62 protein-coding genes (1 of these 62 cut by a window edge) are annotated in these 54,466 nt (G+C 62.5%); 17 read left to right on the top strand and 45 right to left on the bottom strand.

Features of this window, described 5'->3' with window-relative positions; translation table 11 throughout:
- Positions 1-1,019 carry the 3' portion of a YcjF family protein gene (locus AC1DDS_RS19905; protein ID WP_477480439.1) on the top strand. It extends 76 nt beyond the left edge of the window, so only the last 1,019 of its 1,095 coding nucleotides appear in the window; its start codon lies off the left edge, out of view; its stop codon occupies positions 1,017-1,019.
- 138 nt (positions 1,020-1,157) lie between these two features.
- Complete coding sequence (locus AC1DDS_RS19900; RefSeq protein ID WP_310420754.1) at positions 1,158-1,706, top strand: hypothetical protein; 549 nt, start codon at positions 1,158-1,160, stop codon at positions 1,704-1,706.
- Here AC1DDS_RS19900 and folK read toward each other — a convergent pair.
- The 3 genes from folK to folP are packed head-to-tail and all read right to left on the bottom strand — an operon-like array spanning position 1,699 to position 3,475.
- The gene (folK, locus tag AC1DDS_RS19895) at positions 1,699-2,232 is read right to left on the bottom strand and encodes a 2-amino-4-hydroxy-6-hydroxymethyldihydropteridine diphosphokinase (RefSeq protein WP_477480438.1); all 534 of its coding nucleotides are present in this window, start codon (positions 2,230-2,232) and stop codon (positions 1,699-1,701) included. The genes AC1DDS_RS19900 and folK overlap by 8 nt on opposite strands.
- Positions 2,222-2,590 (bottom strand): dihydroneopterin aldolase, encoded by a 369-nt coding sequence (gene folB / locus AC1DDS_RS19890; RefSeq protein WP_310420758.1) that lies wholly within the window; start codon positions 2,588-2,590, stop codon positions 2,222-2,224. The genes folK and folB overlap by 11 nt, the downstream gene beginning before the upstream one ends.
- A 15-nt stretch (positions 2,591-2,605) precedes the next feature.
- A complete protein-coding gene (folP, locus tag AC1DDS_RS19885) occupies positions 2,606-3,475 on the bottom strand; it encodes a dihydropteroate synthase (RefSeq protein WP_477480437.1) in 870 nt (289 codons plus the stop codon).
- A 188-nt stretch (positions 3,476-3,663) separates the two neighbouring features.
- Between folP and AC1DDS_RS19880 the strand changes: the two genes are divergently transcribed.
- Positions 3,664-4,281 (top strand): DUF922 domain-containing Zn-dependent protease, encoded by a 618-nt coding sequence (locus AC1DDS_RS19880; RefSeq protein ID WP_477480436.1) that lies wholly within the window; start codon positions 3,664-3,666, stop codon positions 4,279-4,281.
- 342 nt (positions 4,282-4,623) lie between these two features.
- Here AC1DDS_RS19880 and AC1DDS_RS19875 read toward each other — a convergent pair whose 3' ends face one another.
- From AC1DDS_RS19875 to AC1DDS_RS19865, 3 genes are all read right to left on the bottom strand, one after another.
- On the bottom strand, positions 4,624-5,304 hold the full coding sequence (locus tag AC1DDS_RS19875; RefSeq protein ID WP_477480435.1) for an NAD(P)/FAD-dependent oxidoreductase: 681 nt from the start codon (positions 5,302-5,304) through the stop codon (positions 4,624-4,626).
- 35 nt (positions 5,305-5,339) lie between these two features.
- Positions 5,340-5,660: a 2Fe-2S iron-sulfur cluster-binding protein gene (locus AC1DDS_RS19870; RefSeq protein ID WP_310420764.1), complete on the bottom strand. Its 321-nt coding sequence runs from the start codon at positions 5,658-5,660 to the stop codon at positions 5,340-5,342.
- Between the two features lie 215 nt (positions 5,661-5,875).
- Complete coding sequence (locus AC1DDS_RS19865; protein ID WP_477480570.1) at positions 5,876-6,142, bottom strand: Hpt domain-containing protein; 267 nt, start codon at positions 6,140-6,142, stop codon at positions 5,876-5,878.
- A gap of 679 nt (positions 6,143-6,821) precedes the next feature.
- Here AC1DDS_RS19865 and AC1DDS_RS19860 point away from each other — a divergent pair.
- Positions 6,822-12,455: an apolipoprotein A-IV repeat region-like domain-containing protein gene (locus AC1DDS_RS19860; RefSeq protein ID WP_477480434.1), complete on the top strand. Its 5,634-nt coding sequence runs from the start codon at positions 6,822-6,824 to the stop codon at positions 12,453-12,455.
- 225 nt (positions 12,456-12,680) lie between these two features.
- On the opposite strand, the gene AC1DDS_RS19855 is transcribed toward AC1DDS_RS19860, so the two are convergent.
- The 5 genes from AC1DDS_RS19855 to AC1DDS_RS19835 form a co-directional block, all read right to left on the bottom strand.
- Positions 12,681-13,262 (bottom strand): dienelactone hydrolase family protein, encoded by a 582-nt coding sequence (locus tag AC1DDS_RS19855; protein WP_477480433.1) that lies wholly within the window; start codon positions 13,260-13,262, stop codon positions 12,681-12,683.
- Between the two features lie 243 nt (positions 13,263-13,505).
- A complete protein-coding gene (locus tag AC1DDS_RS19850) occupies positions 13,506-14,108 on the bottom strand; it encodes an ABC-type transport auxiliary lipoprotein family protein (RefSeq protein ID WP_477480569.1) in 603 nt (200 codons plus the stop codon).
- Between the two features lie 247 nt (positions 14,109-14,355).
- Positions 14,356-15,726 (bottom strand): MlaD family protein, encoded by a 1,371-nt coding sequence (locus AC1DDS_RS19845; RefSeq protein ID WP_477480432.1) that lies wholly within the window; start codon positions 15,724-15,726, stop codon positions 14,356-14,358.
- A gap of 238 nt (positions 15,727-15,964) precedes the next feature.
- Positions 15,965-16,750: an ABC transporter ATP-binding protein gene (locus AC1DDS_RS19840; protein WP_477480431.1), complete on the bottom strand. Its 786-nt coding sequence runs from the start codon at positions 16,748-16,750 to the stop codon at positions 15,965-15,967.
- Positions 16,751-16,764: 14 nt separating this feature from the next.
- The gene (locus AC1DDS_RS19835) at positions 16,765-17,913 is read right to left on the bottom strand and encodes an MlaE family lipid ABC transporter permease subunit (protein WP_477480430.1); all 1,149 of its coding nucleotides are present in this window, start codon (positions 17,911-17,913) and stop codon (positions 16,765-16,767) included.
- Between the two features lie 148 nt (positions 17,914-18,061).
- Here AC1DDS_RS19835 and dgcA point away from each other — a divergent pair, with 148 nt between their 5' ends.
- Positions 18,062-19,045: an N-acetyl-D-Glu racemase DgcA gene (dgcA, locus tag AC1DDS_RS19830; RefSeq protein WP_477480429.1), complete on the top strand. Its 984-nt coding sequence runs from the start codon at positions 18,062-18,064 to the stop codon at positions 19,043-19,045.
- On the opposite strand, the gene AC1DDS_RS19825 is transcribed toward dgcA, so the two are convergent.
- The 3 genes from AC1DDS_RS19825 to AC1DDS_RS19815 form a co-directional block, all read right to left on the bottom strand.
- Positions 18,997-20,217, bottom strand: a complete 1,221-nt coding sequence (locus AC1DDS_RS19825; protein WP_477480428.1) for an MFS transporter — start codon at positions 20,215-20,217, stop codon at positions 18,997-18,999. The genes dgcA and AC1DDS_RS19825 overlap by 49 nt on opposite strands.
- 154 nt (positions 20,218-20,371) lie before the next feature.
- On the bottom strand, positions 20,372-21,202 hold the full coding sequence (locus tag AC1DDS_RS19820; protein ID WP_477480427.1) for a UDP-2,3-diacylglucosamine diphosphatase: 831 nt from the start codon (positions 21,200-21,202) through the stop codon (positions 20,372-20,374).
- Positions 21,203-21,323: 121 nt separating this feature from the next.
- Entirely contained in the window at positions 21,324-21,617 is a 294-nt protein-coding gene (locus tag AC1DDS_RS19815) for an ester cyclase (protein ID WP_477480426.1), read from the bottom strand.
- Positions 21,618-21,966: 349 nt separating this feature from the next.
- Between AC1DDS_RS19815 and AC1DDS_RS19810 the strand changes: the two genes are divergently transcribed.
- From AC1DDS_RS19810 to AC1DDS_RS19795, 4 genes are all read left to right on the top strand, one after another.
- A complete protein-coding gene (locus AC1DDS_RS19810) occupies positions 21,967-24,279 on the top strand; it encodes an NADP-dependent malic enzyme (RefSeq protein WP_477480425.1) in 2,313 nt (770 codons plus the stop codon).
- Positions 24,280-24,457: 178 nt separating this feature from the next.
- Positions 24,458-25,108, top strand: coding sequence for a CBS domain-containing protein (locus tag AC1DDS_RS19805; protein ID WP_477480424.1), 651 nt, complete (start codon positions 24,458-24,460; stop codon positions 25,106-25,108).
- A 104-nt stretch (positions 25,109-25,212) separates the two neighbouring features.
- Positions 25,213-27,675: a phosphoketolase family protein gene (locus tag AC1DDS_RS19800; RefSeq protein ID WP_477480423.1), complete on the top strand. Its 2,463-nt coding sequence runs from the start codon at positions 25,213-25,215 to the stop codon at positions 27,673-27,675.
- An 89-nt stretch (positions 27,676-27,764) separates the two neighbouring features.
- Entirely contained in the window at positions 27,765-29,084 is a 1,320-nt protein-coding gene (locus AC1DDS_RS19795) for a glucoamylase family protein (RefSeq protein WP_477480422.1), read from the top strand.
- Position 29,085: 1 nt separating this feature from the next.
- Here AC1DDS_RS19795 and AC1DDS_RS19790 read toward each other — a convergent pair whose 3' ends face one another.
- Complete coding sequence (locus tag AC1DDS_RS19790) at positions 29,086-29,301, bottom strand: hypothetical protein (RefSeq protein WP_477480421.1); 216 nt, start codon at positions 29,299-29,301, stop codon at positions 29,086-29,088.
- A gap of 661 nt (positions 29,302-29,962) precedes the next feature.
- Between AC1DDS_RS19790 and AC1DDS_RS19785 the strand changes: the two genes are divergently transcribed.
- The 6 genes from AC1DDS_RS19785 to AC1DDS_RS19760 all read left to right on the top strand — a co-directional run bounded on the left by AC1DDS_RS19785 (position 29,963) and on the right by AC1DDS_RS19760 (position 34,058).
- Complete coding sequence (locus tag AC1DDS_RS19785) at positions 29,963-31,000, top strand: glycoside hydrolase family 25 protein (RefSeq protein ID WP_310420795.1); 1,038 nt, start codon at positions 29,963-29,965, stop codon at positions 30,998-31,000.
- A 404-nt stretch (positions 31,001-31,404) separates the two neighbouring features.
- Positions 31,405-31,914, top strand: coding sequence for a hypothetical protein (locus tag AC1DDS_RS19780; protein ID WP_477480420.1), 510 nt, complete (start codon positions 31,405-31,407; stop codon positions 31,912-31,914).
- A gap of 164 nt (positions 31,915-32,078) precedes the next feature.
- Positions 32,079-32,990, top strand: a complete 912-nt coding sequence (locus AC1DDS_RS19775; RefSeq protein WP_477480419.1) for a DnaJ C-terminal domain-containing protein — start codon at positions 32,079-32,081, stop codon at positions 32,988-32,990.
- 1 nt (position 32,991) lies between these two features.
- The gene (locus AC1DDS_RS19770) at positions 32,992-33,306 is read left to right on the top strand and encodes a chaperone modulator CbpM (RefSeq protein ID WP_477480418.1); all 315 of its coding nucleotides are present in this window, start codon (positions 32,992-32,994) and stop codon (positions 33,304-33,306) included.
- Positions 33,307-33,344: 38 nt separating this feature from the next.
- Positions 33,345-33,512 (top strand): hypothetical protein, encoded by a 168-nt coding sequence (locus tag AC1DDS_RS19765; RefSeq protein ID WP_477480417.1) that lies wholly within the window; start codon positions 33,345-33,347, stop codon positions 33,510-33,512.
- A 225-nt stretch (positions 33,513-33,737) separates the two neighbouring features.
- Positions 33,738-34,058 (top strand): DUF1883 domain-containing protein, encoded by a 321-nt coding sequence (locus AC1DDS_RS19760; protein ID WP_477480416.1) that lies wholly within the window; start codon positions 33,738-33,740, stop codon positions 34,056-34,058.
- Positions 34,059-34,076: 18 nt separating this feature from the next.
- Here the strand turns inward: AC1DDS_RS19760 and AC1DDS_RS19755 are convergent, their stop codons facing one another.
- Together AC1DDS_RS19755 and AC1DDS_RS19750 are read right to left on the bottom strand one after the other, a co-directional pair.
- Positions 34,077-35,384: a replication-associated recombination protein A gene (locus AC1DDS_RS19755; protein ID WP_477480415.1), complete on the bottom strand. Its 1,308-nt coding sequence runs from the start codon at positions 35,382-35,384 to the stop codon at positions 34,077-34,079.
- Entirely contained in the window at positions 35,381-36,772 is a 1,392-nt protein-coding gene (locus AC1DDS_RS19750; protein ID WP_477480414.1) for a DegQ family serine endoprotease, read from the bottom strand. The genes AC1DDS_RS19755 and AC1DDS_RS19750 overlap by 4 nt, the downstream gene beginning before the upstream one ends.
- Before the next feature lie 207 nt (positions 36,773-36,979).
- On the opposite strand from AC1DDS_RS19750, the gene msrP reads away from it, so the two are divergent.
- Both msrP and msrQ read left to right on the top strand, forming a co-directional pair.
- Positions 36,980-37,921 (top strand): protein-methionine-sulfoxide reductase catalytic subunit MsrP, encoded by a 942-nt coding sequence (gene msrP / locus AC1DDS_RS19745; protein WP_477480413.1) that lies wholly within the window; start codon positions 36,980-36,982, stop codon positions 37,919-37,921.
- A gap of 2 nt (positions 37,922-37,923) precedes the next feature.
- The gene (msrQ, locus tag AC1DDS_RS19740; protein WP_477480568.1) at positions 37,924-38,571 is read left to right on the top strand and encodes a protein-methionine-sulfoxide reductase heme-binding subunit MsrQ; all 648 of its coding nucleotides are present in this window, start codon (positions 37,924-37,926) and stop codon (positions 38,569-38,571) included.
- Between the two features lie 297 nt (positions 38,572-38,868).
- On the opposite strand, the gene rplQ is transcribed toward msrQ, so the two are convergent.
- The 28 genes from rplQ to AC1DDS_RS19600 form a co-directional block, all read right to left on the bottom strand.
- Complete coding sequence (gene rplQ, locus AC1DDS_RS19735) at positions 38,869-39,291, bottom strand: 50S ribosomal protein L17 (RefSeq protein ID WP_310420818.1); 423 nt, start codon at positions 39,289-39,291, stop codon at positions 38,869-38,871.
- 123 nt (positions 39,292-39,414) lie between these two features.
- Complete coding sequence (locus AC1DDS_RS19730; protein WP_310420821.1) at positions 39,415-40,425, bottom strand: DNA-directed RNA polymerase subunit alpha; 1,011 nt, start codon at positions 40,423-40,425, stop codon at positions 39,415-39,417.
- Positions 40,426-40,531: 106 nt separating this feature from the next.
- Complete coding sequence (rpsK, locus tag AC1DDS_RS19725; RefSeq protein WP_023513823.1) at positions 40,532-40,921, bottom strand: 30S ribosomal protein S11; 390 nt, start codon at positions 40,919-40,921, stop codon at positions 40,532-40,534.
- A 258-nt stretch (positions 40,922-41,179) separates the two neighbouring features.
- Positions 41,180-41,548, bottom strand: a complete 369-nt coding sequence (gene rpsM, locus AC1DDS_RS19720) for a 30S ribosomal protein S13 (protein WP_310420824.1) — start codon at positions 41,546-41,548, stop codon at positions 41,180-41,182.
- Positions 41,549-41,778: 230 nt separating this feature from the next.
- The gene (locus AC1DDS_RS19715) at positions 41,779-42,357 is read right to left on the bottom strand and encodes an adenylate kinase (RefSeq protein WP_477480412.1); all 579 of its coding nucleotides are present in this window, start codon (positions 42,355-42,357) and stop codon (positions 41,779-41,781) included.
- Positions 42,354-43,694 carry a preprotein translocase subunit SecY gene (gene secY / locus AC1DDS_RS19710; protein WP_310420830.1) on the bottom strand — a complete coding sequence of 447 codons (1,341 nt, stop codon included), beginning with the start codon at positions 43,692-43,694 and terminating at the stop codon, positions 42,354-42,356. The genes AC1DDS_RS19715 and secY overlap by 4 nt, the downstream gene beginning before the upstream one ends.
- Before the next feature lie 323 nt (positions 43,695-44,017).
- Positions 44,018-44,488 (bottom strand): 50S ribosomal protein L15, encoded by a 471-nt coding sequence (gene rplO, locus AC1DDS_RS19705; RefSeq protein WP_310420832.1) that lies wholly within the window; start codon positions 44,486-44,488, stop codon positions 44,018-44,020.
- Between the two features lie 13 nt (positions 44,489-44,501).
- Positions 44,502-44,705, bottom strand: a complete 204-nt coding sequence (rpmD, locus tag AC1DDS_RS19700; RefSeq protein ID WP_192244083.1) for a 50S ribosomal protein L30 — start codon at positions 44,703-44,705, stop codon at positions 44,502-44,504.
- 13 nt (positions 44,706-44,718) lie between these two features.
- Positions 44,719-45,285 (bottom strand): 30S ribosomal protein S5, encoded by a 567-nt coding sequence (gene rpsE, locus AC1DDS_RS19695; RefSeq protein ID WP_310420834.1) that lies wholly within the window; start codon positions 45,283-45,285, stop codon positions 44,719-44,721.
- A gap of 126 nt (positions 45,286-45,411) precedes the next feature.
- Positions 45,412-45,774: a 50S ribosomal protein L18 gene (gene rplR, locus AC1DDS_RS19690; protein ID WP_310420836.1), complete on the bottom strand. Its 363-nt coding sequence runs from the start codon at positions 45,772-45,774 to the stop codon at positions 45,412-45,414.
- Positions 45,775-45,786: 12 nt separating this feature from the next.
- Positions 45,787-46,320 carry a 50S ribosomal protein L6 gene (rplF, locus tag AC1DDS_RS19685; RefSeq protein ID WP_477480411.1) on the bottom strand — a complete coding sequence of 178 codons (534 nt, stop codon included), beginning with the start codon at positions 46,318-46,320 and terminating at the stop codon, positions 45,787-45,789.
- Positions 46,321-46,361: 41 nt separating this feature from the next.
- Positions 46,362-46,760, bottom strand: coding sequence for a 30S ribosomal protein S8 (gene rpsH, locus AC1DDS_RS19680; RefSeq protein WP_310420840.1), 399 nt, complete (start codon positions 46,758-46,760; stop codon positions 46,362-46,364).
- A gap of 12 nt (positions 46,761-46,772) precedes the next feature.
- A complete protein-coding gene (gene rpsN, locus AC1DDS_RS19675; RefSeq protein WP_374837941.1) occupies positions 46,773-47,078 on the bottom strand; it encodes a 30S ribosomal protein S14 in 306 nt (101 codons plus the stop codon).
- A gap of 33 nt (positions 47,079-47,111) precedes the next feature.
- The gene (gene rplE, locus AC1DDS_RS19670; protein WP_310420844.1) at positions 47,112-47,669 is read right to left on the bottom strand and encodes a 50S ribosomal protein L5; all 558 of its coding nucleotides are present in this window, start codon (positions 47,667-47,669) and stop codon (positions 47,112-47,114) included.
- On the bottom strand, positions 47,662-47,973 hold the full coding sequence (gene rplX / locus AC1DDS_RS19665) for a 50S ribosomal protein L24 (protein WP_310420845.1): 312 nt from the start codon (positions 47,971-47,973) through the stop codon (positions 47,662-47,664). Before rplX ends, rplE begins: the two co-directional genes overlap by 8 nt.
- A gap of 13 nt (positions 47,974-47,986) precedes the next feature.
- Positions 47,987-48,355 (bottom strand): 50S ribosomal protein L14, encoded by a 369-nt coding sequence (gene rplN, locus AC1DDS_RS19660; RefSeq protein ID WP_119258425.1) that lies wholly within the window; start codon positions 48,353-48,355, stop codon positions 47,987-47,989.
- Between the two features lie 245 nt (positions 48,356-48,600).
- Positions 48,601-48,837, bottom strand: a complete 237-nt coding sequence (gene rpsQ, locus AC1DDS_RS19655; RefSeq protein ID WP_310420848.1) for a 30S ribosomal protein S17 — start codon at positions 48,835-48,837, stop codon at positions 48,601-48,603.
- Positions 48,838-48,849: 12 nt separating this feature from the next.
- Positions 48,850-49,050, bottom strand: coding sequence for a 50S ribosomal protein L29 (gene rpmC / locus AC1DDS_RS19650; protein ID WP_097142075.1), 201 nt, complete (start codon positions 49,048-49,050; stop codon positions 48,850-48,852).
- 10 nt (positions 49,051-49,060) lie between these two features.
- A complete protein-coding gene (rplP, locus tag AC1DDS_RS19645; RefSeq protein ID WP_003573792.1) occupies positions 49,061-49,474 on the bottom strand; it encodes a 50S ribosomal protein L16 in 414 nt (137 codons plus the stop codon).
- A gap of 33 nt (positions 49,475-49,507) precedes the next feature.
- Positions 49,508-50,224 carry a 30S ribosomal protein S3 gene (rpsC, locus tag AC1DDS_RS19640; RefSeq protein ID WP_310420849.1) on the bottom strand — a complete coding sequence of 239 codons (717 nt, stop codon included), beginning with the start codon at positions 50,222-50,224 and terminating at the stop codon, positions 49,508-49,510.
- Positions 50,224-50,613 (bottom strand): 50S ribosomal protein L22, encoded by a 390-nt coding sequence (gene rplV / locus AC1DDS_RS19635; RefSeq protein WP_310420851.1) that lies wholly within the window; start codon positions 50,611-50,613, stop codon positions 50,224-50,226. Before rplV ends, rpsC begins: the two co-directional genes overlap by 1 nt.
- A gap of 2 nt (positions 50,614-50,615) precedes the next feature.
- Positions 50,616-50,894 carry a 30S ribosomal protein S19 gene (gene rpsS / locus AC1DDS_RS19630; RefSeq protein WP_075627127.1) on the bottom strand — a complete coding sequence of 93 codons (279 nt, stop codon included), beginning with the start codon at positions 50,892-50,894 and terminating at the stop codon, positions 50,616-50,618.
- A 16-nt stretch (positions 50,895-50,910) separates the two neighbouring features.
- On the bottom strand, positions 50,911-51,747 hold the full coding sequence (rplB, locus tag AC1DDS_RS19625; RefSeq protein WP_310420853.1) for a 50S ribosomal protein L2: 837 nt from the start codon (positions 51,745-51,747) through the stop codon (positions 50,911-50,913).
- A gap of 31 nt (positions 51,748-51,778) precedes the next feature.
- The gene (locus AC1DDS_RS19620; protein WP_310420855.1) at positions 51,779-52,072 is read right to left on the bottom strand and encodes a 50S ribosomal protein L23; all 294 of its coding nucleotides are present in this window, start codon (positions 52,070-52,072) and stop codon (positions 51,779-51,781) included.
- Entirely contained in the window at positions 52,069-52,689 is a 621-nt protein-coding gene (gene rplD / locus AC1DDS_RS19615) for a 50S ribosomal protein L4 (RefSeq protein WP_310420857.1), read from the bottom strand. Before rplD ends, AC1DDS_RS19620 begins: the two co-directional genes overlap by 4 nt.
- Before the next feature lie 12 nt (positions 52,690-52,701).
- Positions 52,702-53,385, bottom strand: coding sequence for a 50S ribosomal protein L3 (gene rplC / locus AC1DDS_RS19610; RefSeq protein WP_310420858.1), 684 nt, complete (start codon positions 53,383-53,385; stop codon positions 52,702-52,704).
- 167 nt (positions 53,386-53,552) lie between these two features.
- On the bottom strand, positions 53,553-53,861 hold the full coding sequence (gene rpsJ / locus AC1DDS_RS19605; protein WP_108001314.1) for a 30S ribosomal protein S10: 309 nt from the start codon (positions 53,859-53,861) through the stop codon (positions 53,553-53,555).
- Positions 53,862-54,184: 323 nt separating this feature from the next.
- Positions 54,185-54,466 (bottom strand): EF-Tu C-terminal domain-related protein (locus tag AC1DDS_RS19600; RefSeq protein WP_477480410.1); only part of this gene is annotated, 282 nt, incomplete at its 5' end.

Here is a 54,466-nt window from a genome sequence, read left to right as displayed (position 1 = left end):
AGGCCAGCCGTCCGGAGCCATCGGCACCGCGCCTTCCATCGCAGCATTCGGAAGGCGTGATCCTCACGCCGGATGCGGACGATCCTTTCGCCGAAACAACGCTCGATCTGGAGAAGCTTCCACCGCCCGAGGAAGCACTGCCCCGTCGTCGTCGCATCACGCTGGGCGGCGTTGCCGCGGCGGCTTTCGGCACCTTGCTGTCGCTGGCCGTCGGGCTTTGGATCGATCGCCTGATCCGCGACCTCTTCTCGCGCAGCGACTGGCTCGGCTACATCGCGATGGCAGCTGCCGGGCTTGGCGCGCTGGCGTTCCTGGCCATTGTCCTGCGGGAGCTTGCCGGCATGCGCCGGCTGGCCGCCGTACAGCATGTTAAAGAAGAGGTGATCGCAGCCACCGCGGCGCCAACCCCCGCCCCTGCGCGAAAGGCAATCCGCCGCCTGACGCATCTTCTTGCAAGCCGGCCGCAGACGGCGCGCGGCCGCAGCCGCCTTCAAGAGACGGAAGGCGATATCATCGACGGCCCGCATCTGCTCGACCTGGCCGAGCGCGAATTGCTGGCACCGCTCGACCGCGAAGCCCGTGTCCTTATCCTCGCCGCCGCCAAGCGCGTCTCCATCGTCACCGCCGTCTCGCCGCGGGCGCTCGTCGACCTCGGCTACGTGCTCTTCGAGAGCAGCCGCCTGATCCGCAGGATGGCCGAGCTTTACGGCGGCCGTCCCGGCAGCCTCGGCATGCTGCGCCTCATGCGCGACGTGATCGCCCATCTGGCCGTCACCGGCTCGATCGCGGTGGGCGACAGCCTGGTGCAGCAAGTCCTCGGCCACGGCCTGGCCTCCAGGCTCTCGGCGCGCCTTGGCGAGGGCGTCGTCAACGGCCTGATGACGGCGCGCATCGGAATTGCGGCGATGGACCTCTGCCGCCCGATGCCGTTCTCCGCACTGAAACGTCCGGGCATGGGCGACTTCATTGCCGATCTCGCGCCGGGCGCCCTCACCGGCCGCGGCAAGGATCAGGCGTAGCGCTGCTGTCACATCCCTGTGGACTTTGAATGTCCACAGCGTCAAAATAGTGCGCTGCACAGGCCATCGAAACGCTCCATTAACCATTTTCACGCAAGGCTGGCCCCAGCAAATCGACCAGCCCGTCAAGGATCGTTCATGTATTCGCGCACCTCTTTGATCGCCCGCGGCATCGCAGCGGCTCTCCTCGCTGTCTCTTCCGCCGCAAGCCCGGTCCAGGCTGCTTCGAGCGACAAGGCTTTCTTCGATCAGGTCACCGGCACGTGGCAGGGACCGGGCGAAATCGTCGCCGGCAAGTACAAGGGCACGAAGTTCACCTGCAACCTGAGCGGCGACAGCGCCACGATTGACGGGACCGGCATTCAGCTCGACGGCCATTGCCGCGTCGGCGTGTTCAAGCAGCCGATGTCTGCACTGATCACCCGCGCCGGCGGCACCTACAAGGGCAAGTTCCTCGACGGCGCAGCCGGCAAGGGTCTCGACATTCTCTCGGGCAACGTCTCGGGCGACAAGGTCGTCGTCGCCATCAACCGCCAGAAACTGAATGGCGCCCTGATCGCCCGCCTGCAGGACGACAACACGATGAACATCACGATCTCGGTGAAGGTCGAGGACAAGATGATCCCGGTCATCGGCATGTCGCTGAACCGCAGGGTCGACACGATGGCCGTCGGCTCGATCAAGTAGGATCGGCCGAAACCCGCCACCAATCGCGATCCTCGCCTGTTCGCTCGATGCCGGATACGTCCGCCGCGGCGAGCCAGTCGGCAACCGCCCTGCCCCTCACGACTTGGTCTGCGGCGATATCCGCCAGCGGCATCAGCACGAAGCCGCGCTCCGTCATGCGCGGATGCGGAATTTCCAGCCGCCCGCCGGACTGCGAAACGTCGTCATAGGTCAGGATGTCGATGTCGATCGTCCGCGGCCCCCAGCGCTCGACGCGCTCCCGCTTCATCTCCCGCTCCACCGTGAGGCAGACCTCCAGCAGCAATTCCGGCGACAAGGTCGTCTCAATCAGCGCGCAGGAATTGACGAACCAGGCCTGATCGGTCTTCCCCCACGGCGGCGTCCGGTAGAGCCTTGAGACCTGAGACACCCGGCAGTCCGCGCGCGCGTCGAGCGCGAGCAATGCCGTGCGCATCGCCGCGACTGGATCGCCGATGTTGCCACCCAGCCCCAGCGTTGCCCGATGGCCGAGCCATTCAGACGACATGATCCACCGTCACCTGCACATAATCGAGAATGCCGGCGATCGGCGCACTCGGCTTGCGGACCGAAATCCTGGCGCGGCTGATCTGCGGGAACCGGGCGCAAAGCGCTGTTGCGATCTCCTGCGCCAGCGCCTCGATCAGGAACCGACGGCGGCCGGTGACGATAGCCTCGATTTCCTTGAACGCGATGCCGTAGTCGACCGTCGAATCGATGAGATCGTCGGAAAGCGGCTTGGAGGGCGTCACTTCCAGTTCAGCGTCAACGAAGAAGCGCTGGCCGAGAAACTCCTCGGCGTCGTGCAAACCGTGTCGGGCAAAGAAGGCGCAATTCTTGAGGGTGATCGTGTATTTCGTGGTCATCTTGGAGTCTGTCTTTCAGTTGCCGGCGCGCGCGGCAAATTTGAACCGCGCTTCCAGCATAGCATCCGCCATTGCCAGCGCGTCCCTGTTGATTGCGACATCGTGCACCCGGAATACCGCCGCCCCGCCCTGACGCAGGAGCGCGGTGGTCGCCGCCGTTCCCGCATCGCGTTCGGCAGCCTCGCGACCGGTGGCTGCGCCGACGAAGCGCTTGCGGGAGGTGCCCGCCAAGATCGGTCGCTCGAACCGCAGCAACTCCTCGAAACGGGCCATCAGTTCGAGATTCTCGCCGGTATCCTTGGCAAATCCGAACCCCGGATCGAGCACGATCGCTTCGCTCGCGACGCCAGCCTCGGCAGCGATTTCCAGGGACCGCCCCAGGAAGGCGAACTGGTCCTCGATCACGTCCGGCAGCTTCTCGCGGTCGCGCCCCGTGTGCATGATGCACAGGCCTGCTCCGGTCTGCGCCGCCACCTGTGCGATGGCCGGCTCCCGCTGCAGTCCATGGACGTCGTTGACGATATGGGCTCCCGCCAGCACCGCCAGCCGCGCGGTCTCGGCCCGATAGGTGTCTATCGAAATTACCGCCCGGCCGTCACGCGCCAGCGCCTCGATCACGGGCAACACCCGATCCTGTTCTTCCGTTGCGGAGACCACGGCACCGCCGGGTCGGGTCGATTCACCGCCAATGTCGATGATTTGCGCGCCCTCTGACAGACAGAAACGCGCATGTTCGATCGCCTTCTCCGTCGTGTCATGCAACCCGCCATCGGAAAAAGAATCCGGCGTGACGTTGACGATTGCCATGATCACGCCTTGTGGTCCGAGTAGCAGACTGCGGCCATGGGCGAGTGACCAGCGGAACGGGGCGAAGGCAGAAAACATGGGAACATCCATTAGCGATGGGCGGGCAGCACGAAAAGCTGTTGCGCCTGCAGAGGCTATGCCCCAAGGTCGGGGCGAGTTCAACCGGCTTCACAGGATTGCAGTGATACCGAACCTTTCAAGTCATTGAACCGGAAGCCGACACACCTGCACCCTGCCCTTATCCGCACCGGACCTTGAGGAAATTCATGCCGGCAATCCCCAAGACGCTCCGACCGCTCGTCCTTCTCCTGTCGATGACGGCCATGGCAGCGCCCTCCCACGGCGAAACCGTCACGAACAAGACCTTCTCCTATTTCTCGGTCGGCGGACGTACCGCCTCCGAACTGGACGATGAGTTGAACAAGCGCGGCCCGCAGATGAAGAACACGGGGTCCCGCCACCCCGGCGCAACGAAGATCCGGTTTGGCGGCTCTGTTTCCTACGTTCGGCGCGGCAACAAATGCTATGTGGGCAACGCGAAAGTCACCGTCTCGACCAACATCATCCTGCCGCGCTGGAAATACCGCCGCAGCGCCTCGAAATCGCTTGGCCTGATCTGGGACACGCTCTCCGCCGACATCAAGCGGCACGAAGAACGCCACGCCGAGATTGCCAGGAATCACGCGCGCGAACTGGAGCGCGAGTTGAAGGCGCTGCGCCCCGACTACGATTGCGCAAAGCTGCAGGCGAAGGTCGATCGAACGACCGCAGCCGTCATCGAAGCACACGACAAGGACCAGGCCCGCTTCGATCGCGTCGAGTCCTACAATTTCAACGAACGGATGTTGCGTCTCCTCACATACCGGCTCGATCGCGCGAAATAGTTGCGCCGACAATCGTCACAACCAAGTATTTCCCTTACCTTACGACAGTAGAGCCCTTCACTCGAAAGTGATCAGTTCCCTGGGGCCAACAAATAACTGGCGAGTTCTAGCGATAGCGTCAGACCGGGAATCGCTCTATGTTCCGTTTAACAGTCGAACAGGACGTTCGACACTCGAATATCAAGGTTTGTGACAGGTTCTCCTGGCGCGTCTCTTTGTTTAGGCGGGTGTTACCTCCCTCTCCCGCCTACGATGCGCCCTCCTGGCCTCGCTCGTCCCCGGGACCGGCGAGGCACTTTTTTTGGCAGAACCGTAGCTCTTGGCACGCCGCCGTAACTGCCGTCATGATTGCCCGAGTTTTTCCCGAATGCGCCTCGAGGCGGTCGTGTACTCGACCGACGCCGCCTTGCCCCCTGCGATCCGACGTCGAATTCCCTGGGTGGCGAGGGCTGCCTCGTGGAAGGCGGAGAGAATGAGGCGCAGCTTTCCGGGATAGTCGCACGCATCACCGATCGCAAACAGCCCGGGCTCCGACGTCTCGAATGTTGCGGGATCGACGACAATGCCGCCGCGGCTGCGCTCAAGCGGCCAAGCCGCCGCCGGTCCCGGCTCGAGTTCCGCGTCGGCCACGCCTCCGACCGGCGGCGCGTTGAAGAGCCCGATTCCGCTCGCGATCACCACATGATCGGCCCGCACATGCGAACCATCGTCCAACTGCGCGAGCCATTTGCCACCCGGATCCCGGGCGAGGTCGACGGCGGTCCGACCATAGGTGAAACGGGGCTCGAAGGGGGCAGCCTGGCGCATCAGTCGCTCACAGAGCTCGCCGCCATCGATTTCGGGAAAGCCGGGAACATCATAGATCGGCTTGTCGGGGTACAATACGGCGCACTGTCCGCCCGGCTGACCGAGCCCATCGATCACGTGGCAGCGCAGACCGTACAAGCCCAACTGAAAGATCGCAAAGAGGGCGGCCGGCCCAGCCCCGACAATCAGAACATCGGCATTCCGGCTATCCGACATATCTCCACCCTACCCGGCCGCGTGCCAGGACAATGTCAGCCTTGCCGCTCCGGCACGTGCACGACGAGGCCGTCGAGGGCATCGGACATTTTGATCTGACAGCTCAGCCGGGACGTCGGACGGACTTCGTAGGCAAAGTCGAGCATGTCTTCTTCCATCGCCTCCGGGGCCCCGACCGCCGCAGTCCAGGCCTCGTCGACATAGACGTGACAGGTGGCGCAGGCGCAGGCGCCGCCGCATTCGGCCTCGATCCCCGGGATCGAGTTGCGCACGGCGTTCTCCATCACGGTCGAGCCATTGGCAACCTCCAACTCGTGGGACGTGCCATCGAATGAGACGATAGTAAGCTTGGTCATCACAAAATTCCGGATTGATTGTTCAGTCTGGCGTTGAATGCAGGCAGTAGCGCCTGCAACTCCCCGCTAGGGACGCCACGGGTTGCCGGTTACTTCCAACAATTCCAAACGCCAGTCAACATCGCCCGGCCGCATGCCCCCACTCCAGCTCTCGCAGCGGCATCCGTCGTTCCGGTTGCGTCAACCGTGCAACGAAGCAGCGACGTCGCGGTGGGTCAGGCGCAGAGCCTCCGAATGACGTCTTCCACCTCCGCCAGGGCAGCGCGAAACGCGGCCATATGCTCCTCGCTGGCCGGATTGTCTTCCAGCGCCTGCCCGGCCCCAGCAACCGCGAAGGCGCCGATGCTGCAAGCGGCCCCTTGCAGGCGATGGGCTATCGCTTTACGGCCGGCCTCGTCCGCCTCTCCAATTTCTTCGTCGCATCGGCGCGCCTGTCCCGAAAAGAGCAGCAGGACCTCTCGCTCAACCGCCTTGTCGCCCATCGTCTGCCGGCCGAGATGTTCCAGATCGAGCACCTGTCTCATCGGCAGCCCCAGGCGAGTTGACCAGCGTCGGACTGGGGATCGGGATGGACCATTTGCTGCCCTCTGGTTGCACCGTCTGTTCAGGCGTCTATCGTCATGGATCAAACTTGCGCCAGACCGCAAATGCGAGCGACAGCCCGCCGAGGAGACGACCGGTACGCGGGCCGCATGCCTGGGGACGTACTCTGAGGCCACGGCTAAGCAATCCGGGTTAAGGGAGGGCCCGATCGGCGCGCGGTTTCGCCAACTATGGTTAACGACGCCGAATATGTGCGAATACCCTGTCTTTCCGCTATGATAGGCCCAATTTTGCCGTTAACTTTCTGTTAGGAACGTTGTCGGCCGGCCTACCTGTCAATTGTGTGGAACACGCTAATGTGTCACTACGATACGATTAGGGTCGGGTTCAGCCGAAAAGGCGAGACAGTCCCGGTGGATAACCGGATTCGGAAGGTGTCTGCCTTGCGGATTTGGAACTATCCAGCATGTTTGGAGTAAGAAGTGGCGACCCGCCATCGCAGCATTGACGAAAAGTCCCTGCGTTGCGCCCGCCACGATCGGAAAGAAAGATACGGTCCTTGTGCAGGCGGCAAGAACCCGGGATCTTTTCCGTACAAGAGTAACGAGGCGTATTCGCATGGCGACGAAGAAAACCAACGAGTCGATTGACGACACCGCTTTCCAGGCCCTGGAAGAAGCGCTGAAGATCGATTTCGACGACCTCGCACCGGCGACTCCAGCAAACCCGGCGAAGGACGCCGCCCCTACGGCCGAGACCACCAGGACTGCACCACGCGCCGCCGCGCAGCCTGAGATGGCGGAAAAGTACGACCGAAAGAGTGCCGCGCCGGAACCGGCGCCGAAGAGCCCGGCCTTCACGCCGGCGAACGACGCCTCGCGCAAGACCCCGGCTGCGATCCTGCGCTCGATCGAGGTGCGTTCCGGGCGGTCCGCCATCCGCATGGCGACTGTCATCTCCGCGTTGTGGGTCGTCGGCTGCCTCGGCGTGGCCAACCTGCTTTATGCGCCGAAGATCTGGGAGATCCGCTCGGTCGCCGATCTCGTCGCGCTTCCGGGCGCCATTGGCATGTTCGTCGCGATCGTCATGCCGATCATGCTGTTCTTCGCTTTTGCGACGATGATCTCGCGCGCCCAGGAACTGCGCAACGCCGCCCGCTCGATGGCGGAGGTCGCCCTTCGCCTCTCGGAGCCGGAAACGGTTGCCGCCGAACGCATCATGTCCGTGGGACAGGCCGTGCGGCGCGAAGTGTCGGCAATGAACGAGGGTATTGAGCGCACGATTGCGCGCGCCACCGAGTTGGAGACGCTCGTCCACTCCGAGGTCAACGCGCTCGAACGCAGCTACGCCGACAATGAAATTCGCGTTCGCACGCTCGTGCAGGAACTCGGCGCCGAGCGTGAAGCGATCGTCAACCACTCCGAGCGGATCCGCACCACGATCTCCGGCGCCAACGAGCAACTGCGTCGCGACCTCGAAAGCGCGAGCGAGGACATCGCAGCACGGATGGCCACGTCCGGGGAAGCCTTTGCCTCGATGATCGATACGCGCTCTGCGATGCTCATGGAGAAGTCCGACAGCGCGACGCAGACGATCGGTTCGATGCTTGCCGCCCGTACGGATTCCCTGCTCTCGACGCTGAACTCTTCCGGTTTCGCGCTTGCCAACGAGTTCGACAGCCGGTTGGAGGGGCTTACCGCCGCGATGGAAAGGCAGGGCCAGGCGCTGCTCAAGCAATTTGAGACCCGCGCCTCCTCGCTCGACGCGAACACCGAGAAGCTGAATGCGGCGCTGAACGAGCGCGCGCGCCAGCTCAACGAAACCCTCATCGCCCGGACCCGTGAAATCAACGACAGCCTGACGATCGGCCAGCAGGCCGTCGTTAGCGGTCTCGACGACGTGATCCAGACGATGAATGCGACGCTCGACGAAAAGGGTGCGCAATTCCGGCAAAGCCTGAAGAACGCCGCCGACGACACGATCATGGATCTCGATCTGCGTTCCGGCTTCTTCGATGAAAAAATGCAGGCGACCATCGGGCATGTTGCCGGCGCCTTTGATCAGCGCTTGGCCGACTTTGCCGAGGCCTTCGACCAGCGTGCCGGCTCGCTCGACACGAAGCTGATGGAGAGCCTGGGCCGCCTGAACGAGACGATCAGCGGCGGCAGCGACGCGATCGAGGGTGTTCTCGGCAGCAGCATCGACCGCCTTGCCTCAACGCTGACCGACCAGTCGTTTGCGCTGGCCACAACGCTTGGAACCGGTCAGGAAGTCTTTGAAAGCGCCGTGACCGGCCACGCCGAATCTATTCGCGCCTCCGTGGACGGTGCGCACGGGAAGATGCGCGACGTGATGAAGGCTGCACAGGACCGGATGCAGACGACCCTCGGCGACGCACAGGAAAAGATGCAGTCCGCTCTCGACGAGCGTTCCGGGACCCTGCTTGGAAACCTTACCCAGGTTCAGGAGCGGCTGGAGCGTAGCGTTGGCACCCATGCCGAGCATCTCGTCGGCGCCATGACGGCCAGCGAGGAGCGCCTCACCAACGCGCTCGAGTCCCGCACCCTCGGCTTCGTCACCGTTCTCGACATGGCACAGACGCGCATGGACGAGACGCTCGCCGGCCGGGCCGACGAATTCACCTCGTCGATCGCGGCAAGCCACAACCGTATCGACAACGCACTGTCCGAACGGACTGCCTCGCTGTCCTCGATGCTGAACGAGACGAGCGGCGCGCTGGAAACATCGGTGGGTTCCGCTGCCAATCGGATCGAGACCGCGCTCTCGGGCGCGGCGGAGGAGATGGACGGCGTCCTGTCGAAGCGGACGGAGACGCTCACCACCGCTCTCGGCAACAACACCGATGCGATGAAGGCAGCGATCCATCAGGCTGCGAACCGCGTCGAGACCGTTCTCAGCGAGGGCACGGAACAGATCGGCGGCGTTCTCTCCGGCCAGGTGGCGGAATTCGCCGATGCCTTCTCCGGTCGTGCCGCCGAAATCGCTGGCACGCTGTCCGAACGGGCGACGGCGCTTGCAGGCTCCCTGGTCTCCACGCATGACCAGATCCGCTCGACGCTGGACGACCGCATCACCGCCATCAACGTTGCGATCAACGAGGGCCAGCAACAGCTGTCGGAGACCCTTTCCGACCAGGTGACAGCAATTGGAACCACCATTGCCACCAGCGCCGGCATGCTCGAAATGACCCTCGAGCAGCAGGAGGAAAGCCTGCGCCGTGCCATCGATGGCAGCGCGACGGCCCTCGACAAGCGGCTGCGCGACAGCGCCAGCGCAGTTGCCGACCGCCTCAGCAGCAATTCCGACGAGATCGCCCAGGTTGCCGAAGCCTTCAGCAACCGCATGGATGTTACCCTTAACAGCGTCGCCACCCGCCTGGACGGCACCGGAAGCCGGATCGAAGGCAACCTCGGCGCGCTTGAGAACCGCATCCAGCACGGTGTCGAACAACTCTCCGGCCTCGTCGACTCCGCCGGCAACCGCATTGTCGAGACGTTTTCTGACCGGCTTGGCGATCTGGAGCGGGCTGCTGCCGATGCCTCGGAAAGCGTCACTGCCGCGGTGACAAGCAGCATTGATCACCTTGAACGGGCGGCAAACGCCTCGTCGGACGCGATTGGCCTGGCCGTCAGCACCAGCGTCGGCACGCTCGAGGATGCGAGCGAGAGCGTCACCCGGCGCATCTCCGATACGCTGGCCGGCCGCGCATCCGAGATCGATCGCGTGACCGAGGAAGCGGCAAGCCGCATCGCCGGCACGATCGACGAGCGGACGGACCGGATCGGCGAACGCCTCGCCACGATGGACAAGGCGCTGACGATCGGGCTGGAAAACGTCAACCGGACGATCGACGGCAAGGCCGCAGGCCTGGCGCAGACCCTGCGTGAAGCCGTCACGCAGGCTGCCCAGGACATGGACGCCGAAGCCGTCCGCTCGGCGCAGTCGCTCGCCAAGACCGGCGAAGAATTCGCAAGCCTCAGCAGCACCCTTCGCGGCGCGGTATCGCGCGCCGCCCAGGACATGGGAGCCGAAGCGCAGCGCGCCACGGATGCGATCGCCAAGACCGGCGAAGCGTTTTCCGAGAACCTTGCCGCACGCAGCGAGGCGTTTACCCGCTCCGTCGAGGATACGACCGCCGCAGCCGCCAGCCGCTTCGCCGAGGTTGAGGGGCGCCTGGAGGGCCACAGCCAGTCGATCCGCACCGGTCTTTCCGACATCGACAACGCGCTGGAAGCACGTGGCTCCTCGATCCGTGCGACGCTCGACGAACGCACACGCGAACTGAACTCGATGCTCGCAGGCCGTTCGGCCGAACTGTCCCGCATCATCGACGAACAGGCCAAGCCGATCATCGAGCAGTATGCCGCGACCGGACGCGAGGCGGCCGAACAGATCACCGCGTCGGCCCAGATGAATGCCGATCGGATGCGCACCGAGAATGCGGCTCTGCTGGAGGCGATCTCCGCCCGCACCAACGATACGCTCGGCGCGATCACGGCCCGCACCCAGGAGGCGGCGCAGGCGCTCAATCAGGTCGAATCCAGCCTTCAGGGCAGCGTCCTCGGCCTGATCGATCGCCTCTCCGGCAGCAACAACGCCATCGCGGCACTCGTCAGCGAGGCGACGACGAACCTCGCCAAGGTGGACGAGCAGCTGACGGCGTCGAGCGAGCGCTTCTCCTCGTCCGCCGACGTGGTCTCGACAGCATCGCGCCTGCTCGAGGGCAAGATCGATCGGCTTTCGGACATTTCGAACGGCACGCTGTCACAGATCGGCGGTATCGTCGGCCGCTTCGAAGATCACTCGAAGCTGCTCTCCCAGGCCACCGATCTTCTGGGCGCCGCTCAGTCCAATCTGGTCAGCACGCTCGAGGAACGCCAGGACGCCCTGCGCGTGCTTGCCGTCGGCCTGGTCCAGCGTTCGGAAGATATCGAAAACACGATGCGCTCGCTCGAGGGCATGGTGGAAGGCGCCTTCAGCCGCGCCGAGCAGCGCTCAGGCCAGGTTGCGGCCAACCTGCGCAGCGGCATCCAGGCATCCTTCACCGATGTCGGCCAGTTGCTGGGTGAAACCGAGGAGCGTGCACAGGCCGCATCGGCCACCCTGCGCGACGCGCTTGCCAAGGCGAGCGAGGACGCGGGCCGTGCCGTCGAGGGCGCATTCGCCAACGCCGAGGAGCGCGCCCGCGACGTCGCCAACCGGCTGCGCGGCAGCATCGGTGCAACGCTTTCCGACGTGGATCGCCTTGTCTCAGAGACCGGCCAGAAGTCCGATGCCGCCACCCAGAAGATGGGTGAAACGCTGCGCCAGGCGGTCGACGACGCGCTCGGCAAGTTCTCGGGTGCGACCGACGAAATCCGCCGCGCCGCCTCCGATATCCGCCGCGAACTCGACCAGACCCGCACGGAACTGAAGCGCGGCGCCTTCGACCTCCCGGAAGAGGCCAAGGAGAGTGCCGCCAGCATGCGCCGCGCGGTCTCCGAGCAGATCAAGGCGCTGCAGGACCTGTCCGACATCATCGGCAAGTCCGCCCAGAACCTCGAAGTCTCGCGACCGGTGGACTATCGTCCGACCGCCGCCCAGACCGTCGCCCAGGCGATCCAGCAGGTCTCCCAGCCGGTCGCCCCGCCGCGGCAGGAAGAGAGCACCCCGGCCCTGCGCGGTACCCTCGGTCTCGAACGTGCGTCGACGCCGGCAGCGGCACCGGCGCCGAGCGTCCGCGAGGCTCCTCAGGCTACCCAGGTCACAGAGTCCGCCCGTCAGGGTGAAGGCGGCGGCTGGATGCGCGACCTCCTGCGCGGCGCTTCCCGCGAGGAGCAGCAGTTCGGCCAACCGCCGAAGACCGAGAACCAGCCGCAGCGCACGGCAGATGCCCGCAATCCGCACCACGTGGTCGAATCGCTGAATTCGCTGTCGGTGGATATCGCCCGGGCAATCGATCATGACGCATCCGTCGATCTGTGGCGACGTTACCAGCGCGGCGAGCGGGACGTCTTCACCCGGCGCCTGTACACGCTGAAGGGCCAGCAGACCTTCGACGAGATCAAGCGCAAGTACGATCGCGAACCGGAATTCCGGACCGCTGTCGACCGCTACATCGGCGACTTCGAAAAGCTCCTGGCCGACGTTGCCCGCAATGACCGCGACAAGGTGCTCACCCAGTCCTACCTGACGTCGGACACCGGCAAGGTCTATACGATGCTTGCCCACGCGGCTGGCCGCTTCAACTGAGGCGACGGAAAAAAGGAATTGAGAACGGCCGCGTAAGCGGCCGTTTTCATTTGCGGCGGATAAAGCGAGGGTAACGCGGACCCCCAGCGGCACGACCGGCCTGCCGGCTTTCGTGGCGCCAAAGGGTCAGCATAGCGATGATAGCGCGTCGATTTCGACGTAGCGATACGCTACCTGCATATCTCCCCGAAAGGGTGCTGCGCCCAGGCCGGGACACGGCATGGATCAAACGCGAGCCAGAAACGCGCGCACTCGACTGGCGAGCAGCACGGCCGCATCCGCGTCATAGGACGGGAGCGAACTGTCGGCAAAGTAGTGCTGATCGCCCGGGTAGAGGAAAAGCTCAGCGTCCTCGACCTTCTCGACGATCTCGCGGGCGGCATCAATGTCGCCCTCGCCGACGAAGATCGGGTCGTTGTCCATGCCGTGAATCTGGACGGCAACGCCGTCTGGCCAGGGTCCAAAGGCCCACTCGCCGCTGATCGGCAGGCAAGAGTGGAAGAGCAGGGCTCCGCGGGCGCCGGGCCGTGTCTGTGCCAGCTTCTGCGCCGGCAGCACCCCGAAGGAGAACCCGGCATAGACGAGCTCGGAAGGCAGTTCGTCAGCGACGCGGACACCGCGCTCCCGCATGGCATCGAATCCCATCTCGCCGATATAAACGAGCCCCTCATCGATACTCTGGAACGTGCGTCCGTCGAACAGGTCCGGCGTATGCACTATGTGGCCAACGGCCCGCAAGTCGTCGGCAAACGCTCGCACACCCGGCGTCAGCCCCTGGGCGTGGTGGAACAACAAGACCTCGGCCATAGGGAGCCTCCGGGGTGGGACGGTCGAGCGCACGTTCGGCCACTGTACAGAGTCATTGCTTGGCCGGGAACAGTGCTGGCGCCTTGCAGGAGTAAGGTCGGCGACCCAAGGTGGGCCGCCAGGATACGCCCCGAAGAAGCGGTGCCCCATGCTTTTGGGCTCGATAGGCTGCGGGAGCGAAACCGGGTGCATCCGACGAGATGCCGTCGGAGCGGGGAAGCCGTCACCTGAACGGCAGTGCCGTCAAATCGACTTCAGCGTCCAGGCGACGATATCGGCGGTGACCCGGGCAAAGGCCGCATCGAGGCCTGCCACGAAGGCGGGGCCGCCCGCGCCGGAAACGGGCGCGGTGGCGCGGAAGACCTGCTGCGCCCTGACCGTGCCGTTGCGGTCGTTGACGATCTTGGCGAAGATCTCCACCACGGCGGTTGCCGGGCCGTTGGTCCGCACTTCGAAGGCGCGCAGCGTGGTCACGACCTGATAGTCGATTGCCAGCCCCTCGCCCGGTTTACCGACGCCGCCGACCCTGCCGGTTGTCTCGAATGCCTGGATCAGCTTCGCCTGCACCAGTTTCGGCAGGCTGTCGCTCCATTGCGCCTTGGCGAGATATTGGACTTCGGACGATGTCGGCCGCACCACCACCTGATCGCTGCCAAGCGCCTTCAGCGCGGAGGGTTCGGGCACGAGAATCTGGCGACTGCGCGCAGATGGTCCTTCCACCGTGGGTACGGATGTCAGGTTGAAGGTATCGTTCACCGCCTTGGCGCCGCCGCACGATGCAAGTACGGCTGCGGAAACGGCCAAAACCGCGACCTTCGTCGCCCATCCGTGTCCCTGCCGCGTCATCCCCAATACCGTCATGCTGTGCGAATCTCTCCAACATGCAATCTGTAGCAGCGGCCCGGCGGACTGTCACCGCCGACCGAGAGCAGAAGGCACGGAAAAGCCAATCGCTTCAATGGTTGTGGAGTTGCGGCCACAGGGGAAGCCGCCAAAGCGCGTCGCGATCTTTCAGATTCGCTTGCCACGCTTTGGGTCCTTGTTCTCGCATGTCTATGTCCCGAAACCGGTTGCCACTTTCGCGAGACATGCTTTAGCGGCGGGCCCGGCCGTCGTAGGTCTTCACCGTTTCGCCGCCGAACAGAAGCCGGCTCGGGTTCTTGTCGAAGCTGGAAATGGTGCCCTGCAGGCTCTGGACCGCCTGCCGCGTCTCGCCGACGAGCGCCTCGACATCCCGCAAGCCACCGCCGGAGAAGCGCTGCAGGTTGTCGGCGATGGGACCGATGCGGGCGTTGAGCGTGTCGGCGGCCTGCTTGAACGACTGGAGCGTGGACTTCGCCTCTGCAAACAGCGATTCGGAATCGCCCTTGCCGAGGAACTCGTCGAGTTTGGCGAGGACACCGTCGACGCGGCTCGAGGCCGCATTCAGCTTGCTCGCCATCTGCCGGAAATCGGTGACGGTCTGGTCGATGTCGTCCTTGCGCGCGCCGAGCTTGTCGGCGACCCCCTTGATGGAGGCAATCGCCTGGCGCGCGTCGGCGCTCGCCGCGTTGATGTCGTTGATCGTGAGCTCGACCTTCTGCGTATCGACGGCCGCAATGAGCTTGTCGACCTTGTCCAGGGTCGCGGTCGCGTTCTTGCCGACACTGTCGAAGGTTTCAGCTGCCCGCTTGAAGCTTTCGACGGTGCCCTTCACATCGCCCGATGCCGCCGCCAGGTCCGACGTCACCTTGTCGACATTCGAAACGACACGGTCGATCTTCTTCGCGTCCACCGCCTTCAGCAGCGAATCAATGGAAGCCATCGTTGCATCGAGACGGCCGGACAAACCGGTGAAGGTATCGGAGAGCCCGCCGACACTCTGCAGGAACTTGTCGATGTTGTCCGAGTTGCGCGTCAGTGCATCGGAGAACTTCTCCGCGTTCCGAATGGTCGCGGTCAGTGGTCCGCGCGCATCGGCGACAAAGCCCTGGATGTCGGAGATGGCGTCATCGGCACGCTTGAGAATCTTGTCGGCAGTCGCAAGCAGGTTGGTCACACTCGACTGTTCGGCAACGAGAACGGCGGTTCCGTCGGTCTCGAGGGCGAGTTTCAGAATGTTCTTGTCTTCCGTCCTGCCGCCAGAAAGCTCGATGTAGGCTGCACCCGTCAGACCCTGGACTTCGAGCACGGCCGAGGTCGACTGCTTTACCGGCGCCTCGGTGGAGACCTCCGTCAGGGCGACGGAGTAGCGCGGGTCGTCGGAATCGATCGCAAGGTTGCGCACCGTCCCGACCGGAATGCCGTTGAAGCGCACCGGCGAGCCGACGCTGAGACCGTTGGCCGAACCCGGGATGCGGATGGCGAGCGGCGCCATCTCGCCGCTGCGACCATACTGCGACATCCAGTAGACGAAACCGAAAGCGGCCGCGATCACCAGCAAGGTGAAGAAACCGACGATCGCGTAGTTGGCCTTTGTTTCCATATCTCTCTCAGTGCACCCGCATTCGCCCGAAACGCGCCATCGGCGCCTCTAAAGCGCGTCGCGATCTTTCAGATTCGCTTGCCACGCTTTTGGTCCCTGTTCTGTCGCATGTCTTTATCCCGAAACCGGTTCCCACTTTCGGGAGACATGCTTTAGTCGACGTTCTGGGAATCGCTTCCCGTCTGTCAGCATCAATTCAACCCCACCCGGCTGGCGACGTCCAGCCGGCGGCATTCGATCAGGTCCTGACGATCGAACGCGCGCGCTTGCCCTGAAAATAGGCTTTCACCCATGCATCGTCACAGGCCAGCATGTCCTCGATCGTTCCCTCGACCAGCACTTTCTTCTGCCCCAGGACCGCGATCCGGTCGCAGACCGAAAAGAGGCTGTCGAGGTCGTGCGTTACCATATAGACCGTCAGGCCCAGCGTGTCCCGCAACTTGGCGATCAGCTCGTCGAATTCCGCCGCCCCGATCGGGTCGAGACCGGAGGTCGGCTCATCGAGGAACACCAGGTCCGGGTCGAGGGCGAGCGCGCGCGCCAGGGCCGCACGCTTGATCATGCCGCCGGACAGTTCCGAAGGGAATTTGTCGGCAGCCTCCGGTGCCAATCCGACCAGCTCGATCTTCAGCCGGGCCAGGTCGTCCATCATCGATTGCGGCAGGTCGAGATATTCCCGCATCGGCACCTGGATGTTTTCGCGCACCGTCAGCGAGGAGAAGAGTGCGCCGTGCTGGAAGAGCACGCCGAGCCGCATGTCGAGCGCCATTCGCTCTTCTTCGCTCGTCCGGTCATAGTCGGCGCCGAGGATATGGATCGTGCCGGCGCGGCGCGGCAGGAGGCGCAGCACCGTGCGCATCAGCACCGATTTGCCCGAGCCTGACGCGCCGACGAAGCCGAGGATCTCGCCGCGGTAGATGTCCAGGTTCAGCCGGTCGAGAACGAGATGATCGCCAAACCCCACGGTCAGGTCCTTGACCGAGAGCACAACCTCCTCCCGCGTGCTTGCAGCTTGCTTGTCCACGCCCAGCCCGTCCATCAAAAGTCGATCGCCGCATAGAACATGGCGAACAGTCCGTCCATGAGGATCACGACGAAGATCGACTTCACCACGGATGTCGTGACCCGCAGCCCGAGCGATTCGGCGCTTCCGCCCACCTTCAGCCCTTCCACGGACGCGACGATGCCGATGACGAGCGCCATGAACGGCGCCTTGATCATGCCCGACACGACCGTCGACAGGTCGACCGCTTCTCTCAGCCGCGACAGGAAGGTGTCATAGGTTATGCCGGAATAGGCGTTGGCCACGACGGCAGCCCCGAACAGCGCCGCGAAGTTGGCGATGATCGTCAGGAGCGGCAGCGCAACGGTCAGCGCCACGAGCCGCGGAAATACGAGGACGCCGATCGGTGAAAGGCCCATGACCTTCAGTGCATCGATTTCCTCGCGCATCTTCATCGAGCCGATTTCGGCCGTGATCGCGCTTCCCGAACGGCCGGCGATCATGATGGCGGTCAGAAGGACGCCGATCTCGCGCAGCTGCAGGATTCCCACCAGATCCACCACGAACACCTCGGCGCCGAAGTATCGCAGCTGGAATGCCCCCTGCTGGGCGATGATCGCGCCTATGAGGAAGGACATCAATGTGATGATCGGGACGGCCCGCACGCCCATGTGGTCGATCTGGTTGATGATCGCCGCCGGCGAGACGCCGCTGTGGCGGCCGAGCTTGAGCTGCGCGCCGCGAACCGCCGAGCCGAGGATGAACATCGCGGCAACCACATCGCCCCAGATCTCGACGACATTCCGGCCGATCGCCGTCAATAGGCGCATATGCAGTGCTTGCCTGGGTCCATCGTCGGAGGTGGGCTCGGGCAGCTCCGCGGGCAGCGCTTCGATGAGATCCAGAAAGCGGCCGTTCGGGTCGGTGACGCGAACGTCTGCCCCGGCCTGCTGCCGTCCGGTCATGGCCTGGCGGATTAGCCAGGCGCCGGCGGTGTCCATCCCCTCGATCGCGCTGAGATCGATTTCGAGCGGGCCCCTGCCGTGATCGAGTGCATCCAGCTTGCGCTTGGCGGCATCTGCCGATTGCGCACGCCACGCTCCGGAAAGCCGCCAGATCTCACCGCCCTCTTGCGGACGGCCGGTGATCGCAATCTCCGGTGATGGGATGGTGGCGGAATTCAATGCTCTTGCTTCTTCCCGACGATGCAGATGAAAAATAATACGAACCGTCGATTGCGACTCATATCGGCTCGGCCTTGATCTGTCACCGAAAGAAGCCTTATCGGATCGTTGCACCGCCTGAAAAATTCGAACGGGAGCCAAAGAAGACATGCGCCGAACCCTTACCTCAGCCACAGAAACCTTTCCGATCGCCGGCGGCTTCACGATTTCGCGCGGAACCAAGACCGAGGCGGCCGTCGTCACCTGCCGAATCACCGCAGACGGTCATACCGGCTGGGGCGAATGCGTGCCCTATGCGCGCTACGGCGAATCGCTCGACAGCGTTCTGGCGGAGATCGCCGCCGCGACGGCGGCTGTTGAAGCCGGCGCCTCGCGCGACGAACTACGCCGGATCATGCGGGCCGGTGCCGCTCGCAACGCCGTCGATTGCGCATTGTGGGATCTCGAGGCCAAGCTCTCCGGGACGCCCGTGTCGTCCACGATCAACGCCACGCCGCCGCAGCCGCTCACCACCGCCTATACGATCTCGCTCGGCGAACCGGAGGTCATGGCCGCCCAGACCGCCCGCCACGCGGATCGCGCCCTGCTGAAGGTAAAGGTCGGAACCCCGGACGACGCGACACGCATTCGCGCCGTTCGTGCCTCCGCTCCGAAATCCCGCATCATTCTCGACGCCAACGAGGGCTGGACCGCAGAGACACTGGCCTATCACCTCGCCATCTGTGCCGAGGCCGGGATCTCGCTGATCGAGCAGCCGCTTCCGGCCGGCCGGGACGAGGCGCTGGCGCAGGTGGAGCGGGTCGTTCCCGTCTGCGCGGACGAAAGCGTGCATCTGGCGACTGATCTCGCCGCGCTGACCGATCGCTATGACGCCATCAACATCAAGCTCGACAAGGCCGGCGGCCTGACGGAAGCGCTCGACCTGCGCGCCGAGGCGGCCCGTCTCGGGCTACAGGTCATGGTGGGCTGCATGGTCGGCTCGTCGCTCGCCATGGCCCCCGCGGTCCTGCTGGCGCAGGGCGCAGATTTCGTCGACCTGGACGGCCCGCTTCTTCTTGCGCGCGACCGGGAGCCCGGACTTCGCTACGAGGGTTCGCTGGTGTTCCCGCCAGATTCCATTCTCTGGGGCTGAATGCTGCGGGCCAGAAGCACCAGCACCAGTCCGAGAGCCGCGACCACGGACATCGCGTAGAAGCCGTCGATGCCGTACCAGGCGAAGAGATAGCCGGACAGGAACGTCGTCAGGGCCATGAAGATGCCGTTGTAGAAGAAGTACAGCCCCTGCGTGGAGGCTTCCTTCTCCTCGGCGAGCCGTTCGATGATCCGCCCCTGCACGCCGACATGAATGGCGGCGAAGGTGAAGGCGTGCAGGCTCTGCAATGCGAAATAGCCGAAGAACCCCAGATCATGGGGGAAGGCGACCCACCGGAACATCGCGACCGCGCTGCCGAAGACAATCATCGTCCAGAGACTGACGGGGCGGCGCAGCCGGGCAGAAACGATGAAGAACAGCACTTCCGCGGCGACACCGACGCTGAACAGCAGGCCGATTTCAGTGCCCGAGAAACCCTCCGCGCCCCACAGGATTGCGGAGAAGGCATAGAACATGCCGTGGCTGGCATTCACCAACGCCGCGCCGAGCATCATCAATTGCACGTCCATCTGGCCGGCCAAGCCGGTCGGGGCAACCGGCAGCGCCGATATCGGTGACGCCCGGCGCGGCTTGCCGATGCGCGGTGCGATGAATGCGGCCATGACCGTGGTGATAAAGCCCACGGTCATGGCCGGCAGCACCATCGCACCACCGAAAATCCCGGCAAGCCAGCCGCCGATCATGGTCGACACGATGAAGGCGAGCGAGCCCCAGAACCGCATGCGGCTGTAGTCGAAGTGCCAGCGGCGCACGCCGCTGAGAGCAATTGCGTCGGTGATCGGCAGATAGGGCGCATAGACGATCCCCTGCAGCGTATAGAGGATCAGCACAGGCCAGAAATGTTCCGTAAAGAGCAGCGCGATGGCAGTCGCGAGCGACATCGCTCCGGACCAGACAAGCACGCTCGCCCGATCGCCGATCCGGTCGGCAATCATACCGGCAATCGGTGCGGTAAAGACGCGGACCACCATCGGCACGGCCAGCACCACGCCGATTTCCCAATCCGTCATCGACAGCGTATTGAGCCAGATCGGAAAAAACGGCAGGGCGATGCCGTTCACCAGCATCGGCGCGCAGAAGACAATCGCGATCCGCAGAACGAAAAGGCGCGGCGGACCAGCGGTCGCGACCATGCCGTGAGGCGCGTGCATGTTTGGAACCTGAATTGAGAGATAGGCAGAATTACCACGCCAAGGCAGATGCGCCAATCCGTGATTTCTGCCAGCCCCTGCGGGTCCCCGCCTCTCCGCTTCAGCCGATAAAGTCCGATACAGGCGCGTCTCGGGATTTTAGCGCATGCCGGTTTTATGCGGCCTCCGGCGCTCGCGCCTTCGCAGCCGGCACGTCGATGGAAGCGGTCACGGCTGAAAGAGCAGCCGACGACGGCCAGGAGATCAGCTCCATGCGGCCGTCGAAATGCTCGGCGACGGCCGTGCAGCTCTCCACCCAGTCGCCGGTGTTGATATAGCGTATCCCGTCCAGTTCCTCGATCACGGCATGGTGAATGTGCCCGCAGATCACCCCGTCGGCGTCGTGCCGGCGCGCCTCATCTGCCACCACGCGCTGGAAGGCGCCGATAAAGTTCACCGCGTGCTTGACGCGCAGCTTCGCCCAGGCCGAGAACGACCAATAAGGCATACCGAGGCGCCGCCGCGCGGCGGCAAGCACGATGTTGATGCCGATCGCCGCGTCATAGGCCCAGTCCCCGAGATAGGCGAGCAGGCGGGCGTTGCGGACGACGACGTCGAATTCGTCACCATGCAGTACCAGGTAGCGTTTGCCGTCGGCCGCCTCGTGGATGATCTGTTGTGCGACCTCGATGCCGCCAAAGTGAACGCCGGGGAAGTCGCGCAGGAATTCGTCGTGGTTGCCGGGGATGTAGATAATGCGGGTCCCCTTGCGCGCCTTGCGCAACAGTTTCTGGACCACATCGTTGCAGCTCTGCGGCCAGTACCAACTGCGCTTCAGCCGCCAGCCATCGACGATATCCCCGACAAGGACGATCGTCTCCGCCTCATGGCAGCGCAGGAAGTCGAGCAGAAAGTCTGCCTTTGCCGCCCTCGAACCGAGATGAACGTCCGACAGGAACAACGTTCTCACACGGCACACGTTCGGTGTCGGGTCGTTGGCGCTCATCCCATGCACTCCGGCAATACCTCTCGGGGAAAACCTCTCCCCAAGCATGGTGAAAACCAGACTCGTGTATCAGCAGGATGACAACCGCCGCGCCAAAACAGCTCCCTCTTTCGCGCCGACGCTATCCGATGACCTGGCGCGAAATGGCGGCACTGTCGCGCGCACCCCAACGGCATGTGATGCGGCCGTCCTCGATGACAAACCACTCCATCGCTGTGATTTCGTAGGAGCGCCCGGTCGGTTCGTGGCCAGCGACCCCGCGGAACGTCCCGGTAAAACGACCCGTCTCGCGAAGGCGCACCACGACGTTGGCGCCGTCCGCGGCGAGGTCGAGTGCTTCGAGGCGCATGTTCATCCCCTCGTGCAACTCACGCCAGATCGGTACGACATCGGCAAGAACGCCGAAACCAAGCACACCGTGGATCTACGCGTCGGGGGCGAAAAGTTCCGCGAGCCTGTCCAGGTCGAACGCGTTGAACGCAGCTATATAGTCCTGGACGATCGATTTGTTTATCTCCGCTTCCATTGGGGCCTCCCTGGCTCAAGCGACGTTTTCATACGATCAACAGCGACGCATCACAACCATTGGTCGTCACTGCCGCCACGCCTTTGACGGTGGCGCCGCCGGTCATCTCACAAAGGCAGGGTTCGTGGTTGCAAGTAAGGCCAATTGGGGCTTTATGGCATCGGTCCCAACTTCACGGCGCGCCCCATCCGTGCCAGAAGGAAGGCCGGAAAAGCGAATGGAAACGGGCAGGAAAAACATGACCACTGGCGACAAATCGAAAGCAAATTCCAAGCCGACGAGCGGCGACATCGACCAGCAGGCCCTGTTCTTCCATCGCTATCCCCGCCCCGGCAAGCTGGAGATCCAGCCGACCAAGCCGCTCGGCAACCAGCGTGACCTCGCGCTCGCCTATTCGCCCGGCGTCGCCGCCCCCTGCCTTGCGATCCGCGACAATCCGGAAACGGCAGCGGACTACACCGCCCGTTCCAACCTCGTCGCGGTCATCTCGAACGGCACCGCCGTTCTCGGTCTCGGCAACATCGGCCCGCTTGCCTCCAAGCCCGTGATGGAGGGCAAGGCCGTCCTGTTCAAGAAGTTCGCCGGCGTCGATGTCTTCGACATCGAGATCGACGCGGCAACGGTAGATGAGATGGTCAACGTCATCTCCGCCCTGGAGCCCACCTTCGGCGGCATCAATCTCGAGGACATCAAGGCGCCGGAATGCTTCGACGTCGAACACCGGCTGCGCGAGAAGATGGACATCCCCGTCTTTCACGACGACCAGCACGGTACGGCGATCATCGTCGCCGCGGCGATCATGAACGGGCTGGAACTCGCCGGCAAGGACATCGCCAAGGCGAAGATCATCGCGTCCGGCGCCGGAGCCGCCGCCCTCGCCTGCCTCAATCTGCTCGTTACCCTCGGCGCAAAGCGCGAGAACATCTGGGTCCACGACATCGAAGGCCTCGTCTACAAAGGCCGGGAAGCGCTGATGGACCAGTGGAAGGCCGTCTACGCCCAGGAGACCGACAAGCGCGAGCTGGCGCAGACGATCGACGGCGCCGATGTCTTCCTCGGCCTTTCCGCGGCCGGAGTCTTGAAGCCCGAGCTGTTGGCGCGCATGGCCGAAAGGCCGCTGATCATGGCGCTGGCGAACCCGACGCCGGAGATCATGCCCGAAGAGGCCCGCGCCGCGAGGCCCGACGCGATGATCTGCACCGGCCGCTCCGACTTCCCCAATCAGGTCAATAACGTCCTCTGCTTCCCCTACATCTTCCGCGGCGCCCTCGATTGCGGTGCCCGCACGATCAACGAGGAGATGAAGATGGCGGCGGTTCGGGCCATCGCCGCACTTGCCCGCGAAGAGGTCTCGGACGTGGCGGCACGCGCCTATTCCGGCGACACGCCGGTATTCGGCCCGAATTACCTGATCCCCTCGCCGTTCGACCAGCGCCTCATCCTGCGCATCGCCCCGGCCGTCGCGCGCGCTGCCGCCGAAAGCGGTGTCGCCACCCGGCCGATCGCCGATTTCGACGCCTATCTGGATCAGCTCAACCGCTTCGTCTGGCGCTCGGGCTTCATCATGAAGCCGATCTTCGCTGCAGCGAAAAAGGCGGAAAAGAAGCGCGTGATCTTCTCCGAAGGCGAGGACGAGCGCGTGCTGCGCGCGGCCCAGGTGTTGATGGAGGAAAACATCGCCCAGCCGATCCTGATCGGCCGGCCGCAGATCATCGAGGCCCGGTTGAAGCGTTACGGCCTGCGCATCCGCCCCTCACAGGATTTCGAGGTCATCAACCCCGAAGACGATCCGCGTTACCGCGAGTATGTCGACGACTATTTCAAGCTGGTCGGCCGGCTAGGCGTGATCCCGGAGGCCGCCCGCACCATCGTTCGCACGAACCAGACGGTCATCGGCGCGCTCGCGGTGCGCCGTAGCGAGGCGGACGCGCTGATCTGCGGTGTCGAAGGACGCTATGCCAAGCACCTGCGCGACGTTCGGCAGATCATCGGCCTGCGCGAGGGCGTGACCGACTTCTCCGCCCTCAGCCTACTGATTTCCCAGCGGGGAGCGACCTTTTTCACCGACACCTATGTCAACTTCGAGCCGAGCGCGGAGGAAGTTGCGCAAATGACGGTGATGGCGGCCAAGGAGATCCGCCGCTTCGGCATCACGCCGCGCGCGGCGCTGGTTTCGCATTCCAATTTCGGCTCGCGCGATTCGGTCAGCGCTTTCAAGATGCGCAAGGCCATGGACCTTGTCCGTGAAAGGGCGCCGGAACTGGAGGCCGACGGCGAAATGCACGGCGATTCGGCGATATCCGAATTGCTTCGCCAGCGCGTTATGCCCAGCAGCACGCTGACCGGCGAAGCCAACCTCCTGGTGTTCCCGAATCTCGACGCCGCCAACATCTCGCTTGGCGTGCTGAAGACGATGATGGACGGCCTTCACGTCGGTCCGATTCTGCTCGGTGCCGCCATGCCAGCTCACATCCTGTCGCCTTCGGTGACCTCCCGCGGCGTGGTCAACATGGCGGCGCTTGCCGTCGTCGAGGCGTCGTACCCGGGCTGATCGCTCCATCTGCAGCACAGAGCCGCCGCGGCCCGTAACGGAGCCGCGGCGGCTGGCTGACGGCGCAAGCGCCGAATCTCAAGGACAGCACCTCCCCTCGTGCCGGTGCCCAAATGGTTGTCCAACTCCCACAACAGGGTTAACGTGAGGCTCCGCTAACGTTCGTGCTGGAACCGAGATGCGCGTCAAGGATGTCATGTCGTCGACCGTTGTCGGTGTGTCGCCTGACAACAGCATCAGGCAGGCGGCCAGGATCATGCTGGACCATCGCGTCAGCGGCCTTCCCGTCGTTGGCGGAGATGGGCAGCTTGTGGGTATCATCAGCGAAGGCGATCTGATCCGCAGAACGGAACTGGGCGGAGGATCGACCGCTTCTGAGTTGACAGAACCGGCCGAACATCGCGCCAATGCCTACATAAAACGTACTTCCTGGAAGGTCGGCGACGCGATGACGCCCGACCCGGTGACAATCGATGAGAATGCCCCCATTTCGCAAGCCGCAACCCTCATGCAGCGCCATGGCATCAAGCGCATCCCCGTCACGCGGGACGGGACCCTGGTGGGGATCGTCAGTCGCGCGGACCTGCTGCACGCAATCACAGCCGCCAGGCCGGATGAAACCGCATCGGGAGATGAAGCCATCCAAAGAAGCGTCATGGTTCGGCTTCTGGAAAACACCGGCCTGGAAGCACTCGGCCTCAACGTGACCGTGGAAAATGGGATCGTCCATCTCTGGGGCGTTGTGGAGTCGCCGGAATGCAAACGGGCCGCTCGTACCGTAGCGGAAAGTGTCTACGGCGTGCGGGGCGTCGTCGAGCACTTTACCTGAGCGTCCTGCGCTGGAGGGCACGCCGTCGCCGTATCGCGCAGTAGCACCCCGGCGGGATAGCAACCAACTTCTCGAACGCAATCCGACTTGGCAAGGAGGCTTCGATGGAACCGGACAAGACGGACAAGGGCAAGCAAGAACGGACGACCGATACGCGAACAGAAAACGCTCTTGCCGCAGAAGAGCTTCGGCTGTTGGACGCCTACTGGCGGGCATCCAACTACCTGTCGGTCGGTCAGATATACCTGCTCGACAATCCTCTCTTGCGTGAGCCTCTCAAACGCGAGCACATCAAGCCGCGCCTGCTCGGACATTGGGGGACATCCCCTGGCCTGAACATGCTGTATGTGCATCTGAACCGGGTGATCAAGCGGGACAAGCTCGACATGATCTACGTGATCGGCCCCGGCCATGGCGGTCCGTCGCTGGTCGCGCACGCCTATCTCGAAGGCACCTACAGCGAGTTCTATCCCAATATCAGTGAGGACGCGGAGGGCATGAAGCGGCTGTTCAAGCAGTTCAGCTTCCCCGGCGGCATCCCCAGCCATGTCGCCCCGGAAACCCCCGGCAGCATCCACGAGGGCGGTGAACTCGGATACGCGCTCAGCCACGCCTATGGCGCCGCCTTCGACAATCCGGACCTGATCGTCGCGTGCGTCGTCGGCGACGGCGAAGCGGAGACCGGCCCGCTGGCGACCGGCTGGCAGGGCAACAAGTTCCTCAATCCGGCCCGCGACGGCTGCGTGCTGCCGATCCTGCACCTCAATGGATACAAGATCGCCAATCCGTGTTTCCTCGCCCGCATTCCCGAGGACGAATTGCGCAAGTTCTTTGAGGGTATGGGTTACCGGCCGTATTTCGTCGAAGGACACGAGCCCGACAAGGTCCATCAGCAACTGGCAAGCACGCTCGATGCCGCCGTAGCAGAAATCAAGGCGATCTGGACCGACGCCCGCGTCAACGGCAACCTCAAACGGCCGGCGTGGCCGATGATCGTCTTTCGCACACCAAAGGGCTGGACGTGCCCGAAGGAAATCGACGGCAAGAAATGCGAGGGCTACTGGCGATCGCACCAGGTGCCGATGGGCGAGATGGATAAGCCGGAGCACATTCGCATTCTCGAACAGTGGATGAAGAGCTATCGTCCGGAGGAACTGTTCGAAGCCTCCGGCAGGCTACGGCCCGAGATCGCATCGTTGGCGCCCGCCGGCCATAGCCGGATGAGCGACAACCCGCACGCCAATGGCGGCCTGCTGCTGCGCGACCTGAAGCTGCCGGACTTCAGGGACTATGCCGTCGAGGTTCCAAGCCCTGGAGCGAAGACGGCGGAATCCGCCCGCGTCATGGGGAAGTTCCTGCGTGACGTCATGAAGTCGAACATGGAAAGCCAGAACTTCCGCCTGTTCAGTCCCGACGAGAACAATTCCAACCGCTGGCAGGACGTGCTCGAGGTGACGGACCGTTGCTACATGGCAGAGATCTATCCCGAGGACGAACATCTGTCACCGGACGGCCGCATCATGGAGGTTCTCAGCGAGCACCAATGCCAGGGATGGCTGGAAGGCTATCTCCTGACCGGCCGGCATGGCTTCTTCTCCTGCTACGAAGCCTTCATTCACATCATCGACTCCATGTTCAACCAGCATGCGAAGTGGTTGAAGGTGTGCAACGAGATTCCGTGGCGCCGGTCGATCGCCTCGCTGAACTACTTCCTCAGTTCGCATGTCTGGCGACAGGATCACAACGGCTTCAGCCATCAGGATCCGGGCTTCATCGATCATGTCGTCAACAAGAAGGCCGACGTGATCCGCGTCTACCTGCCCCCGGACGCAAACACGCTTTTGTCGGTGACCGACCATTGCCTGCGCAGCCGCAATTACGTCAACGTGGTCGTCGCCGGGAAGCAACCCGCGCCGCAATGGCTGACCATGTCCGAAGCGGTTCGGCATTGCAGCATGGGGCTTGGCATCTGGGAATGGGCCAGCAATGACAAAGGCAGCGAGCCGGATGTCGTGATGGCCTGTTGCGGTGACGTGCCGACCCTGGAGACGCTGGCGGCAGTCCAGTTGATACGGGAGCACCTGCCCGAATTGAAGGTGCGGGTCATCAACATCGTGAACCTGATGAAGCTGCAGCCGGCGGAAGAGCATCCGCACGGGCTGTCGGATCGGGATTTCGACGCCCTGTTCACCAGGGACAAGCCTATCATCTTCGCCTTCCACGGCTATCCATGGCTGATCCACCGCCTGACCTACCGGAGGACCAACCACGCGAACCTGCATGTTCGCGGCTACAAGGAGGAAGGAACGACGACAACGCCGTTCGACATGGTGGTTCTGAACGAGCTCGATCGCTTTCATCTCGTCGGTGATGTCATTGACCGGCTGCCGCAGCTCGGCGCGCGTGCGGCCTACTTCAAGCAGGCGATCCAGGCGAAGCTGATCGAGCACCGCGAGTACATCGAGAAGCACGGTGACGACATGCCTTCCATCAGTGGCTGGAAATGGGGCACCAGGGCGCCCGCTGACGCGACGCGGAAAACGTCCACGGAAGGAGACAACATGTGACGGCGTGGACGTCCTGACCGGTAATGCGAGGGTGCCACTTGCCGGCGACGGTCGCTCCGACTATCTTCGGCTTGGCTCTGGATAGCGCAATGTCCCAACTTCTTTCGACCGCTCCGGAATTGCATCGGATGCCGACGGACCAGGATCTCAGTCGGCTGCAGTTCACGACGCTTCTATACTATCTTCAATGCACCAATCCGGATAACGGGCTCGTGAGGGACAAGACGGCGCCCGACTCGCCCGCGAGCATCGCCGCTATCGGAATGGCGCTCGCGACAATTCCGGTGGTGGTGGAGCGCGGCATCGTCATCCGCGAGTTTGCCGCCAAGATCGCGCGGCGACGGCTGCAGTTCCTGCTGTCCTGCCCGCAAGGGCCCGAACCGGACGCTTCCGGCTACAAGGGCTTCTTCTACCACTTCCTCGACATTGAAACGGGTCGCCGGGTCTGGGAGTGCGAATTGTCCACCATCGACTCGGCCTTCCTGTTCGCGGGCGCGTTGACGGTGGCCACGTACTTTGACGGCGATGCCGCCGAGGAGACCGAAGTCCGCCATCTTGCCAATGAACTCTACGAGCGGGCCGACTGGACCTGGGCGTGCGATCACGGTCTGACGCTGACGCACGGCTGGAAGCCTGAGAGCGGATTCCTTCCCCATCGTTGGCGGGGATACGACGAGGGCCTGCTGCTCTACATCCTCGGGCTGGGGTCGCCAACGCACCCGCTGCCGCCGGAATCCTATGTCGCCTACACCGAGAGCTACGAATGGCGAAATATCTACGGTCGCGAGCTGCTTTACTCCGGCCCGCTGTTCACCCACCAACTGTCACACATGTGGATCGACTTTCGCAGCATCCGCGACGACTTCATGCGTGAACATGACAGCGACTACTTTCAGAACAGCCGCCACGCCACCTACGTCCACCAAGAGTACGCCATCCGCAATCCCCTGCATTTTTCGGGCTACGGAGAACATTGTTGGGGTTTTACGGCCAGCGACGGTCCCGGGTGGATCAAGAGGAACGTTGACGGCGTGGAAAGGGAGTTCTTCGACTACCTAGCGCGCGGCGCGCCATTTGGCCCGGACGATGGAACCGTGTCGCCATGGGTCGTCGTCGCATCGCTGCCATTTGCACCGGAGATCGTCGTTCCCACCGTCAGGAACTTTGCGCAGATGGACCTGGGCATGACCCGGCTCTATGGCTTCAAGCCCTCCTTCAACCCGTCTTTTCCTGTTGAAGGGAAGTCGGCCAAATGGTGGGTCAGTCCCTTTCATTTTGGCATCGATCAGGGCCCGGTCGTGCTGATGATCGAAAACTATCGGACGGGCCTGCTGTGGAACACCATGCGTCGATGCGAGCCGATCGTTGCCGGGTTGCGCAGGGCAGGCTTCTCAGGGGGATGGCTCTGAATTAGTGACGGCGGAAACGCGTCTCCATGATCGCCAGGATCTCGGTCGATTCTCGAATGCCGCTTCGATAGAGATAGACGATCTGTTTTCCGACTTCGTCACATAAAGCGGAATGATGGGCGACATGTTCGTTCAGACAGATCTCGTCGAGCACCTTCTGCAACCGCTCAACCTCCCCTGGCGAGAGGGATCCAGCACAATGAAGGTCTGAGAGCATGGCAAGAACCTCCTCTACTTTCGAACACAGAGAGCCCGCAAGCGCGCGCCAGTCCAACTGCTTGAAAATTAAATGAACACGGCGACCATGTTGAATTCGACGCAGATGGTCGGGCCGCACACGGGGACGAAGGCACTTCATCGTGTGCCGCCCCCCACGGATATTGCAACAATAGCCCTTCCCAGGCTGCTCGTAAAGCAACGCAAAATATACGCATTTGCACTTGGCACCCGATTTCCGGTGCCGTTTTTATGCACAGGCACGGCCGTCCGTCCTACTATGAGGACCTCTCCACGCGACGACATGCCCGTTCGCCCGGTGGGCGTCGCGTCTGATCGAACACCGGACGCCATAAACCGTCCCAATGAAATGGCCGGGCATCCCGGCCGTTTCACTGCCTGAGCGATCACTTTTTTGCTATCGCCCTATTTCCCCTCGACGCGGGCAAAGGTGCTCCCTCGCCTTATCGGTGTGTGGCATCTCGAAAACGCGACAAAGGTCTGGAATGCGACCGACCTCACCCTTCACCCGTCGGCAGGAGCCCCGATTTGTATAAAGATCGGATTCAGTCTTTGTTGGTAATTACCCGTTAGCCTTGACGTTCCAATGGTCCCGGACGGCGCATTCGATGCCGTCTGTTTGTTTTGCGTAGCGGGTTTCCATGCGTTTATCGGCTGTTCCAGCAATCTTCCTTCTCGGTTTGGCACTCGCGGGCTGCGGGGGCAGATTCGGTGGCGATGACACCCAGGCCAAGCGCCCGTCCCGGGAGACGACGAGTTCAGTCGCCAGGGCCGCTTCGGCGATGCCCGCAGCGAGTATCGGTGAGGTCGCCGCCGCACAGGACAGCGAGCAGCAGACGGAGCTCGCCTGGGCGGGACAGGTGCCCGACCAGCAGGCGTTCGAGGCGGTGACGCGGACGGCCGGGATGGCGATCCCCTCGCAACGGCCGTTGCAGACGTTGGCGCCCGCGGCACCGGCGATCGGTTCGGCACCGGGTGGGCGCAGCAAGGTCTATGGCCAGCGCTTCCGCGACGCCAAGCCGATCAATTTCGGCAAGACCTCGCCGCGCAATCATGCCGTCCATGGCGTCGACGTGTCGCGTTGGCAGGGCGAAATCGACTGGGTGACCCTGCGTCAGCAGGGGGCGAACTTCGCCTTCATCAAGGCGACGGACGGCGGCGACCACCTCGATCCGATGTTCAGGAAGAACTGGCAGCGGGCGAAGGACGCCGGGATCAAGCGTGGCGCCTACCACTTCTTCTACTGGTGCAGAACGGCCGGCGAGCAGGCCGACTGGTTCATCCGCAACGTTCCGAAGGAGCCGGGCGCGCTGCCGCCGGTGATCGACGTCGAATACAATGCCGAATCCAGCTGCAAAAAGCGGCTATCGCGCGCCAAGGTGCTGGAAAAGATGCAGGTGTTCATGGACAAGCTGGAACGCCATTACGGCCAGCGACCGATCATCTACACCGCTCCGGACTTCTATGCCGACAATCTCAGCGGCGAGTTCCTCGACTACCCGTTCTGGCTGCGTTCGGTCGCCGCCCACCCGTCGAAGCGCTATCCGGGCCGCAAGTGGGTGTTCTGGCAGTATTCCGGCTCCGGCCTGTCGCACGGTGTCAGCGAAAAGATCGACCTCAACGTTTTCCGCGGCAGCGTGGAGGATTGGCACAATTGGGTCGGCGGGCAATCCAGCTGAGATTCTTCTCGTAGAGCCGACGGTCCGATTGTCACGTTCGACGGCCCTGGCCGTCGAACGCTTTCGCCTCTTGTCCAGCGGCAAGAACAAACTGGGCTAATTGTCCCGCAAACAGTTCGCAGGCGATGAACCGGTTAATCGGTGCCGGCCCGGGGAATGGCACGGAAACTTGACACGGTGACCCGCACCGATATTGACGCGGTGATTTTTCCGACTTCCGTGATCGCGTCGCCCTGTGTCGGCCGTACCGGCACAGGGCGACGCTGTGTGTCGTCCGATCGATCGGCGTCACTCGCATCCACCAATCGAAGCAGGCGGTAACCGCTCGCCTTCGCGCCGTGTTTGAGACAAGATGGGCCATAGCGTTCTCGTCACCGGCTATCGAAGATTACCGGAACAGACCCATGGTGCGTGTACCGCAGATCCTTCCGCGCTGTCTGTTGTTGCTGCTCGCGGCGCATCCCGTCATGGCCGACGAAACGGCGTTTCTGAATTCGCTCACCGGCAACTGGAGCGGCAAGGGTACGGTCATTACCCGCATCGGCAGGCCCGCGATCAACGTCAAGTGCCGCCTCGTCTCGACGGCCGATGGCGCGTCGATCGAAATGAAGGCGACGTGCCGCGGCCTTCTCGTGGTCAGCCGGACAATCTCCGCAGCGCTGAATGTCGACGCCGGGCGCTACACAGGTATCTACATAGGTCCGACCGGCCGCCGCTCCACGCTGTCGGGAAACCGGCAGGGAGATTCCATCAACCTGGATGTCCGCTGGAGCCGGATCGTCAACGGCGACCGGTCGGCGCAGATGACGATCGAGAAGATCGGCGCCAGCGGCCTTAGGCTGCGAACCGTCGACAAGGACCTGTCGACAGGAAAGGACGTCGCGACCAGCGACATTGTCCTGCAGCGCAGCTAGCGTCACTAGGTAACCTTGTTGGTAGTCCAACCGACGAATGAATTGCCGCATCCCTGTCCATTCCCGTTCCCTGCCCTATGGTTGAGATCAGAGCGAAGACGTGACACGTTTCCTGTACCGGCCGTTGTCCACGATGCAAATGTCATGGTTCGAGGGAAGAACGAATGAGCCGCAGTCCATACGAGGTCCTTGGCGTCGGCAAGAATGCGACCCAGAAGGACATTCAGAGTGCCTATCGCAGGCTTGCCAAGAAGCTGCATCCCGATCTCAATCCCGGCGACAAGGATGCCGAGGACAGGTTCAAGGCCGTCTCGGCGGCCTACGCTCTGCTCGGTGACGAAGAGAAGCGCGGGAAATACGACCGCGGCGAGATCGACGAGACCGGCGCGGAGACGCCACCCAGGCACTTCTATCGCGAGTACGCCTCGGCGGGCGATACGGCCGGTCGATACGAGAGCGCGCACAGCTTCTCGGATTTCGGCGCCGACGACGACATCTTCTCCGGTTTCTTTTCAAGGCGCAGTCACGGTCAGCGCCAGACGAAGGGGCGTGACGCCTACTTTTCCATGGAGCTCGACTTCCTCGAGGCCGCGAACGGCGCGAAGAAGCAGATCAGCCTGCCCGACGGCCCGCCGATCGATTTGACAATTCCCCCCGGCACACGCGACGGCCAGACGCTGCGGTTGCGCGGCAAGGGTGAGCCGGGAATGAATGGCGCCCCCGCAGGCGATGCCCGCATTGAAATCCGCGTGCGCCCCCATTCCTTCTACAAGCAGGATGGCGACGACGTCCGCTACGAGGTGCCGATCTCCCTGTCCGAGGCGGTGCTTGGCGGCAAGATCCGCGTACCGACGCTCGACGGCGCGGTCAACGTCACGATCCCGGCGAACTCCAACACCGGCAAGGTCCTGCGACTGAAGGGCAAAGGCCTGCACAAGCCGGGCGGCGGACATGGCGATGCCTACGTGACCTTGCAGGTGATGTTGCCGACCGCAGCGGATCCGGAACTCACCGCCTTCGTTCAGGGCTGGGAAGCCGGAAAGTCACAGCGGCCGCGCAAACACATGGGAGGCTGAGATGAAGGACACCGAATTCTGCAGCAATCTCGAAATCGAGATCGCAGTCCTCGATTTCTGGGTCGATCACCACTGGCTCGTCCCGGAAGAGCAGAACGGAATGCGTATCTTCCATGAAGCGGACCTGGCACGGGCGCGCCTGATCCAGGACCTCGTGGGACCGATGGGCGTCAACGTCGACGGTGTGGACGTTGCCATGCTGCTTCTCGACCAGATCCACGGCCTTCGTGGTAGACTCACCGTCCTGATGGAGGCGATCCGCACCCAGGATCAAGACGTACAGAGGCGCATTCTGGCGTTGATCGACAAAGAGTAGCCGCCCGATGGCCGACAACGCCGACACGGGAGAATGAGATGACCAAAGGAAAGCAGCCGGCAAAGCAACCGACGCAGCCAAAACCGTCCGAGGATGAAAAGGCGAAGCGAAAGGCGGAAAATGACTATCTCGACGAAGCGCTCGAGGAATCGTTTCCCGCAAGCGACCCGATCGCTCCGCCCAAATTCGACGACAGCAAGAACTGACGATCGCGCCACTGTCGCGGGAAACTGGCGCTGTGGCTCCCGCCTCCGCTCCGCTTAACCTGACGCTACAGTCATGGGGCTCCGGTGGCCGATCCGTCGCCGTTTCCATTTCTCCACAGCAACGGGTCGCCGCGCCACGCTGTGCGCAATTTGCCCTGCACTGCCAACCGATCCTTAACGGCTGAGCCGCATATTACCGCGGAGTGATGACACGGCAGGGCGGCAATGGCGCAGATCAGTTTTCCCTTCACCCACTACGACCTCAAGGATATCCGTGCCGGCGTCACGATCGAGATCACGCTTTCGGCCATAGCGAACGTGCGCCTGATGACCAATGATGATTTCGATCGGTTCAAGAACGCGCGCCAGCACCAGTTCCTCGGCGGCGTGGCGAAGAAATCGCCGATACGGCTGACGATACCGAAGGACGCCCACTGGCATGTCGTCGTCGACATGGAGGGGCATCCCGGCAAGGCTGAATCCTCGATCCGGGTCGTATCGAAGCCGAAAGCACCCGCCGGTCCTCGCATCGCCGCCACTGCCTGAACGCGGAGCCGGACGTGCTCAGCCGCGATCACGCCTGAGCTTTGCCCACCAGTCCAGCCGTTTGCGGATCTCCCGCTCGAAGCCGCGCTCCGGCGGATCGTAGAAGGTTTTCCGACCCATCTTCTCGGGAAAATAGTCCTGGCAGGAAAAGGCGTCCTGCTCGTCGTGGTCGTAGCGATAGCCGTCGCCGTAGCCCTCGCCCTTCATCAGTTTCGTCGGCGCGTTGAGAATATGCTTCGGCGGCAGGAGCGACCCGTTTTCCTTGGCCGCACGCGTCGCCGCCTTGAAGGCCGTGTAAACGGCATTCGATTTCGGCGCCGTGGCGATATAGACGCAGGCCTGGGCAAGCGCCAACTCTCCCTCTGGAGAGCCGAGGAAATCGTAGGCGTCCTTGGCGGCGTTGCAGACCACAAGCGCCTGCGGATCGGCCAGGCCGATGTCCTCCACCGCCATCCTGACCAGCCTGCGGCCGATGAACAGCGGATCCTCGCCGGCATCGAACATGCGGCAAAGGTAATAGAGGGCGGCATCGGGATCCGACCCGCGGACCGATTTGTGCAGCGCCGAAATCAGGTTGTAGTGACCGTCCTGCCCCTTGTCATAGACCGGCGCCCGCCGCTGCACCACACGGAAGAGATCGTCCTGGCCGAAGACCTCACCGGGGCGCGCCGCACGCCAGACCTCCTCGGCGAGTGTCAGCACGGCCCGGCCATCACCGTCAGCCATGCGCAGCAGCGAGGCGCGCGCATCGGGTTCCAGCGGCAGGGACCTTCCTTCCGTCGCCTCGGCCCGCTTGAGCAGTTCCTCGAGGCTGTCCTCGTCGTGCGGCTTGAAGGTCAGCACGCGCGCCCGAGAGAGCAGAGCCGCGTTGAGTTCGAAGGACGGGTTTTCCGTCGTCGCTCCGACAAGGATGATGGTTCCATCCTCCATCACCGGCAGGAAACTGTCCTGCTGGGCGCGGTTGAAGCGATGGATTTCGTCGACGAACAGCAATGTCTGCCGGCCGCCCATCCGGCGCTGCCGGGCTGTATCGAACACCTTCTTCAGGTCAGCAACCCCGGAGAAGATTGCTGAAATCTGCTCGAAGGCGAGCCCCGCCTCGCCCGAAAGCAGCCGGGCGACCGTCGTCTTGCCGGTACCCGGCGGTCCCCAGAAAATCATGGAGCCGAGCGAGCCCGAAGCAATCATCCGGGAGAGAACGCCGTCATCCCCCGTCAGATGCTCCTGGCCCGTGACCTCGCTCAGGGACTGCGGGCGGAGGCGGTCGGCCAGCGGTCGCTTGGCGGCCATTCCTTCCGGCTCGGAGGGGGCGAACAGGTCCGTCATCGGAAATACTGGCGAATTTGCTGGCCGTCGCGCTCGATCACGACCCGCCAGACGGAGGGATCCTGGGAAACCAGACCTTCGAGGATTTCGGTGGACGCGACGTTGGTGCCGTTCAGCTCGACGATGATGTCGCGGGGCTGCAGGCCGATACGGGCGGCCGGCGATCCGCGGTTGATGTCGGTCACGACAACCCCCACGGAGCTTGCAGGCATGCGCAGTTCATCGGCAACACGCGGCGAAAGATTGGCCACCACGGCGCCGGAGAACGGATTGCGCCCCTCGATCAACCGCTCGTCGCGCGGTGTCGATTCGGGAGCACGGTCGAGCGCGATCGTCAGCACCTCCTCCTTGCCGCCGTCGCTGACCGTCAGTTTCGCCGTGCCGCCGATGCCGACCGTCGCCAGCCGATAACCGAGCGCATCGGGATGTTCGACGGCGATACCGTTGACGGCGGTGATCACCTCGCCCGCCTTCAGGCCGGCCTTTTCCGCCGGGCTGCCCGGCAGGACCTTCGACACGAGCGCGCCGCGCGCCTTGCTCAGCCCAAGCGCTTCGGCGACATCCGAGGTCACGGCATCGAACGTCGCGCCGACGTATGGACGATCGAATGTGGTGCGGCCACCGACGGCACTGGCCACGAAAACCTTGACGAGGTTTGCGGGGATCGCGAAGCCGACGCCGTTCGAGCCGCCGCCGCGCGAAAAAATCGCCGTGTTGATGCCGATCAGTTCGCCCTTCATGTTGATGAGGCCGCCGCCGGAATTACCGGGATTGATCGAGGCATCGGTCTGGATGAAGAAGCCGAAATCGCCGGCCTTCACCTGATTGCGCGCCAGCGCGGAGACGATGCCGCTCGTCACGGTCTGGCCGACGCCGAAGGGGTTGCCGATCGCCAGCACGAGATCGCCGACCTCGACGGCATCGCTGTTGCCAAGCGGAAGCGTGTCGAATGCGTCCTTCGATTCGATCTTCAGCACGGCAAGATCGACCCGGTCGTCCTTTAGAAGCACCTTGCAGGGATATTCGCGACCATCGGCAAGCGCCACCTTGATGTCGTCGGCCCCCTCGATGACGTGATTGTTCGTCACCACGATGCCGTCCGCACCGACGATGACGCCGGAGCCGAGCGAGGCCTGCTTCTGCGACCGGTTCGGCATACGCTGGCCGAAGAACTCCTCGAAGAAGGGATCGTTGAAGAGCGAGCGTCGTTCCACCACGCGTTCTGCATAGACGTTGACCGTCGCATTCGCGGTCTTCTTGACCAGCGGCGCAAAGGAGAGCTGCATCTCCACCTGCGAGGCGGGCACGGATTTTTCCTGCGCGAGAGCGGGCGCGCAGACCGGCAGCAGAAGAAGGATTGCCGTCGCAAGGCCATGGCCGAATTTCATCAAAGATTCTCCCTTTCGTTGCCGCCACGTTCAGATAAGATTTGGCACGAAAAAAGGCAAATGCACCAACGCTGCCGGGTGCGAAAATGACTCACGGACCGCGCACGAAATCGTGGTCGTTCGCCCCCTATCTTCGTGATTGAAACTTTGGTGTCATTCGGCCCGTTAAGCACATCGGGCCCGATTTGTTCCTCCGAGGAAACCGCCATGACCGCCTATCGCCCACCGAAGATCGCCGCCCGCGAGATCACCCCTGAGGCCATTTTTATGAACCGGCGCAGCTTTGTCGGGGCCGCCGCCGGCGGATTGCTTTTCGCGTGGGCCGACAGCGTGCACGCGGCTGCGCTGAAGGCCTCCGCATCCGCATTCAAGGCCGGCGAAGCACCGACGCCGGAAAAGGATGTGACGAACTACAATAACTTCTATGAGTTCGGCATGGGCAAGGGCGACCCGGCGGCCAACAGCGGCGATTTCCAGCCGAAGCCATGGACGGTGACTGTCGGCGGCATGGTGACCAAGCCGAGGGAATTCGGTCTCGAGGCCCTGCTGGCGTTCCCGCTCGAGGAACGCATCTACCGCATGCGTTGCGTCGAGGCGTGGTCGATGGTCATCCCCTGGATCGGCTTCCCGCTGGCAACCCTGCTCGACAAGGTCGAACCGCTCGGAAGCGCCAAGTATGTCGCCTTCGAAACGATCGTCCGACCGGAGCAGATGCCCGGTCAATCCGGCTACTTTCAGCCGCTTCCCTGGCCCTATGTGGAGGGGCTTCGGCTCGATGAGGCCCGGCACCCGCTGACGATCCTGTCCGTCGGGCTCTACGGAAAGACGCTGCAGAACCAGAACGGCGCGCCGGTCCGCCTTGTTGTGCCGTGGAAATACGGTTTCAAGGGCATCAAGTCGATCGTGAAGATCACGCTCACCGACAAGCAGCCGCCGAACACCTGGAACACCGCCGCCCCGAACGAATACGGCTTCTACGCCAACGTCAATCCGGCGGTCGACCATCCGCGCTGGAGCCAGGCGACGGAGAACCGGATCGGCGAAGGCGGCTTCTTCGGCGGTAGCCGCCGCGATACCCTGCCTTTCAACGGCTACGCCGACGAGGTCGCGAGCCTCTATGCCGGCATGGACCTTGTGAAGAACTTCTGATGATGGCCGCGATCCCCGCCCTGCCCCGAAAATACCACGGCGCTTCCGTGTGGACGCTCTATGCGTTCGGCTTCATTCCGGCTGTCTCCGGCTTCTATCTCGGCGCCACGGGCCAATTGCCCGGCAATGCGATCAAGGAGTTCGAGCACCTGCTCGGCCTCTGGGCGCTGCGCTTCCTGATCGCCACGCTCTGCATCACGCCGCTTCGCGACCTGTTCGGCATCAACTGGCTACGCTATCGCCGCGCACTCGGGCTGCTCGCCTTCTGGTACGTGGTCATGCACTTTTCGACCTACCTCATCCTCGACAAGTACTTCGACTTTCCGACGATCGTTGCGGACATCGCCAAGCGCCCGTTCATCACCATCGGCATGGCGGCCTTGACGATGCTGATCCCGCTCGCGCTGACCTCTAACTCCTGGTCGATCCGCAGCCTCGGTTCGCGCTGGAACAAGCTGCACAAGCTCGTCTACGTCATCGCCGCGGCCGGCGCGCTGCACTTTGCGATGTCGGTGAAGATCGTGGGGCCGGAGCCGATGATCTATATCGGCCTGGTTGCGGTGCTGCTGCTGTGGCGACCGCTTCGCCCGCACTTCAACCAGTGGCGCCGGGCCCAGATAGGTCGACCAAGTTTCGAGCGAGCACGGTAGATGGCGGCTCCGCCGCTTCTACTCCTTGGCCCGTTTGCCCCTCATCCGCCTGCCGGCACCTTCTCCCCGTAAACGGGGAGAAGGACAAAGCCGCGCCGACCTCGTTCCCTCTCCCCGCCTGCGGGGAGAGGGTCAGGGTGAGGGGCAATCTCACCCTTCGTCCCTGACGCCACCAATCAGCCTCCCGCATCACCCCTCACTCGATGAGCCAGAAACGATACTTCAAGTCGCCACGCCAACGCGAAAAGGCCGGGCGCTCTCGCACCCGGCCTTTTCATTTCATTCCGTTGCCTGAAATCAAGCAGCTTCGGCAGCAGCCTCGGCTTCGACGCGGGCCTTGTCGGCTGCGCCCTTGGCGGCGACGTCGCGGTCGACGAACTCGATGACGGCCAGTGCAGCGTTGTCGCCCTGGCGGTAGCCGGCCTTCATGATGCGAAGGTAGCCGCCGTTGCGGGTGGCGTAGCGCGAGGCGATCGCATCGAACAGCTTCGAGACGACAGCAGCGTCACGGATCTGCGAAATCGCCTGACGACGAGCGTGCAGGTCGCCGCGCTTGCCGAGGGTGACGAGCTTTTCGACGATCGGACGGATTTCCTTCGCCTTCGGAAGGGTCGTGACGATCTGCTCATGGGTGATGAGCGAAGCAGCCATGTTGGCGAACATCGCCTTGCGGTGGCTGGCGGTGCGGTTCAGCTTGCGGCCGGCTTTCTGGTGGCGCATTGCTATTCTCCTTCTGCGCAGGGCTCCCGATATCGCATCGGTCCTGCCGTTTCCTGGCACATACAGGCATCACGCCTGCTGTTTGACGGGGAAAGGCAGCGAAAAACCCTGCCTTTTTGTTGCTTAGTACTGGTCTTCGTAGCGCTTGGCGAGATCTTCGATGTTCTCGGGCGGCCAGGCCGGCACTTCCATGCCGAGATGCAGGCCCATGGAAGCGAGAACTTCCTTGATCTCGTTCAGCGACTTGCGACCGAAGTTCGGAGTGCGGAGCATTTCCGCTTCCGTCTTCTGGATCAGGTCGCCGATGTAGACGATGTTGTCGTTCTTCAGGCAGTTCGCCGAACGGACCGAAAGTTCCAGTTCGTCGACCTTCTTGAGCAGCGCCGGATTGAAGGCAAGTTCGGTGACCGCCTCTTCTTCGGTCTCCCGCTGCGGCTCGTCGAAGTTGACGAAGACCGACAGTTGGTCCTGAAGGATGCGGGCGGCAAACGCAATCGCGTCTTCGCCGGTGACGGAGCCGTCTGTCTCGATCGACATCGTCAGCTTGTCGTAGTCGAGGACCTGTCCTTCGCGGGTGTTTTCAACCTTGTAGGACACCTTCTTGACCGGCGAATAGAGGCTGTCGACCGGGATGAGACCGATCGGCGCGTCTTCGGCGCGGTTGCGGTCGGCCGGAACGTAGCCCTTGCCGTTGTTGACGGTGAACTCCATGCGGATCTCCGCGCCCTCGTCGAGCGTGCAGATCACATGGTTCGGGTTGAGGATCTCGATGTCGCCAACCGTCTGGATGTCACCGGCGGTAACGACGCCCGGACCCTGCTTGCGCACGACCATGCGCTTGGAATCATCGCCGTCCATCTTGATGGCGATTTCCTTGATGTTGAGCACGATGTCCGTCACGTCTTCCCGGACGCCCGGGATCGAGGAGAACTCATGCAGTACGCCGTCGATCTGGACTGCGGTGACAGCAGCACCGCGCAGCGACGACAGAAGCACGCGGCGCAGCGCGTTGCCGAGGGTCAGACCGAAGCCGCGCTCGAGCGGTTCTGCGACGAGCGATACCTTGGTGCGACCGGAGGAGGCGAACTCCACCTTGTTCGGCTTGATCAGTTCCTGCCAGTTTTTCTGGATCATATCTTTTGCCTTCCGTTCGCCGCCACCATCCAATCGTGACGGCCGAGCCTTGAAGAGCCGGGAGGAGCGCGCAAACCGCGCTCACCGGCATGACGAATTTGAATGATCAGACGCGGCGCTTCTTGCGCGGGCGGCAGCCGTTGTGCGGGATCGGCGTGACGTCGCGGATCGAGGTGATCATGAAGCCGGCAGCCTGCAAGGCGCGCAGAGCCGATTCACGGCCGGAACCCGGGCCGCAGACTTCGACTTCGAGCGACTTCATGCCGTGCTCCTGGGCCTTCTTGGCGCAGTCTTCAGCAGCAATCTGGGCCGCGAACGGGGTCGACTTGCGCGAACCCTTGAAGCCCTTGGCGCCGGCCGACGACCAGGCAATGGCGTTGCCCTGTGCGTCGGTGATGGTGATCATCGTGTTGTTGAACGAAGAATTGACGTGAGCAACACCGGAGGTGATGTTTTTGCGTTCGCGACGGCGGACGCGTGCGGCTTCCTTGGCCATGGGTAGTCCTTTCGTTGATCTCTACACCGCCGTAGTTCCAGCGGCTCCACCGGGTGGAGGCATTCACGCCCCTGCCCTGCATTGTTGTTTGCACGCACCCTGGGGCTCGTGCGGCGATATCGTCACTGCCGTAATACCAGCAGCTCCACCGACCGGGACGACCTTCAAAGACGGCCACCGCATAGCGACCAAGATCCCGCTCGAAACTCAAAAGAGGCCGGCGCAGGCGCCAGCCTCCAATTTCCCGATTGCGGGAAATTACTTCTTCTTGCCCGCGATCGCCTTCGCCGGACCCTTGCGGGTACGTGCGTTGGTGTGCGTGCGCTGACCGCGAACCGGAAGGCTGCGGCGATGACGCAGGCCGCGGTAGCAGCCGAGGTCCATCAGGCGCTTGATGTTCATCGAGGTCTCGCGACGCAGGTCGCCTTCAACCTGATAGTCACGGTCGATGGCTTCACGGATCGCCAGAACCTCGGCATCAGTCAACTGATGCACGCGGCGCTCCGCCGGAATGCCGACCTTTTCGATGATTTCCTGTGCGAATTTCGGGCCGATCCCGTGAATGTAACGCAGCGCGATAACGACGCGCTTTGCAGTCGGGATGTTGACGCCAGCGATACGAGCCACGCCTGTTCTCCTTGCTTCCAGTTGCCATCCGGCAAGTGGGTTTCTTCGTCATACGGCCGATGGCCGCTTCGTTCAATTAGAAGTTCGAGACACGTCAAAAGCGACCGCACTCGGACCTCATTCTTCTGAGGAATCCGCGCCGATCGCTTAAATGCCGCGAGTTGGCGCTGTCTTAAGGGGAATCGGCCGGAAAAGTCAACCCCGGCCGCCCGTTTTAGCAATGGTCCGACTTAAGCCAGGATCCTGCCAATTTCTTTGGTCACCGCATCGACATCCGCCATGCCGTCCAACGTCTTCAGCTTGCCTGTTGACGCATAGTAGTTCGACAATGGTGCGGTCTTCTCGCGGTACTCCATCAGGCGGCGCTCGAGGACCTCAGGCTTGTCGTCCGGGCGAACGGTTCCGCCGGCAGCGATCGTCTCCGCGACTCGGCTTTCCATTCGCTTCAAGAGCGCCTTCTCATCAACCTTCAACTCGATGACGGCATCGAGCTTCAGCCCCTTGCTCGCCAGGATCTCGTCGAGCGCCTGCGCCTGCGGAACGGTGCGCGGGTAACCGTCCAGGATGAACCCCCTGGCGCAGTCCGGCGAATCGATCCGATCGGAGACGATCTCGTTGACGATGGCGTCGGAAACAAGTTCCCCCGCATCCATCACCGCCTTTGCCCGCTTGCCGACCTCCGTCTGCGCCGCGACGGCGGCGCGCAACATGTCCCCGGTGGAAAGCTGGGGAATTCCGTGCCTTTCCGTCAGGAGCTTCGCCTGCGTGCCTTTGCCGGCACCCGGCGGCCCCAAAAATATCAGTCTCATCGTCCCCTCTTTCCTCCGCGCAGCTTCGACTTCTTGATCAGCCCCTCGTACTGCTGTGCGATCAGGTGACCCTGAATCTGTGCTACAGTATCAAGGGTGACGCTGACAACAATCAAAAGCGACGTACCACCAAGGTAGAACGGCACGCCGGTCTGCGCGATCAGGATTTCCGGAAGAATACAAACGAAGACGAGATAGATGGCGCCGAGCACCGTGATACGGGTCAGCACGTAGTCGATGTACTCGGCGGTGCGCTCGCCCGGGCGGATGCCCGGAATGAAGCCGCCATGCTTTTTCAGATTGTCGGCGGTGTCCTTCGGATTGAACACGATCGCCGTATAGAAGAAGGCGAAGAACGCGATCATCGCTGCATAAAAGACCATGTAGAGCGGCTTGCCGTGGCCAAGCGAGGCAATGATCGTCGTTGCCCAGCCGGGCAGTTCGGTCGTGTTGCTGAAGCCAGCCAGCGTCGCCGGGAGCAGCAGCAGCGAAGAGGCGAAGATCGCCGGAATCACGCCCGAGGTGTTGAGCTTCAGCGGCAGGTGCGAGGTGTCGCCCTGGAACATGCGGTTGCCGACCTGGCGCTTCGGATACTGGATCAGCAGGCGACGCTGCGCGCGCTCCACAAAGACGATTAGCGCGATCACGCCGACAGCCATGACGACGACGGCCGCAATGACGCCGAAGGACAGCGCGCCGGTCCGGCCAAGTTCGAGGGTTCCGGCCAACGCGGTCGGCAGGTGCGCCACGATCCCGGCGAAAATGATCAGCGAAATGCCGTTGCCGATGCCGCGCGAGGTGATCTGCTCGCCGAGCCACATCAGGAACATCGTGCCGCCGAGCAGCGAGATGACCGTCGAGATGCGGAAGAACCAGCCCGGATCGACCACCAGTCCCTCACCGCCTTCGAGGCCGACCGCGATGCCGTAGGCCTGCAACGCGCCGAGCAGGACGGTGCCGTAGCGGGTGTACTGGTTGATGATCTTGCGACCCTGCTCGCCTTCCTTCTTCAACTGCTCCAACGCCGGAACGACCGACGTCATCAGCTGAACGATGATCGAGGCGGAAATGTAGGGCATGATGCCCAGCGCGAAAATCGCCATCCGCTCGACGGCGCCGCCGGAAAACATGTTGAACAGGCCGAGGATACCGCCGCTCTGCCCCTGGAAGGCACGGGCGAACGCGTCCGCGTTCAAGCCCGGAAGCGGGATATAGGTCCCAAGCCGGTAGACCAGCAGCGCGCCAAGGGTGAACCAAAGGCGCTTCTTCAGATCCTCAGCCTTGGCGAAGGTCGAAAAGTTGAGATTGGAGGCAAGTTGTTCCGCTGCCGAAGCCATGCATTTCTCCGCGTAACCATGCCCGAAGCGGAGGAAGGGATCCCAGGCCCGGACAACGGCTGATCCGTTGCGGCGCGCCCCCTGCCCGGCTTCCGCCCGGCTCAATGGCACGCCTGAATTTCATTGCCGGCCCGACCGAAAGGCGAAGCAGGCGGAACGGAGGGTAAACCGGGCAGAACGGGGATTGTCAAGCAATCCAGGCCTCACCGCGGTCTAAACTCCCGAGAAACAAACGAAGCGTGCTTCGCCTGCCAGTGTGAGGCTCTCATATGGGAGCAAGAACGCCCGGAATGAAGCACTCCGGGCGTTCAAAAATGCGAAATTTACTCGGCAGCAGCCGAAAGCAGCTTCACGTTGCCGCCGGCCTTCTCGATCTTCTCGACGGCCGCCTTGGAGGCGCCGGCGACTTCGATCGAAAGCTTCGCCTTCAGCTCACCGTCGGCGAGGATGCGAACGCCGTCCTTGGCGCGACGGATCACGCCGGCAGCCTTCAGGGCTGCTGCATCGACCGTTGCCTTCGGATCCAGCTTGCCTGCGTCGATCGCCTTCTGAAGGCGGTCGAGCGATACAACGACAAATTCGGAAGCGAAGATGTTGTTGAAACCGCGCTTCGGCAGACGGCGGTAGATGGGCATCTGGCCGCCTTCGAAGCCGTTGATCGAGACGCCCGAGCGGGACTTCTGACCCTTGACGCCGCGGCCGCCGGTCTTGCCGGAGCCCGAACCGATACCGCGACCGACGCGCTTGCGGTTCTGGGTTGCGCCTTCGTTGTCCTTGATTTCGTTCAGTTTCATGAGCTTATCTCCCTCACTTCTCGTCGACGACGCGAACGAGGTGCTGGACGGCACGGATCATGCCACGCACGGAAGGCGTATCTTCCAGCGTGCGAACCCGGTGCATCTTGTTGAGACCGAGGCCGATCAGCGTCTGGCGCTGAACGGCCGGGCGGCGGATCGGCGAGCCGATCTGCTCGACGGTGACCGTCTTCGTTGCAGCTTCTTTCTTAGCCATTGTTCAAGCTCCCTTATTCTTCGGAAGCGACGCCGGCGGAAGCGCGGCGGGCCTGCAGCGTTGCGTACTTGATGCCGCGCTGTGCCGCGATGTCCTTCGGGTGCATCTGGCTCTTGAGCGCGTCGAAGGTCGCACGGATCATGTTGTACGGGTTCGACGAACCGGTCGACTTGGCGACGACGTCCTGCATGCCGAGCGTTTCGAAAACGGCACGCATCGGACCACCGGCAATGATACCGGTACCGGCCTTGGCCGAACGCAGCAGCACCTTGCCGGCGCCGTGGCGGCCGTGCACGTCGTGGTGCAGCGTGCGGCCGGAGCGCAGCGGAACGAAGATGAGGTCGCGCTTGGCGGATTCGGTGGCCTTCCGGATCGCTTCCGGAACTTCACGGGCCTTGCCGTGGCCGAAGCCAACGCGGCCCTTCTGGTCGCCGACGACGACGAGGGCTGCAAAGCCGAAACGACGGCCGCCCTTCACCACCTTGGCGACGCGATTGATTGCTACGAGCTTGTCGACAAATTCGCTGTCGCGCTCTTCACGGGGCTGGCGATCCTCGCGGCCCCTTCTTTCCTGTGCCATTGTCCTTTTCCTTTTTCTTTTCCGGGTGCAATCGGCAGATTGTCAAAAGATCGCCTTGCCTATTTCAGGCAGGCGACCACTACCCACTGATTGTCGAATGGCGGGCACGAGGCCCGCCAACAACCATCAGAAGCTCAGACCACCTTCACGGGCAGCCTCGGCAAGAGCCTTGATGCGACCGTGATAGATGAAGGCGCCGCGGTCGAAGACCACTTCCTTGACGCCAGCCTTGACGGCACGCTCAGCGATGAGCTTGCCGACGGCAGCAGCGGCTGCCGCGTCTGCGCCCGTCTTCAAAGACGAGCGCAGATCGGTGTCGAGCGTGGAGGCGGACGCAAGCGTCTTGCCGGCCACGTCGTCGATGACCTGTACGTAGATGTTCTTCGACGAGCGATGAACCGACAGGCGCGGACGGCCGTTGGCGACCGCCTTGATTTGACGGCGCACGCGGTTGGCACGACGTGCAAGTGTTTCTTTCCTGCTAGCCATATCGCGTGATCCTTACTTCTTCTTGCCTTCTTTGCGGACAATCCGCTCTTCGGCATACTTGACGCCCTTGCCCTTGTAGGGCTCGGGGGAACGGTATTCGCGGATTTCCGCGGCAACCTGGCCGACCTGCTGCTTGTTGATGCCGCTGACGATGATTTCAGTCGGCTTCGGAACAGCGATCGCGATGCCTTCCGGGGTCTGATAGACCACGTCGTGGCTGAAACCGAGCGCCAGCTGCAGGTTCTTGCCCTGCATGGACGCACGATAACCGACGCCGTTGATCTCGAGCTTGCGCTCGAAACCGTCCTTGACGCCCTTGAGGATGCCTTCGATCATCGTGCGGGACATGCCCCACTTCGACCGAGCGTCCTTGGACTGATTGATCGGCTGGACGACAATGGCGTTGTCTTCCAGCTTCACGGAAACCTCGTCGTTTGCGACGAAGAAGAGTTCACCCTTCGGGCCCTTTGCGGAAACCTTCTGGCCATCAACAGAAGCCGAGACACCAGCGGGAACCGGAACGGGTCTTTTACCGATACGAGACATTTTCTATCCTGTCTGTTCGCTATGGAGTTTCCTTGCCTGCCTTAGAAGACAGAGCAAAGAAGCTCGCCACCAACGTTCTGTTCGCGTGCCTGGTGATCGGCCATCACGCCCTTCGGGGTCGAAAGGATGGTGATACCGAGACCGTTCGCGACCTGCGGAATGGACTTGACCGAGACATAAACCCGGCGGCCCGGCTTGGAGACGCGGTCGATCTTGCGGATCACGGACGCGCCTTCATAGTATTTCAGTTCGATGTTCAGCTCGGCCTTGCCATTGTCGAATTCGACTTCGGAGTAGCCGCGGATGTAGCCTTCGGCCTGAAGGACATCGAGAACGCGTGCACGCAGCTTGGAAGCCGGCGTGGAAACGCTCGACTTGCGGCGAGCGGCACCGTTGCGGATACGGGTGAGCATATCGCCCAGCGGATCAGTCATTGCCATGTACCCGTCTCCTTACCAGCTCGACTTGACGATGCCCGGCACCTTGCCGAGATTGCCGAGTTCACGCAGCGCGATACGCGACATGCGGAGTTTACGATAGAATGCGCGCGGACGGCCCGTGACTTCGCAACGGTTGCGGATGCGGGTCTTGGAGCCATTGCGCGGCAGGGCGGCAAGCTTCAGGGTAGCCTTGAACCGATCTTCAATCGGAAGCGACTGGTTCTGGATGATTGCCTTCAGAGCCGCACGCTTTGCGGCCTGGCTGGCAACCAGTTTGCGGCGGCGCTTGTTCTTTTCAACTGCGCTCGTTTTCGCCATAACGTTATCCTTCTTTACGCTTGTCGTTACGGATTACTGACGGAACGGGAAGTTCAGCTCTTTCAACAGAGCGCGAGCTTCGTCGTCGTTAGCGGCCGTCGTGCAAACGATGATGTCCATGCCCCACATCTGATCAACCTTGTCGTAGTTGATTTCAGGGAACACAATGTGCTCCTTGATGCCCATGGCAAAATTGCCACGACCATCGAAGGACTTCGGGTTCAGACCACGGAAGTCGCGTACGCGAGGCAGCGCAATGTTCACGAGGCGATCCAGAAATTCGTACATGCGAACGCCGCGCAGGGTGACCTTGGCGCCGATCGGCATGCCTTCGCGAAGCTTGAAGCCCGCGATGGAATTGCGCGCACGGGTGATGACCGGCTTCTGACCGGCGATAGCAGCCAGATCGGCAGCAGCAACCGTAGGCTTCTTCGAGTCGCCCGTCGATTCGCCAACACCCATGTTGATCACGATCTTGTCGAGGCGCGGGATCTGCATCTCGTTGGCGTAGGAAAACTGCTCCTGCAGCGCCTTGCGGATACGCTCGACATATTCCTTCTTGAGCCGCGGCTCATACTTTGTCTCAGCCATCGATCGAAACTCCCGAACGCTTAGCCACTCGGACCTTCTTGTCGCCTTCGATCTTGAAACCGACGCGGGTCGGCTTGCCGTCCTTGGGGTCGGCGATCGCGATGTTGGACAGGTGGATCGAGGCTTCCTTGGTGATGATGCCGGCTTCCTGCGCCTGGGTCTGGCGCTGATGGCGCTTGACCATGTTGACGCCGCGCACGACCGCGCGATCTTCCTTCGGCATCACCTGGATGACTTCGCCGGTACGGCCCTTGTCCTTACCGGTCAGTACGACGACCTTGTCGCCCTTGCGAATCTTTTGCATAGCCATCGCCCCCTTAGAGTACTTCCGGAGCCAGCGAGATGATCTTCATGTGGTTCTTGGCGCGGAGTTCGCGCGGAACCGGTCCGAAGATACGGGTGCCGATCGGCTCTTTCTTGTTGTCGATCAGGACAGCTGCGTTGCTGTCGAAACGAATGACGCTGCCATCGGCGCGACGGATGTCCTTGGCGGTGCGAACGACAACCGCCTTCATCACGTCACCCTTCTTTACGCGGCCACGCGGAATCGCTTCCTTGATCGAAACGACAATGATGTCGCCGACCGAAGCGTACTTGCGCTTGGAACCGCCCAGCACCTTGATGCACATGACACGACGTGCGCCGGAATTATCCGCCACGTCGAGGTTAGTCTGCATCTGAATCATGTCAGGTCGCCTTCTTGTTGTAACCGGACCGGTTGGGCACGGATGCCCCCTGTTCCAGCTTATGAGAATCCATGTTTTCGCGCGGGATGGGTCTTGCCAAGGTGGTTTCCTCGTCAGTTCCGCCTGGCGAAACCCGGGACCTTCCCTGCGCTGAAAGCAAAAGACGCTCGCGATTCCGAGCGTCCTTGCGCTGCTTCATACAGGTTTTCGCGCAAAGGGCAACCCCTTGCGCGAAAAGTCTTGTATCAGGCCTGGGCGGAAACGACCGTCCAGCGCTTATCCTTGGAGATCGGCGCGCATTCCTCGATGGAAACAACGTCGCCAACCTTGAACTGGTTGGTTTCGTCGTGCGCCTTGTACTTCTTCGAGCGACGAACGGTCTTCTGAAGAAGCGGGTGTGCAAAGCGGCGTTCGACGCGAACGACAACGGTCTTGTCGTTCTTGTCGCTGACTACGGTGCCCTGCAGAATGCGTTTCGGCATTTTTCTTGGTCCTTAGGCCTTGGCTTCTGCCGCCTTCTGGCGGGCAATGGTTTTCACGCGCGCGATATCCTTGCGGACTTCGTTGATACGCGAGGACTTTTCGAGCTGGCCGGTCGCCTTCTGAAAGCGCAGATTGAACTGCTCTTTCTTCAGCTTGGCAAGCTCGTCGTTAAGCTGGTCGGCGCTGAGTGCGCGAACATCTACGGCTTTCATGGCTCAATCCTCACTCTGCAATGCGCTGTACGAAGCGCGTCTTGACCGAGAGCTTGGCGGAACCCAGACGAAGAGCCTCGCGGGCGATCTCTTCGCTGACGCCGTCGATCTCAAACATCATACGGCCGGGCTTGACCTTGCATGCCCAGTATTCAACCGAACCCTTGCCCTTACCCATGCGGACTTCGGTCGGCTTTGCGGTTACCGGAACGTCCGGGAACACGCGGATCCAAACGCGACCGGCACGCTTCATGTAGCGGGTGATCGCGCGGCGGGCCGCTTCGATTTCGCGTGCGTTGACGCGGTTGGGTTCCTGAGCCTTCAAGCCGAACTCGCCGAAGGCGAGGTCCGAGCCGCCCTTGGCGACGCCCTTGATGCGGCCCTTGAACTGCTTGCGGTACTTAGTACGCTTTGGCTGCAACATTTTCTATTCTCCGATCTGCTCGCCTAAAGCGAATTAAGCGTTTTCACGGCGGCGGCGGTCGCCCTGGCGTTCGCCCTGGGCTTCACCTTCGGTCGCGCGGCGCTCGGAGGCCATCGGATCGTGCTCAAGGATTTCGCCCTTGAAGATCCAGACCTTGATGCCGCAGATGCCGAAAGCGGTTTCCGCTTCTGCCGTACCATAGTCGATGTCCGCACGCAGCGTGTGCAGCGGAACGCGGCCTTCGCGGTACCATTCGGTACGGGCGATTTCCGCGCCACCCAGACGGCCGCCGCAGGTGATCTTGATGCCTTCGGCGCCAAGACGCATTGCCGACTGAACCGCACGCTTCATCGCACGGCGGAAGGCCACGCGACGCTCGAGCTGCTGGGCGATCGACTGGGCAACCAGCGTCGCGTCGGTTTCCGGCTTGCGCACTTCAACGATGTTGAGGTGCGTCTCGGAGCTCGTCATCTCGGAAAGCTTCTTGCGGAGCTTCTCGATGTCTGCGCCCTTCTTGCCGATGATCAGACCCGGGCGAGCCGAGTGGATCGTGACGCGGCACTTCTTGTGCGGACGCTCGATGACGACCTTCGAGATACCGGCCTGCTTCAGTTCGCCCATCAGATAGCTACGGATCTTCAGGTCTTCATGAAGCAGCTGGCCATACTCGGCGTTGTCGGCAAACCAGCGGCTATCCCAGGTACGGTTGATGCCGAGGCGGAAGCCGATCGGATTGATTTTCTGACCCATTATGCGGCCTCCCCTTTGGCTTCAGCTTCACGGACGACGATCGTCAGGTGCGAGAAAGCCTTCTCGACACGCGATGCACGACCGCGACCGCGGGCGTGGAAGCGCTTCATGACGATCGACTTTCCGACGTAAGCCTCAGCGACGACGAGCGAGTCGACGTCGAGATCGTGGTTGTTCTCAGCGTTCGCGATCGCCGATTCCAAGGTCTTCTTGACCGTGCCGGCAATACGCTTGCGGGAGAATTCAAGTTCGGCCAGAGCGCGGTCGACCTTCTTGCCGCGGATCATCGCGGCAACCAGGTTGAGCTTCTGGGGGCTGACGCGGATCGTGCGCGCAATGGCCTGCGCCTCGTTATCCTTCAGCCGACGTTCGGCTTTTGCCTTGCCCATCGTTACTTCCTCTTCGCCTTCTTGTCCGCACCGTGACCGTAATAGGTCCGGGTCGGAGAGAATTCACCGAACTTGTGCCCGACCATGTCTTCGTTGACGCTGACCGGAACATGCTTGCTGCCGTTGTAGACACCAAAGGTGAGACCGACGAACTGCGGCAGGATCGTGGAGCGACGGCTCCAGATCTTGATAACCTCGTTGCGGCCGCCTTCGCGCACCTTCTCAGCCTTCTTGAGAAGATAGCCGTCAACAAACGGGCCTTTCCATACTGAACGAGCCATTTCTGACTAACCTCTCTTACTTCTTCTTCAGGTGGCGCGAGCGCATGATGAACTTGTCGGTCGACTTGTTCGAACGCGTACGCTTGCCCTTGGTCGGCTTGCCCCACGGGGAAACCGGGTGACGACCACCGGACGTGCGGCCTTCGCCGCCACCGTGCGGGTGGTCGACCGGGTTCATGACGACACCGCGGTTATGCGGGGTCTTGCCGCGCCAGCGAGTACGACCGGCCTTGCCGTCGTTGATGTTGGCGTGATCCGGGTTGGATACGGCGCCTATGGTGGCCAGGCACAAGCCCGGTACGAGGCGCTGTTCGCCGGAGTTCAGGCGAAGGATAGCCATGCCCTGGTCACGTCCGACGAGCTGGACGAAGGTGCCTGCCGAACGGGCGATCTGGCCGCCCTTGCCCGGCTTCATCTCGACGTTGTGAACGATCGAACCGACCGGGATGTACTGCAGGGGCATCGCGTTGCCCGGCTTGACGTCAACCGCCTTGTCCGAGGCGATCACCTTGTCGCCGGCAGCAAGACGCTGCGGCGCGAGGATGTAGGCCTGCTCGCCATCGGCATAGGACACCAGAGCGATGAACGCGGAACGGTTCGGGTCGTATTCCAGGCGCTCGACCGTGCCCTCGACGTCGAACTTGCGACGCTTGAAGTCGATCAGACGGTAGCTACGCTTGTGACCGCCGCCGATAAAGCGGGCAGTGATGCGACCGAGGTTGTTACGGCCACCGCTCTTGGAGAGACCTTCGGTCAGAGCCTTGACCGGCTTGCCCTTGTACAGGCCCGAACGGTCGACGATGACGAGCTGACGCTGGCTCGGAGTGGTCGGATTGAAACTTTTCAATGCCATTTTCTTGTTTCCTCTTTAGCCGACTGCCCGATTAGAGCCCGGTGGAGACGTCGATCGACTGACCGTCAGCAAGCGTGACGATCGCCTTCTTGACATCTCCCTGCCGGCCGGAGAAGCCGCGGAAACGCTTGATCTTGCCCTTGCGGACGAGCGTGTTCACAGCCGTGACCTTGACGCCGAACAGAGCTTCGACCGCAGCCTTGATCTCAGGCTTGGAAGCGCGCTTGGCGACGTTGAATACGACCTGGTTCTGTTCGGAGACCAGCGTCGACTTTTCCGTGATCGACGGCGAGACGATCACATCATAGTGGCGAAGATCCGTCATTTGAACCGCTCCTCCAGAGCTTCGACTGCAGCCTTGGAAAGCACTAGCTTGCCACGGCGCAGGATGTCGTAAACGTTGATGCCCTGGATCGGCAGAACGTCCACGTTCGGGATATTCTGTGCTGCGAGCTTGAAGTTGTTGTCGAGCTCGGCGCCACCGATGAAGAGCGCGTTGGTCAGGCCGAGGCTGGCGAACGAGCCGGCCAGTGCCTTGGTCTTTGCTTCGGCAGCAACGAGATCATCGATGATGATGATGTCTTCTGCCTTCAGCTTTGCGGAAAGCGCGTGGCGCAGGCCGAGGGCGCGAACCTTCTTCGGAAGGTCATGCTCGTGGCTGCGAACGACCGGACCATGAGCCCTGCCGCCGCCGCGGAACTGCGGTGCACGGGCAGAATGGTGACGAGCGCGACCCGTGCCCTTCTGCTTGTACATCTTGGCACCGGTGCGGGAAACTTCAGCGCGGCCCTTGGTCTTGTGGGTGCCCTGCTGCTTCTTAGCAAGCTGCCAGCGAACGACGCGGGCGATGATGTCCTCGCGCGGCTCCAGACCGAAGATCGCGTCGGAGAGGGAAACCTTGCCGGCGTCCTTCCCTTCGAGGGTCGTGACTTTGAGATCCATAACCAGGCTCCCTTACTTAGCTGCGGCGCGAACAGCGGCCGGACGCGGAGCGTCAGCCGGCGTGCCGGACTTGATGGCGTCGCGAACGACGATCCAGGAACCCTTGGAACCCGGTACGGCGCCCTTGACGAGGATCAGACCACGGTCCTCGTCGGTCGAAACGACCTCGAGGTTCTGGGTGGTGACGCGCGTCTGGCCCATGTGACCAGCCATGCGCTTGCCCTTCCAGACGCGACCCGGATCCTGGTTGGAGCCGGTCGAACCATGCGAGCGGTGCGAAACGGACACGCCGTGCGTGGCGCGCAGACCGCCGAAGTTGTGGCGCTTCATCGCACCGGCAAAACCCTTACCGATCGTGGTGCCAGTGACGTCGACCAGCTGGCCGGCGACGAAATGACTGGCGGAAAGCTCCGCACCGATCTCGACAAGGTTGTCGGCGGAAACGCGGAACTCGACGAGCTTCGCCTTCGGCTCGACGCTTGCAGCGGCAAACTGACCGCGAAGCGCCTTCGACGTGTTCTTAACTTTCGAATGGCCGGCACCGAGCTGAACTGCGGTGTAGCCATTCTTTTCTTCCGTGCGATGGGCGACAACCTGGCAGCCGTCCAATCGCAAAACTGTTACAGGAACGTGCTCTCCTGCGTCGTTATAGACGCGGGTCATTCCCACTTTCTGTGCAATCACACCTGAACGCATGGTTCATTCCTCTTAGAAGTCCTGTCGGGGCAGAGCCCCCACACGCCTCTTGTTTAAGGATTCCTCGGAGGCCGTCCGACCTTCGGGTTTCCCGTTCCTAGAAGCCGTTGGCGTTACCGCCACGTACCTTCCTTGTTATTCGGCTTACGCCGGACTTGAGAACCTGATTAGAGCTTGATCTCTACGTCGACGCCGGCGGCGAGATCGAGCTTCATCAGGGCGTCGACCGTCTGAGGGGTCGGGTCGACAATGTCGAGAAGACGCTTGTGAGTGCGCATCTCGAACTGTTCGCGGCTCTTCTTGTCGATGTGAGGCGACCGGTTGACCGTGAATTTTTCAATACGCGTCGGAAGCGGCACCGGGCCGCGCACGCCTGCACCGGTACGCTTGGCCGTCGACACGATTTCGCGCGTCGAGGCATCGAGGATCCGGTGATCAAACGCCTTGAGGCGGATGCGGATGTTCTGGCCGTTCATACGACTTGTCCTTGTTCTTGTTTACCGCGGCTCCATTAGAGGAACACGCATTGAACTTCGATTAATGTCCGGCCAGTCCGCTAGCTTTTCAAAGATCGGAGGGACAGGGTTTCCCCTGCCCCTTCCTATTTGAACGGCCGTGGCCGGCCTTGTCCTTTGGCGATCGCACCATGACGAAGCAGGGTGCAAATCACGCGTGCGCGCCATTTGCACTATTTTCGCGTCGTCGGCAAGCGGTGCGACCGACTAAATCTTTCGAGGCGGCTATGCCTGGGCCGCATAGCGACGCGGCCCGAGCATTTCGCCTGTTTTACCTTCGCCGATTACTCGACGATCGAGGCGACGATGCCGGCGCCGACGGTGCGGCCGCCTTCGCGGATGGCGAAGCGCAGCTTTTCTTCCATGGCGATCGGCACGATCAGCTCAACGGAAACCGTGACGTTGTCGCCCGGCATGACCATTTCCGTGCCTTCCGGCAGCGAAACGATGCCGGTCACGTCGGTGGTGCGGAAGTAGAACTGCGGACGGTAGTTGGTGAAGAACGGCGTATGACGGCCGCCTTCTTCCTTCGTCAGGATGTAGGCTTCGGCCATGAACTTCTTGTG

This window comes from Mycoplana sp. 10N416, assembly GCF_056394765.1.
The sequence above is the reverse complement of the archived record's forward strand: the minus strand, read 5'-3'. Positions and strand labels throughout refer to the sequence as shown.

Excerpts from the sequence above, each read along its gene's own strand:
- AC1DDS_RS19775 (WP_477480419.1), top strand. The coding sequence starts at position 32,079 with ATGAGCCGCAGTCCATACGAGGTCCTTGGCGTCGGCAAGAATGCGACC.
- AC1DDS_RS19820 (WP_477480427.1), bottom strand. The coding sequence starts at position 21,202 with ATGAGCGCCAACGACCCGACACCGAACGTGTGCCGTGTGAGAACGTTG.
- msrP (WP_477480413.1), top strand. The coding sequence starts at position 36,980 with ATGACCGCCTATCGCCCACCGAAGATCGCCGCCCGCGAGATCACCCCT.
- rplX (WP_310420845.1), bottom strand. The coding sequence starts at position 47,973 with ATGCAAAAGATTCGCAAGGGCGACAAGGTCGTCGTACTGACCGGTAAG.
- folK (WP_477480438.1), bottom strand. The coding sequence starts at position 2,232 with ATGTCGTCTGAATGGCTCGGCCATCGGGCAACGCTGGGGCTGGGTGGC.
- AC1DDS_RS19790 (WP_477480421.1), bottom strand. The coding sequence starts at position 29,301 with ATGCTCTCAGACCTTCATTGTGCTGGATCCCTCTCGCCAGGGGAGGTT.
- rpsE (WP_310420834.1), bottom strand. The coding sequence starts at position 45,285 with ATGGCACAGGAAAGAAGGGGCCGCGAGGATCGCCAGCCCCGTGAAGAG.
- rpsQ (WP_310420848.1), bottom strand. The coding sequence starts at position 48,837 with ATGCCGAAACGCATTCTGCAGGGCACCGTAGTCAGCGACAAGAACGAC.
- AC1DDS_RS19880 (WP_477480436.1), top strand. The coding sequence starts at position 3,664 with ATGCCGGCAATCCCCAAGACGCTCCGACCGCTCGTCCTTCTCCTGTCG.
- AC1DDS_RS19795 (WP_477480422.1), top strand. The coding sequence starts at position 27,765 with ATGTCCCAACTTCTTTCGACCGCTCCGGAATTGCATCGGATGCCGACG.
- rpsJ (WP_108001314.1), bottom strand. The coding sequence starts at position 53,861 with ATGAACGGCCAGAACATCCGCATCCGCCTCAAGGCGTTTGATCACCGG.
- AC1DDS_RS19850 (WP_477480569.1), bottom strand. The coding sequence starts at position 14,108 with ATGACGCGGCAGGGACACGGATGGGCGACGAAGGTCGCGGTTTTGGCC.
- AC1DDS_RS19770 (WP_477480418.1), top strand. The coding sequence starts at position 32,992 with ATGAAGGACACCGAATTCTGCAGCAATCTCGAAATCGAGATCGCAGTC.
- rpsC (WP_310420849.1), bottom strand. The coding sequence starts at position 50,224 with ATGGGTCAGAAAATCAATCCGATCGGCTTCCGCCTCGGCATCAACCGT.
- rpmC (WP_097142075.1), bottom strand. The coding sequence starts at position 49,050 with ATGAAAGCCGTAGATGTTCGCGCACTCAGCGCCGACCAGCTTAACGAC.
- dgcA (WP_477480429.1), top strand. The coding sequence starts at position 18,062 with ATGCGCCGAACCCTTACCTCAGCCACAGAAACCTTTCCGATCGCCGGC.
- AC1DDS_RS19620 (WP_310420855.1), bottom strand. The coding sequence starts at position 52,072 with ATGACGGATCTTCGCCACTATGATGTGATCGTCTCGCCGTCGATCACG.
- AC1DDS_RS19755 (WP_477480415.1), bottom strand. The coding sequence starts at position 35,384 with ATGACGGACCTGTTCGCCCCCTCCGAGCCGGAAGGAATGGCCGCCAAG.
- AC1DDS_RS19860 (WP_477480434.1), top strand. The coding sequence starts at position 6,822 with ATGGCGACGAAGAAAACCAACGAGTCGATTGACGACACCGCTTTCCAG.
- AC1DDS_RS19900 (WP_310420754.1), top strand. The coding sequence starts at position 1,158 with ATGTATTCGCGCACCTCTTTGATCGCCCGCGGCATCGCAGCGGCTCTC.
- AC1DDS_RS19870 (WP_310420764.1), bottom strand. The coding sequence starts at position 5,660 with ATGACCAAGCTTACTATCGTCTCATTCGATGGCACGTCCCACGAGTTG.
- secY (WP_310420830.1), bottom strand. The coding sequence starts at position 43,694 with ATGGCTTCGGCAGCGGAACAACTTGCCTCCAATCTCAACTTTTCGACC.
- AC1DDS_RS19865 (WP_477480570.1), bottom strand. The coding sequence starts at position 6,142 with ATGGGCGACAAGGCGGTTGAGCGAGAGGTCCTGCTGCTCTTTTCGGGA.
- AC1DDS_RS19785 (WP_310420795.1), top strand. The coding sequence starts at position 29,963 with ATGCGTTTATCGGCTGTTCCAGCAATCTTCCTTCTCGGTTTGGCACTC.
- AC1DDS_RS19730 (WP_310420821.1), bottom strand. The coding sequence starts at position 40,425 with ATGATCCAGAAAAACTGGCAGGAACTGATCAAGCCGAACAAGGTGGAG.
- rplD (WP_310420857.1), bottom strand. The coding sequence starts at position 52,689 with ATGGATCTCAAAGTCACGACCCTCGAAGGGAAGGACGCCGGCAAGGTT.
- AC1DDS_RS19810 (WP_477480425.1), top strand. The coding sequence starts at position 21,967 with ATGACCACTGGCGACAAATCGAAAGCAAATTCCAAGCCGACGAGCGGC.
- rpsS (WP_075627127.1), bottom strand. The coding sequence starts at position 50,894 with ATGGCTCGTTCAGTATGGAAAGGCCCGTTTGTTGACGGCTATCTTCTC.
- AC1DDS_RS19715 (WP_477480412.1), bottom strand. The coding sequence starts at position 42,357 with ATGAGACTGATATTTTTGGGGCCGCCGGGTGCCGGCAAAGGCACGCAG.
- rplR (WP_310420836.1), bottom strand. The coding sequence starts at position 45,774 with ATGGCTAGCAGGAAAGAAACACTTGCACGTCGTGCCAACCGCGTGCGC.
- AC1DDS_RS19855 (WP_477480433.1), bottom strand. The coding sequence starts at position 13,262 with ATGGCCGAGGTCTTGTTGTTCCACCACGCCCAGGGGCTGACGCCGGGT.
- rplO (WP_310420832.1), bottom strand. The coding sequence starts at position 44,488 with ATGAAACTGAACGAAATCAAGGACAACGAAGGCGCAACCCAGAACCGC.
- rpsH (WP_310420840.1), bottom strand. The coding sequence starts at position 46,760 with ATGGCAATGACTGATCCGCTGGGCGATATGCTCACCCGTATCCGCAAC.
- AC1DDS_RS19805 (WP_477480424.1), top strand. The coding sequence starts at position 24,458 with ATGCGCGTCAAGGATGTCATGTCGTCGACCGTTGTCGGTGTGTCGCCT.
- rpsN (WP_374837941.1), bottom strand. The coding sequence starts at position 47,078 with ATGGCGAAAACGAGCGCAGTTGAAAAGAACAAGCGCCGCCGCAAACTG.
- rplC (WP_310420858.1), bottom strand. The coding sequence starts at position 53,385 with ATGCGTTCAGGTGTGATTGCACAGAAAGTGGGAATGACCCGCGTCTAT.
- rplB (WP_310420853.1), bottom strand. The coding sequence starts at position 51,747 with ATGGCATTGAAAAGTTTCAATCCGACCACTCCGAGCCAGCGTCAGCTC.
- AC1DDS_RS19875 (WP_477480435.1), bottom strand. The coding sequence starts at position 5,304 with ATGTCGGATAGCCGGAATGCCGATGTTCTGATTGTCGGGGCTGGGCCG.
- AC1DDS_RS19800 (WP_477480423.1), top strand. The coding sequence starts at position 25,213 with ATGGAACCGGACAAGACGGACAAGGGCAAGCAAGAACGGACGACCGAT.
- AC1DDS_RS19825 (WP_477480428.1), bottom strand. The coding sequence starts at position 20,217 with ATGCACGCGCCTCACGGCATGGTCGCGACCGCTGGTCCGCCGCGCCTT.
- rplE (WP_310420844.1), bottom strand. The coding sequence starts at position 47,669 with ATGGCTGAGACAAAGTATGAGCCGCGGCTCAAGAAGGAATATGTCGAG.
- AC1DDS_RS19845 (WP_477480432.1), bottom strand. The coding sequence starts at position 15,726 with ATGGAAACAAAGGCCAACTACGCGATCGTCGGTTTCTTCACCTTGCTG.
- msrQ (WP_477480568.1), top strand. The coding sequence starts at position 37,924 with ATGGCCGCGATCCCCGCCCTGCCCCGAAAATACCACGGCGCTTCCGTG.
- AC1DDS_RS19760 (WP_477480416.1), top strand. The coding sequence starts at position 33,738 with ATGGCGCAGATCAGTTTTCCCTTCACCCACTACGACCTCAAGGATATC.
- rpsK (WP_023513823.1), bottom strand. The coding sequence starts at position 40,921 with ATGGCCAAGGAAGCCGCACGCGTCCGCCGTCGCGAACGCAAAAACATC.
- folB (WP_310420758.1), bottom strand. The coding sequence starts at position 2,590 with ATGACCACGAAATACACGATCACCCTCAAGAATTGCGCCTTCTTTGCC.
- folP (WP_477480437.1), bottom strand. The coding sequence starts at position 3,475 with ATGTTTTCTGCCTTCGCCCCGTTCCGCTGGTCACTCGCCCATGGCCGC.
- rplP (WP_003573792.1), bottom strand. The coding sequence starts at position 49,474 with ATGTTGCAGCCAAAGCGTACTAAGTACCGCAAGCAGTTCAAGGGCCGC.
- rplN (WP_119258425.1), bottom strand. The coding sequence starts at position 48,355 with ATGATTCAGATGCAGACTAACCTCGACGTGGCGGATAATTCCGGCGCA.
- AC1DDS_RS19765 (WP_477480417.1), top strand. The coding sequence starts at position 33,345 with ATGACCAAAGGAAAGCAGCCGGCAAAGCAACCGACGCAGCCAAAACCG.
- AC1DDS_RS19750 (WP_477480414.1), bottom strand. The coding sequence starts at position 36,772 with ATGAAATTCGGCCATGGCCTTGCGACGGCAATCCTTCTTCTGCTGCCG.
- rplQ (WP_310420818.1), bottom strand. The coding sequence starts at position 39,291 with ATGCGCCACCAGAAAGCCGGCCGCAAGCTGAACCGCACCGCCAGCCAC.
- rplF (WP_477480411.1), bottom strand. The coding sequence starts at position 46,320 with ATGTCTCGTATCGGTAAAAGACCCGTTCCGGTTCCCGCTGGTGTCTCG.
- rpmD (WP_192244083.1), bottom strand. The coding sequence starts at position 44,705 with ATGGCTAAGAAAGAAGCTGCAACGAAGACGGTCACCGTCGAGCAGATC.
- rplV (WP_310420851.1), bottom strand. The coding sequence starts at position 50,613 with ATGGGCAAGGCAAAAGCCGAACGTCGGCTGAAGGATAACGAGGCGCAG.
- AC1DDS_RS19780 (WP_477480420.1), top strand. The coding sequence starts at position 31,405 with ATGGTGCGTGTACCGCAGATCCTTCCGCGCTGTCTGTTGTTGCTGCTC.